Genomic DNA, 57,671 nt, shown 5'->3' on the forward strand with positions numbered 1-57,671 from the left:
CTTGTCACCAAATTTACTCTGAACCCAATCTCGCAGTAGGAAACGACTGCTGAGAAAAGCCAGAGTTGCCCCTAACGTACTGGCAAAAGAAACCAGTAATAGACTGGTCCAAAAACCAAATAAGGCGGCACCAAGTAGAGTCACAACAGCCGCTCCTGGTATGGAAAACGCAGTAATGGCGACATAAGCTAGAAAGTAGCTCACCGCAGCAAGAACAAAATTCTGCTCAATGAAGTCAGCCAAAGCGGCCTGTTGTGCTTTGGCATTTTCTAATGTGAGCTGATCACCAAATTGAGTGATTAATAGCGCGATTAATGCAATTAAAGCAATGCCAATAACAAGCTTCTTGTTCATCTTTGTTCTCCTTTAATACCGAGCGATGGAAGTGCTGATGCCACGTATTAGGCTGGGTATTCATTTTATATCTTGTTGAATAAGAACCTCAAAGCAAAGAAAAAATTTCATAAAAAAAGCCAGCGATTATCGCTGGCTTAAAGTCTAATGATGTAATCTGGCTATCAATTCATCTCGTCGAGATTGTGGAACCACAGACCAGTGAGTCCCTTTGATTGCGCCCTCAAGGGACCATAATAATTCAAGGCTAACCTCACTTACATGAGTGTCTCGAATGGCTTTATAAGCCTCTAGAGACCCTGCTTCTTCGAGTTGAGCGACATTGTCGATGCCTGCTTTCTTGAGCATGCGTTCAGTCGCTAAACGTAAGTTTGGTAAATCTTTAATGCGAGTTGGTTTTGTTTCCGCTTGAGTTGATTTTTCACTTTGTGCCTGAGTCAGCGCTTCGCGAGCAACTTGCAGAGTTTTATCGCAATCGTTGTACCATGCATCGCTTAATGCGAAGTACTTGGTCACAACAGGAAACCCACGCTTATGATACACGTACGGTTCTAGTCCTTGTTGTTTAAACTGTTTTGCGAGAGTGCGATCGGCACGAATATGAAGCTTATCTTGCACGACTAGGGCAAACATTGTTTCGTCTGCGAAAATCCCAAACCCACCAAACATAGAGCGAGATTTAATACGACCTAGTGGCTTAAATAGCCTCATTGAGTCTTTAAGTATTGGTTTATCCATTCAGTACTTTCTCGGTGTATGTGTATATAAATACGCCACCAAATCAGGTCCGAGAGAATAGCAGCTAATGCAGAAATCTGGAGAGTAATCCGTTAACGTGTGCATTTCTACCATCGGTAACCCCGCTGCCTTACAAGAATGTTTAGGCCGGTGGCTTTGCGTCCCATCTTTTCAGAATGGTTTGCCCTGTGCGTGACTTAATTTGCTTTGCTAAAGATTAAATTACTTCGCTATAGAAGTATTACCGTACTATGAGATAATTGTGATCTTAATGCAAGAATAAACTTGTTTCCAAGTACAATAGCTGATGGAATGACCAGCAGCTATTGTTATAGGAATCATCTAGTTAGTTGATTTTTGCAACAGTAGAGCGTTCAACGATTTCCGGATGCATTTCAAAAACGCGTTTGTCATGCTCTTTATCTTTAATGCGTTCAAGTAAGATCTCAAAAGCATTTTTACCGACACGGCGCTTTGGTTGGTGCACAGTTGTCAATGGTGGTGAGAAGTACTCAGCCAATTCGATATTATCGTAACCTATCACAGACATATCTTCAGGAACGCGAATGCCTTTCTGCTGTAGACGGCTCATCAAACCTAGGGCCATGGTGTCGTTGAAACAGAAAATTGCCGTTGGACGCTTATCCATAGCAACGATTTTATCCGCAGCCAATACCGCAGTGTCACATTCGAAGTTGCCTTCAAGAATCCAGTCTTCGTCAACCGCTAAGTTTGCTTCAGCCATTGCACGTTTGAAGCCTTGAATACGTTCTTGGCATGCCGCCTTCTCAAAGTGACCGCTCAAGCAGGCAATATCAGTGTGACCATGCTCAATAAGGTATTTAGTCGCGAGGTAGCCGCCTTCTTCCGAGTTATCGATGATTTTGTCAGCTTGTGAGCTTTCAGGACCCCAATCCATAACAACTTTAGGAATGTCTTTGTGGCGGTCAAGCATTTCGCTCAGCTCTTCCGTTAGGTCAGAACACATAACCAAAATACCATCAACACGCTTTTCAGCTAGCATGCGAATGTAGTCGCGTTGTTTCTCGTAGATGCCACCAGTATTACAAAGGATCAATGTATAGCCTTGGCGGTAGCAGTAGCTTTCGACACCGTCGATCACTTCAGAGAAAAATAGGTTTGTTGACTGTGTTACCAACATACCAATGGTGCGTGTGGTGTTGCATTTTAGGCTACGAGCAACCGCACTAGGTGCGTAATTCAGCTCTTGTACGGCTTCCATCACTCGCTCTTGCGTTGTTTCGGCAACAAAGCGAGTTTTGTTAATCACGTGTGAGACTGTTGTGGTTGAAACGCCAGCAAGGCGAGCAACGTCTTTTATAGTGGCCATAAGGTATGATCCTATTTATAGCTGCCACGTAGCTATTCACATTCTTGAATAAATTGGCAGGAAGTATTAGAAATACAAAAACCGCTTTATGACAGCGGTTTATACTTGTTTGAACTTTTTTTATCGTTTGCGGCTACGATTTTAGACCGCATTGTCGCCAGTAGCAAACGAAAAACCCTTCTCATTCAATGAGAGAGGGTATTTAGCTCTCTTCACCAACCAGATAGTCACAATCTAGCTCAAGGAATGCTACTAGTAGTGAAGCAACCGCAGAGTAGAAACCAAATGAATCTAATGTTTGACTCTTGGCGGTGAACCTAGGAACCCAGTTAAGAATATGTTGACGAATAAACGCTTCTTGCTCAATCAACGCCTCATTTAGATGGCGCTCTTGCTCAAGTTCATTTGAGCGAATGATCATATTGCCAAGTAGGTCGAGTTCAATCGCAATATGGTCAGCCGGTTCATTCATCTCTTTATTAACCGCAACGCCGTGCTTAGTTAGAAGCGCTTCCATTTCTCGTGCGGGTTCATCATGCAATAAGCCAGTTTTGCCCACGTACATTGATGCGTAAGGCAGTGCCGATTCTTTGTCTGACTTTAAAAACAAGTCACAGAAGTCAGCCGCAAGTTCAAGTTGTCCATCTTCACGATCGATTTGACGGTTTAGCGCGTCAACTAATCTTTCAACCGCTGGTTTTAGCGTAGGATTTTCACCAAGACCTGATAGAAAGCTGCGGATTTCAGGGCTTTGGTATTGTTCGAGTTCTACTTGCGTCAGTTCTTTGGCAAACAAACTAGAAAACCACCAGTAAATCTCAGCACGTTTTTCATTAAATGCTTTTAGTTCTTGCATCTGACAATGCTCCAAGTTTTTGTACTGTTAGTATTTTAGCGAAGAAAAATGAATAGCGATAACGTATATTGTGATTAAATGGGTCATAAAATGGCAAATTGTTAACAAGTGGGCTAGGTTTGTCTTGAATCAATAAAAAATCATCTTTCTTGATTTTAATATAACAAATACTAGAAATGTTACGACTTATGAATAGAATACACTTGAAATTAATTCCCAATGTAAATTAAGTGGTTTAGATGAGCTATCACGTATTAGTTGTAGAAGATGATGCGGTCACTCGCAGTAAGCTAGTTGGCTACTTTCAAAATGAAGGTTACACAGTCAGCGAAGCTGAAAGCGGCGAGCAGATGCGCAGCATGCTACAAAATCATTCGATCGACTTAGTCATGCTAGACATCAATCTTCCTGGCGAAGATGGTTTGATGTTAACGCGAGAGTTACGCAGTCAATCGGACATTGGAATTATCCTGGTAACAGGACGCACGGATAGCATTGATAAAATCGTTGGTCTAGAGATGGGCGCAGACGATTATGTGACAAAACCGTTCGAACTTCGCGAACTATTAGTGCGTGTGAAAAACTTGCTGTGGCGTATTTCGTCAGCTCGCAATGCAGGCACGATTGCTGATCAAAAAAATGACACCAATGTGGTGCGTTTTGGTGAATGGATGTTTGATATTCAGCGCCGAGCACTCAGCCGCAATGGTGAACCGGTGAAACTGACTAAAGCAGAGTATGAACTATTGGTTGCTCTGTCTTCGTACCCGAACCAAGTGCTTAGCCGTGAACGCATTTTGAACATGATTAGCCACCGCGTAGATGCGCCAAACGATCGCACTATCGACGTTCTTATTCGTCGTATGCGTGCCAAAATGGAGTTTGATCCAAAGAACCCGCAGATTTTTGTGACGGTTCACGGTGAAGGCTACATGTTTGCAGGTGACTAGTCCTTTTAGGTTTAGACCGTATTAAATAAAAAAACCGAAGCTTTGGCTTCGGTTTTTTTATTGCTCATAGATTGGCAATGATTATTTGCCAATCCAACGACAGCGCTACACTTTGCTTTGTGACGCTTCGATACTTTGTTCTTCGTAATCGGATGCCCAGTTACGCAAGCTCTGCCAAATTCGCCCAAGAGTCTCGTGCCAATAACGTTCCGTTTGCTCAAGGTAAATTGCTTTTGGTGTGTATTTACTCCAGAACTGATGGATTTTGTCTTGTGCGAGGTAGTTGGTTGGCGCTGGGTATGGGTCTAAGCCTGCCGAGTGAAACTCGTTAAGAGCGCGTTTCATATGGCTTGCTGACGTTACTAACACCACTTCTTTACGTTTCACAAATGCCGCCGCTTGGCGTGCTTCTTCCCATGTATCTTTGGCGGTTTCTAACAAAATGATGTCAGATTTAGAGACGCCAAGTGCCAATGCGACTTTTGCCATCATTCGCGCATTACTGACTTCAGTGCCACCGGCATAACCCGATAAAATAAGCTTCGAACCTGGGTAGGTGCGCATAATACGTATCCCTTCGGACAAACGCATTAATGCGGTACGGCTTAGCTCTGACGTTGGCGGAATTTGATCGTCGACCACATGCCCACTGCCCAGCACCATAATGTAATCAATCGATTTGTCGACTGGCAAAAAGGCGGTGTACTGGCGCTCAAGAGGCATCAATAGGCGAGAAGCGACCGGTTGGAAAGAAATTAGGAAGATTCCAATAAAAGAAAAGAGTACCACGAAACAGCCTGTCTTCTGTTTTCGCGTAAACATAATTAACATTAAACCCAAAAAACCTATGATCAGCAGCGCTGGTAAAGGCATGAGCAAAGAAGAAAAGACTTTTTTCAGCTCAAACATACTTAAATAGTCCGAAAAAACACCAGTTGATTATAAATTGAGAGAAACCCTCTTTATATCTGCCTTTCTTGTGACAGAATAGCAGCACGATTAGACATAATAACCCAAGCCGCTGTGACTGAAGACCGTAATTTCGACGATATTGCCCACAAATTTGTAAAAAACATTTATGGTTCTGACAAAGGTGAGATTCGCCAAGTAATTGTTTGGCAAGATCTTGAACAAGCACTCACCATGCTACAGAGTGACCAACGCAGCCTAGAAATACTTGATGCCGGCGGTGGTCTGGCTCAAATGTCGCAAAAAATAGCCGAGCTCGGACATCAGGTCGCGCTATGTGATCTATCTTCTGAAATGCTCCAGTTGGCGAAACAGGACATCGAGTCCAATGGTTTGCTCGACAACTACCGTTTTATCCATTCTCCAGTGCAAGCGATCGCAGAGCATATGGACGCGCCCGTTGATATGGTGATGTTCCATGCGGTAATGGAGTGGTTGGTTGATCCTAAAACCGCGCTAGAAACCGTACTTGAGCAAGTTAAGCCAGGCGGTATTGCCTCGGTAATGTTTTATAACCACCACGGTTTGGTTTATAAGAATGTCGTTTGTGGCAACCTTCCTCATGTATTAGAGGGAATGCCGCATCGCAAACGTTTTAAGTTACAACCACAGAAAGGCTTAGTGCCTGAAGACGTGTATCAGTGGATTGAGAACGCAGGCTATGAGATCTGCGGTAAATCTGGCATTCGTTGTTTCAGTGATTACATCGGTAACCGAATGAACATGGGCGAATATCAGTTTGAAGATGTATTGGCACTTGAAGAAAAACTTTGTCGTCAAGAGCCATACCTCTCATTAGGTCGATACATTCATGTATGGGCAAAAAAGAAAGAGAAACAGGAATAACAATGAGTGAGATGACTCTCAATGTTGCTGAGCAGCCTATCGATGAATTGGTTGGTTGGGTTAAGCAGCATGATTTCTCATTGAATCTAACAAGCGAAAGGTTGGCTTTTCTTATCGCGATTGCGGTATTAAGCAATGAAAGATTTGATGAAGAATTGGGTGAAGGTGAACTCCATGATGCGTTTACAATCGTCACTCGATTATTTGAAGATACCGGCGAAGCGTCAGCATTTCGTGCCAACAATGCGATAAATGAGATGGTAAAACAGCGTTTAATAAGCCGTTTTACCAGTGAAATGAATGACGGTGTGAGTATTTACCGTCTCTCTCCTTTAGCGATTGGTATTACGGATTACTACGTGCGTCATCGTGAGTTCTCTAAGCTCAAACTGTCGATCCAGCTATCGATGGTTGCCGATGAAATGGCGAAAGCGATTGAAGCGGCGCAAAAGGGTGGAACTCCAGGACACTGGAAAAAGAACGTATACGGGGTATTGAAGTACTCAGTAGGCGAGATTTTTGATCAAATTGATCTTAACCAGCGTGTGATGGACGAGCAACAGCAGTCGGTCAAAATACAAATTGCCGAACTACTGAATAAAGATTGGCGTGAAGCGATTAATAACTGTGAGGCGTTACTCTCTGAAACGTCAACCACACTGCGTGAGCTGCAAGATACTTTGCAGGCCGCAGGAGATGAGTTACAAACGCAGATCCTCGATATCCAAGAGTTGGTGTACGGTGACGATGAACTGGATTTCATCGATGAGACTTTATTTGGCTTACAGATGAAACTCGACCGCATCACTCGCTGGGGACAACAAGCCATCGATCTATGGATTGGCTACGATCGCCATGTGCACAAGTTCATCCGTACCGCGATTGATATGGATAAGAACCGTGCCTTCAGTACGCGTCTGCGCCAATCAATGAAAGACTACTTCGATATGCCTTGGTATCTCACTTATGCCGATGCAGAGCGTTTGATCGACCTTCGTGACGAAGCGTTAGTGCTGCGTGATGATGAGGTGACGGGCCATGTGCCAATGGAAGTAGAATACGAAGAATTTCAACAAGTCAATGATGAGCTGTCAGAGCGCATTGGAGAAATGCTTAAGATTCATAAGCAGCACGGTACTCCAATCGATCTCGGCGTGGTGCTACGTGATTACCTAGCGCAACACCCACGAACTCATCACTTTGATTTAGCCCGAATCGTGGTCGATCAAGCTGTGAAATTAGGCTATTCCGAATCGGATTACCACGCAGTGCAGCCAGACTGGCAAGCGATTAACGAATTTGGTGCAAAGGTACAAGCAAATGTCATCGACAGATACTAATGAATACATGTCAGAGAATCTGGCAAAAGCAATTTCTAACCCTCTCTTTCCAGCGCTAGATAGCATGCTACGTGCTGGTCGTCATGTCTCCAGTGAAGACTTAGATAACCATGCGTTGCTGACGGATTTTGAAACCGAATTGGCGCTATTTTATCAGCGTTACAATACCGAGCTAGTTAAAGCGCCTGAGGGTTTTTTCTACCTTCGTCCTCGCTCTACTTCGTTAATTAGTCGTAGCGTTCTTTCGGAACTCGATATGCTAGTGGGTAAGGTATTGTGTTTTCTTTACCTAAGCCCAGAGCGCTTGGCGCATGAAGGTATTTTTACCAACCAAGAGCTCTACGAAGAGCTGATCCAGTTAACTGACGAAACCAAGTTAATGAAGTTGGTAACTCATCGCGCGACAGGTTCTGATCTCGACAAAGAAAAACTGTTTGAAAAAGTACGTACTTCACTACGCCGTCTGCGTCGTTTAGGCATGATCATCAATATTGGTGAAACCGGTAAATTCCGTATTAGCGAAGCGGTATTCCGCTTTGGGGCGGATGTACGAGTTGGCGACGATGTGCGTGAGGCTCAACTACGTCTGATCCGAGATGGTGAAGCAGTAGTGCACACCAAAGAGCCTAGCCAAGGCAGCTTACTAAATGATGACGATCAGCAAGAACAAGAGCACGATGAAATTGAGGGTGAAGCATGATTGAACGTGGTAAATACCAATCTCTAACCATGATCAACTGGAACGGCTTCTTCGCACGTACTTTTGATATTGATGGTCTAGTAACAACGCTTTCTGGCGGTAATGGTGCGGGTAAGTCAACCACCATGGCGGCGTTTATTACCGCTCTTATTCCAGACCAAACACTACTGCATTTCCGTAATACAACCGAAGCAGGTAGCAGCCAATCATCTCGCGATAAAGGCTTGTACGGTAAATTACAACCGGGCGCCTGTTATGCGGCATTAGATGTGGTCAACTCGCGTAACCAGCGTTTATTGTTTGCGGTAAAACTACAGCAAGTGGCGGGTCGTGATAAGAAAGTAGATATCAAACCTTTCGTTATTCAAGGCTTACCAAGTGATGTAAAACCAACAGATGTGCTGATTGAAAGCGTTTCTGACACGCAAGCTCGTGTGCGTCAAATCAATGAAGTGAAAGAGAGCGTTGCTCAGTATGAAGGCGTGCAATTCAAAGCCTTCCCTTCGATTGTGGATTACCACGCGCAAATGTTTGAATTCGGTGTGATTCCGAAGAAGCTGCGTAACTCTTCTGATCGTTCTAAGTTTTACCGCTTAATTGAAGCTTCGCTATACGGTGGTATTTCCAGTGCCATTACCCGTTCGTTACGCGATTACTTACTACCACAAAATGGTGGCGTGAAGAAAGCATTCCAAGATATGGAATCAGCGCTGCGTGAAAACCGCATGACGCTAGAAGCAATTAAAACCACGCAAACTGACCGTGATTTGTTCAAACACTTAATCACAGAATCAACCAATTACGTTGCTGCTGATTACATGCGTCATGCCAATGATCGCCGCAATAAGTTAGATCAAACCATGAAGTTGCGTGGTGAGCTATTTGGTTCTCGTCAAAGCCTGATTGAGCAAAACTCACTACTTAACCGCGTTCATGAAGAACTTGAAATGCTGGTCGAGAGTGAAGCGGCGCTAGAGCAAGATTACCAAGCCGCGTCTGACCACTTGCAATTGGTACAAAACGCACTACGCCAACAAGAAAAAATTGCACGCTATCAAGAAGATTTAGAGCAGCTTAGTGAGCGCCTAGAAGAGCAATTGATGGTTGTTGAGGAAGCGCAAGAGCGCGTTCTGATGGCGGAAGAACAATCGACGGTTGCCGAAAATGAAGTTGATAGCCTGAAAACACAATTGGCTGACTATCAACAAGCGTTGGATATGCAGCAAACTCGTGCGCTGCAATACCAGCAAGCGGTTCAAGCGTTGGATAAAGCCAAGCAATTGCTGAGCGATGATTCGTTAACGGCAGAATCTGCGCAAGCTTTGGTTGTTGAACTGAAAAACCGCGAAGCCGGTAATACTACGACTTTGCTAGCGCTTAAGCATAAGTTGGATATGTCTTCAGCAGCGGCGCAGCAATTTGAAACCGCTTTAAAACTGGTGACGAGCATTGTTGGTTCTGTTGAGCGTAGCCAAGCTTCGGTTGAAGCTAAGTCTGCCATTGTTCAGGCACGTGAAGCGAAACAGCTCAACGAGAATGAACCACAGTGGCGTGCGCAGCATCGTGACTTAGAGCGTAGCTTAACTCAGCAGCGCCAGGCGCGTGAGTTAGCACAAGAGTACCAAAAGCAGCACAACGTCGAGCTAAGTGATGAGCTGAGTTTTGAACAAGAGCGTGAGCGTCATAGTGCGCAAATTGAATCACTCGAGTTTTCTCAAGAAGAAGTGCGCGAGCAACGCAGTGATCAGCGCCGCCTAGAGCAAGATGCGAATGCACAAATCAATAAACTTGAAGCGATAGCGCCAACGTGGATTGCGGCAAGTGATGCACTCGAAAGCCTGAAAGAGCAAAGCGGTGCTGATTTGTATGACAGCCAAGCGGTAATGTCACAAATGCAGCAAGTGCTGGAGCAAGAGAAACAGCAATCTATCACTAAAGATAAATTGGCTGAGCGTCGTAGCTTCCTTGATGGTGAAATTGAACGTTTAGCCTCTCCAGGTGGTTCAAACGATCCTCGTCTAAAAGGCTTGGCGGATACGCTAGGTGGTGTATTACTGTCTGAAATTTACGACGATATCACTATTGATGATGCACCATATTTTAGTGCGATGTACGGTCCTGCGCGTCATGCGATAGTTGTTTCTGATCTATCAGGTATCGAAGAGAAACTGGTTGAACTGGATGACTGCCCAGAAGACTTGTACATCATTGAAGGCGATATTGATGCCTTTGATGACAGCACATTTGATGCTGAAGAGTTAGAAGGCGCAGTTTGTGTTCGTTTGAATGACCGTCAAATGCGTTATTCTCGTCTTCCTGAGATCCCATTATTTGGTCGTGCGGCGCGTGAACAGCGTTTAGAGCTATTGCGCAATGAGCGTGAAGAAGTGGTTGAGAAACACGCTAAAGCGGCGTTTGACTCGCAGAAGCTTCAACGTTTGTACCAAGCGTTCAATAACTTCGTGGCGAAACACATTCAAGTGGCGTTTGAGGCTGATCCGGAACAAATGCTACAGCAGGTTCGTGATAAGCGTAACCAAGTTGTACGTGTTCTTGCAGAACTTGAAGGTAAAGAGCAGCAACAGCGAGCTCAATTGCTGACTAGCAAACAAGCGATTACCTTACTTGATAAGCTCGCACCAACGATGCGATTCATTGAAGATGACACGCTAGCCGCACGTTTTGCTGAAATCGAAGAAAAATTGGCGCAGGTTTCTCAAGCGAAAGCATTTTTAGCTCAACACGGTAAAACAGTTGAAGCACTTGAGAAAGTTGTAGGTGCACTAGAGGCAGACCCTGAGCAATTTGAAGCACTAGAAGCTGAGTACCAGAGTGCGGATCAACAGCTACAAACGTTGAAAACGCAAATATTTGCCTTGTCTGACTTAGTAGAGCGCCGCCATTATTTTGCTTACTCAGATTCGGTAGATCTGCTCAATAAAAGTAGTGAGCTCAGTGAACAGCTAAAAGCGAAACTCGTGCAAGCGGAGCGACTACGTGCGCGTAATCGTGATGAGCTAAAGCAATCACAAGATCAAATGAACCAATACAACCAAGTGTTGGCGTCGTTGAAGAGTTCGCACCAAGCAAAACAAGAAACAGTTCAAGAGTTTAAACAAGAGTTGCAAGAGTTTGGTGTGACCGCTGATGAAGGCTCAGCAGAGCGTGCGCAGCGCCGTCGTGATGAGTTGCAAGAGCGTCTACACACTTCTCGTGGGCGTAAGAGTGGCTACGAACGTACGATCACCTCAACAGAGCTCGAGATGAAAGCGCTGGCTAAGCGCATGAAGAAAGTACAAAAAGAGTACACGGAATTGCGTACCTTTGTGGTAGCAGCCAAAGCAGGTTGGTGCTCAGTACTTCGTTTAGCTCGTGAAAATGACGTCGAGCGTCGTTTGCATAAGCGTGAACTCGCTTATATGTCTGCGTCTGAGCTACGCTCAATGTCAGATAAATCGTTGGGTGCATTGCGTCTAGCTGTTGCGGATAACGACGACTTACGTGACTCACTGCGTCTATCAGAAGATACCGCATATCCAGAGCGTAAAGTACTGTTCTATATTGCAGTTTACCAGCACCTTCGTGAGCGTATTCGCCAAGATATTATTCGCACTGACGATCCGGTAGAAGCGATTGAAGAGATGGAAGTCGAGTTGGCTCGTCTAACGGAAGAGTTGACTCAACGTGAAAACCGTCTTGCAATTAGCTCTGAATCGGTTGCGAGCATTATTAAGAAAACGATCCAACGCGAGCAAAACCGAATCCGTATGCTAAACCAAGGTTTATCTAACATTGGTTTTGGTCAGGTTAAAGGTGTGCGCTTAAATGTGAAGATCCGTGAAAGTCATGAAGTCTTACTGCATGGTTTAGCAGCGCAACAAGATCAACACAAAGATCTGTTTGAAAGCACTCGCTTCACCTTCTCAGAAGCAATGGCGAAACTGTTCCAGCGTGTTAACCCGCATATTGATATGGGTCAGCGTTCACCACAAGTTCTGGGTGAAGAGCTACTGGATTACCGAAACTACCTAGAGCTGAGCGTGGAAGTAAACCGTGGTTCGGATGGTTGGTTACAAGCTGAGTCTGGTGCTCTTTCAACAGGTGAAGCGATTGGTACTGGTCAGTCAATTCTATTGATGGTTGTGCAAAGTTGGGAAGAAGAGTCTCGCCGCTTGCGCAGCAAGGACATTGTGCCATGTCGTCTATTGTTCCTTGATGAAGCCGCGCGTTTGGACTCAACATCAATCTCAACCCTGTTTGAGCTTTGTGACCGTCTTGATATGCAGCTACTTATTGCCGCACCTGAGAACATCAGCCCAGAGAAAGGCACCACCTACAAACTGGTGCGTAAGGTGTTTAAGGATCATGAGCATGTACACGTAGTGGGTTTACGTGGCTTTGGTCAAACAGACAAAATGAAAAGTGATGTTCAAGAGTTGATTGAAGAGATCTAGCAATATCGCTCTAGCAAAATAAAAAGGCTACCTTCGGGTAGCCTTTTTTAATCCATTTATTCTGTGTCTGTTGACTCAGCAACGTATTCTAAAATATCGCCGGGTTGGCAATCTAAGTGTTTACAAATACTTTCTAATGTCGCGAGCTTTACAGCTTTGGCTCGACCGTTTTTGAGCACAGATAAATTTTGCTCTGTAATGCCAATACGTGCAGCGAGTTCATTCGACCGCATTTTTCGCTTGGCGAGCATAACGTCTAAATTAATGATGATAGGCATAAAAAATCACTTTAAATAGTCAGAGTTTGTTCGTCGTATAAACCTTTTGCTTCACTCATTACTTTGGCGATCAGTCGAATAATAATTGCAGTGACAAGTAGCATGATGTCGCCATCTGAAATATCAAAATAAAAATTCATCTCTTCGTTTTGAAATGTCAGTGCTGGTCCTAGCAATAGCCCGTCAAGAATGCCCGCAAAAACAAATAGGATAAGGTAATTTGCAATCTGTTTGTAGCAGGCAACATTTTCAACAGTAAATATCAAACCAGAACGATAGAGACGAAATAGCTTGATCAATTGCCAGAGCATCAGTGATGTAATCAACACGGTAATATTAGTAACCAAGAAGCCCAATATTGTCGCACTGGTATCTAATGGTAATTGATGTTCAAAAGGCAGTTGAGTCACAAAATTGCCATTGCCATCACTCAATGCAGTATTGAACCAAATAAAGGCATTAAAGAGCGGGTTGAGAATTAAGACCAGCCATAAGCAAACTAACAAGCGTTGGCTTAAAGTACGAATTCCTTCGATGTTGTTCATCAGTAATCTCCTGTTTAAGACGGAGAGATAGTAATAACACGAGAAGTTTTTTGCAATAATTAATTATCGTAAAACGATAATTAATTAAAAATTCACACTATGTGTCGATATGTTGTAGATACAAAAAAACGCCACTAAAGGCGTTTTTAATCATTGATTTAGGCATTAGAAATGCGTAGCAAATTGCCTTGCAGCATAGGCGACGCGCTCTTCTGGAGAAGGGTAGCGTGCCGGCGTGCCTAAGTTTTCAATATGGCGTAGGCGAGGTAATAAGCCTGCACCGTTAGCAATTTGAATGGCTAAACCTGGGCGTGCGTTGAGCTCGAGCACCATAGGACCTTCTTCTTTATCAAGCACCATATCTGTACCCATATAGCCGAGTCCTGTCATTTCCCATGCACTGGACGCAAGCACCAACAGTTTTTCCCAATGTGGTACTTGTAAGGTCATCAAGTCTTTACCAGTATCAGGGTGATGGCTGATAGGGCGGTCAAATTGCACCGCACGAATAGCTCGACCCGTTGCAACATCAAGCCCCACACCGACAGCGCCTTGGTGCAGGTTTGCTTTACCGTCAGATGCCGCAGTGGAACAACGCATCATTGCCATGACAGGGTAACCCTTGAACACGATAATGCGCACATCAGGCACGCCTTCGTAGCTAAACCCATCAAAACAATCATCGAATTTAATCAGGTTTTCAATGACGGCTACATCGTTTTTGCCACCGAGTGAAAACAACCCTGCCAATGCGTTACTGATGTGACGCTCGACATCATCTTTATTGATGCTTGAGCCTGATGGTTTGGTGTAGACCCCATCTTTATGAGAAGTGACTACAAGAATGCCTTTGCCACCGCTGCCTTGCGCTGGTTTTATTACAAACCCCGGCCACTCTTTTACCATTTGGTGGACTTTAGGCACATCGGCTTGGCTGCGAATCACACCAATCAGTTTCGGCACGGTTGCCCCTGCCGCTTCAGCAATGATTTTGGTTTTAAGCTTGTCATCCACGAGAGGGTATTTAGAGCGGTCATTGTAGCGACCAATGTAACTGTGGTTACGTTGGTTCATGCCCATAATACCCTTGTGCCGTAGTTTAAACGGCGATGTATAACGCTCTTTAATACGCGAGAGGAACATAGTTTAATCCTCAACCAATGGCTTAAAGCGACGAAGCTCAGTTAAGCGATAACCGGTGTAAGTACCCAGCAGTAAAATACAAGCCAGTACAATTAGCTGTAGACCAATAAAGTTGAATGTCAGGTGTTGTACGTATTGGTTGGTCATCGCAAGGTAAACGAGTACCGAGGTCATCAAAGAACCACCGCCTTGCAATACCACTTCTTTAGGGCCTTCTTCTTCCCACAGAATCGACATACGTTCGATAGTCCATGACAAGATAATCATCGGGAAGAAAGTAATCGACAAGCCTTCGGTTAAACCAATCTTAAATGCCACTACAGTAAATACTGAGATGATCATAATTACGGTGATGATCACCGCTGAAATCCGGGCAACGAGCAGTAGATTTAAGCGAGAGAGGTAACTTCGTATTACCAAGCCCGTACCAACAATTAAGAGGAAACCAACAATACCGGTAAGTAACTGAGTTTGTACAAATGCAACCGCAATCAACACTGGCATGAAGGTACCAGAGGTTTTTAGACCGATGATGACACGTAAAAATACCACGATCAGCGCACCGATAGGGATCAACATGATGGTCTTAAACATCGCCTGCTCTTCAAGAGGCAAGCTATGAATTGAAAGGTTAAGAAGAGCGTCGGCTTCCACTTTATCTTTGGTAGCTTGCTGAGGTGAAATTTCCTGAGCTATCATCGAAAAGTGTACTTGGCTGTTTTTACCACCAACAAGGTCGAGTAGAGAAATGTTCGACTCATCCCAAACAAGGATATTCGGAGAGATCGCTTGGTCTGCGGTTTCTGGGTTAAACAGTTGCCAATTCGTACCATCCCAAACTTGGTTCATTTGTTGAATTGTTTGTCGACGTCGTCCATCTTCAAGTTCAATCACACCAGCGATTTTACTAGGGATCTTGCTATAGGCGAGAATCTTATCAACCGCTTGAACTCGTGACATATTGTTTAAGATAAGTGCAGCGTTTTGGCTGTCGTTATCATTCAACTGTTTAATTAACTCGCGAGTAAAGGTGATGTTGTCTGCCGACCGTTTGTTGGCTCGCTCAATCAGCGCGATTGCCGCCGCTTCAGTTGGACCATCAAAAGTAGGCGGGGTGATTTCTTGATCGGGTGCGATAGGTGCAACTTTAGCTTGTGGGTCAACAAGGAATTGCGCTTTGTAGTAGATGGTTTCTGGACCAGACGCTTGGCGAATAGACCATTCAGCGCGGCGACCAGCTTCATTGCTTGCGTAGGCGACACCATAGCCAGGAGAAGAGGAGGTTTCACTGATTTTAGTGAAGCCTGTTTGTGTGTCTGGCACGGCAAGCGATGCTTTCACCGGTTTACCTTCCGCATCGAATTGGATTCTTGCTTCGATATCCCAAACTTGTCGAGTCTCACCTGGTGTCCATGGAACACCGTAACTTTGATGTCTAAAAATGCTTAACGCCGCGCCCACTCCAATGAGCAGAGCGACGAAGATGTATAAAGGGACCTTAGAGTTCATAGCAAGCCTTATTGGTTTTATTGTTCTTCAGACTGAACAAACTTTTTGCTCACATCTACAACGGCGATATCTCTAATAAATTCTCGACCTAAGAGTACAGGATGGCTCATTTGAGAACGGTCCGCCAAGGTAAACTGCGCTTTTTCATGGATTTTTCCAACCTTAACCCACAGTTCAACCACTGCGCGGCGTTCAACCTCAGAGTTAGTCGATTGGCGAATTTTAACAAACTTCAACACTGGCGCTTCAATCCAGTTATTGTCATCCATTGGTGTCTTGTCATCAGACAAATGGAAGCGAACCCACTTTTTTCCATTGCGTTCAAAGTGCTCAATATCGACAGCATTAAGAGATGAAGTGGCGGCACCGGTATCGACGCGCGCATCAAAAGTTTGCTTGATTGAATCAATGGTCACGCGTTCGATTTCGCCCAGAACTAATCCGTGAGTGGGTGGCGTAGAAACGGGTTGAATCGCGGGGGCGATGCTCTCGTGTTGATGAGCAGTGATTTTTGCTAGCGTTGCCGTTTGTAGATCAAGCGTCTTATCTTGTCTATGAGTGACTTGCTTTTCCAAGCGCTGAATATACTCAGACTGTTGTTCTACTTGACTTGCAAGAGACGTAATTTGCGAGTTCAGATTAGTTTCAACCGCTTGGATTGCCGCTAAAGTTTGCTGGTGGTTTTGATTGCCATTGGTAAGGGTGCAGCCAGATAACAGAGTAAGCGCTACCACAGGTGTTAATCGGATGAACATTAAAAGGCCTACGTTTATTTTTTTGTTTCACCACCAATCAGAGTATTCGACCAAACAATGATTGATAATGGTATGAGTTAATTAACGTTTTTAATTTTAGACTAAGGTAGGCAAAACCTCATAGCAGATCTTTAAAAAGTTGCTGTGACTGTAGAATAAACAACCTAAGTCTATAAAAAATAAGGATGCGTTATGCATCCTTATCTATTGCTACTTAGGTTACTCACATGAAATTTAACTGGGTTAAATCCATGTCAATAATTGATGATTTGTGGTGACTTTTTATCAAGATATCTATGGTTTAGTCGCAACCAATACAGCACGGCGAGGGGCTGGGTAACCTTCAATGGTTTTGCTTGAGTCATTTGGATCAAGATAGTCAGGCAGTGAATTGTGTGTCATCCAGTTGGTGGTACGTTGTTCATCTGTTGATGTCACGTTCTCATCAACAATTTTCACATCCACAAAACCGACTTGTTCTAGCCAAGCTTTAAGAGCTCTTGCTGATGGGAAGAAGTACACATTGCGCATTTGCGCGTAGCGATCAAATGGTACTAATACCGAGGTTTCATCACCTTCAATGACGAGTGTCTCAAGGATCAATTCACCACCAGAGACTAACTGATCTTTCAATTGAATCAGGTGGTCAAGCGGTGAACGACGGTGGTAAAGCACACCCATGCTGAACACGGTATCGAATGCTTTCAGTTTTGGTAATTGCTCAATCCCCAGTGGCAGTAGATGTGCACGTTGGTCGTCGCCCATCATTTTGCGGATTGCTTCAAACTGGATCAAAAATAGATGTGAAGGATCAATGCCGACACAAAGGCGAGCACCTTCACCAAGCATGCGCCACATGTGGTAGCCATTGCCACAGCCGACATCAAGTACGCTGCGGTTTTTCAGTGGTGTGATGTGCGGAAGAACTCGATCCCACTTCCAATCACTGCGCCACTCGGTATCAATGTGGATACCATGTACATGGTAAGGACCTTTGCGCCATGGATGGAATGTGCGTAATAGGCTTTCAAGTTTTTTCAGCTCACCAGTTGCCATTGGTTCATGATTGGTGATCGTTACAGACTCTTTGATATCGATATGTTCAGGCTGACCCGCTGGGATTTTGTTTAATGCTCGTAACCAGCGACCAAAGTCACCATGTTCAGCGTTTTGCCAATCAGTCAGTTGCTGTGGCAGTACGTTTAGCCACGGCTGTAGACGAGTGTCTTGGGCGATTAATTGGTAAAAGTTGGCGAAATTAAACATGGATTGAAAACCTAAATTCTAGTTTTGATACCCCAGCAGCAATATGTAGCTGGGGGAAATTACTGTGCAAAAATGTTGTTACTATTTGATTGCAAACATTGAGCCGAAGTTGAAACACTGGAACCAGACGTCAAAACTGGTGAAACCAATTTGAGCGAAACGTTCTTTGTGAGATTTTTTCGAATCAGGACGCATAACGTTTTCAATCGCGCTGCGTTTTTGGCTGATTTCAAGTTCGCTATAACCGTTAGCGCGTTTGAAATCATGGTGTAAATCGATAAGCAGTTCATTTGAAACGGCATCTTCGAAAACGTATTTCTCAGATAGAATCAAAATACCGCCAGGACGTAAACCCGCGTAGATTTTCTCCAGCAGCAGGTAGCGGTCTTGCGGCGAAAGGAATTGCAAAGTGAAATTCAATACGACAACAGATGCATCGACTATTTCGATATCACGGATATCCGCTTCTACTACATCCACAGGTGTATCACTACGGTAAGCATTAACGTGCAGCTTGCAACGCTCAACCATCGCTGATGAATTATCAACGGCAATAATTTTACAGCCTTCTTGTTGAATATGACGACGCATAGAAAGCGTAGCTGCTCCTAATGAACAGCCTAAATCGTAGATGTTGCTATGCGGTTTTACGAAGCGCTCAGCTAACATGCCAATGGCAGAGATGATATTGCTGTAGCCCGGCACAGAGCGCTGAATCATATCAGGGAAGACCTCCGCGACACGTTCATCAAACGTGAAGTCACCGATTTTGTCGATCGGTGCCGAAAAAATGGTATCTGGATTGCTGTTAGGGTTCATACAGTTATCTCTTGCTATTGCTTGCCGCATTTCTGGTAGCTTGGAAAAGGGCGCGTATTTTATGAAAAATTCGCGCTTATGTCATGCATTGCGTCAAGCCAACATCAAAACATACTTATTTGCGGTTGCCCATCGTTTGCCGGAAAGGCGGCAAGAGTTGGCAAAGTCACCTGTTGACTGAGCTGTTGGTAGAGTTTGAGTGCCAGTTCTGGTGCGAATATGTTATCGGGCGTATGGACCATCAAATATGGCTGCTTTCCTTGGGCAATCCACGTGGGCAACTTATTGAGCCAAGGCTGGAAGAAACGAAGATTTTCCTCTAAATCAGGATGACCAATAAAGCGGATCATCGGGTGTTCAGCAGTTGTAATTGCATGGACAGGCACACGGGGCTTTTTCTGTTGCGCATCAACAATCACATCATTGATAGGTGGAGCGGCAAAAACAGGGCGGCTATCCATGATGATTCGATCAATACCAGCTTCCATCAACCAATGGTTAAATCGTTTCTCATCGTCATTCTTGGCAAAGAAACCCAAATGCCTAACTTCAACACCAAGTGGAAAGTTGGGTGGAAATAGTGCGCAGAATTTCTGCAAGGTCGATAAATCGGCAGGAGTAAAACTGGCAGGCAACTGAATTGTCCATTGACCAATACGCTCGTGCAGCGGCGCCATCACCTGCATAAAGTCCTTTAGTTGCGCTTGGCTGTGTTTGAGCATCTGCTGGTGGGTAATCGCTTTAGGTAGCTTAAAGGTGAATTTAAAACCGTCATGGCTCGCGGCATACCAATTACGCACGGTATCAATACTCGGCGTGGCGTAAAACGTTGTATTGCCTTCTACGGTATGAAAGACCTGAGTGTACTTTTCTAACCTTTCAGCGGGCTTAGTACCACTACCATAAAAGCTTTGTTGCCATTGATTATGTGACCACATAGTGAGCCCAAGGCGTATTGGTAATAACGTCATAATCTCGCTTACAAATTTTCCATTGCTGATACTTTACGAGACTTTTGCCTAAATCACCAATAAGCAGGTAATAATCACTGGTGAGTCAATTTATCTAGAGCTGGACATTTCAAGCCCAGAGTCTGGTCGCTGATGCTCGCATCTTGAGGTTACTTGGGTATATAATCAGCGCCAATTTTTGCTATTGGTGCCGTTTTGCCCTCTTGCTGGTTTAAAAAGCATCAATAGACAGTAAATCGCAATAAATTGTATGTTGAATGGTCGATTTTATGTGGCTTTCAGCGTATAAATGGAACTTTGCTCTGCTGGCATGATTAAGACTCAGCAGACGGTATTAACACTATTAGAGAGATTGGGAAATTCATTATGCGTACCCATTACTGTGGTCACCTGAACAAGTCCCTTGCAGGACAAACTGTAGAACTATGCGGCTGGGTTAACCGTCGTCGTGATTTAGGCGGTCTGATTTTTATCGATATGCGAGATCGTGAAGGCGTTGTTCAGGTAGTTGTAGATCCAGATATGGCTGATGCTTACAAAGTAGCGGAGCAACTGCGTAATGAATTCTGCATCAAGTTAACGGGTGAAGTACGCGTTCGTCCAGAAAGCCAAGTAAACCCTGGTATGGCAACGGGTGAAGTTGAGCTTTTGGCAACAGCGCTAGAGATCATTAACCGCTCTGAAGCATTGCCACTGGATTTCAACCAAAAGAACTCTGAAGAACAACGCCTAAAATACCGTTATCTAGATCTACGTCGTCCAGAAATGAGCGACCGCATTAAATTACGTGCAAAAGCATCAAGCTTTGTTCGTCGTTTCCTAGATGACAATGGCTTCCTAGACATCGAAACGCCAGTACTAACTAAAGCAACGCCTGAAGGCGCTCGTGACTACCTAGTACCAAGCCGCGTACATAAAGGCAGCTTCTACGCGCTACCTCAATCACCACAGCTATTTAAACAGCTGCTAATGATGTCTGGTTTTGACCGCTACTACCAAATCGTCAAATGTTTCCGTGACGAAGACCTACGTGCTGACCGTCAACCTGAATTCACTCAGATCGATATCGAAACGTCATTTATGACGGCAGATCAAGTACGTGAAAAAACGGAAGAGATGATTCGTCAAATGTGGCAAGAGCTACTGAACGTTGATCTAGGCGAATTCCCTGTAATGTCATTTGAAGAAGCGGCACGTCGTTTTGGTTCTGATAAGCCAGACCTACGTAACCCTCTTGAATTAGTTGACGTTGCAGACATCCTAAAAGATGTTGATTTCAAAGTATTCTCTGGTCCTGCTAACGATGAAAAAGGTCGTGTAGCGGTGATTCGTGTTCCTGGTGGCGCTGCGCTATCTCGTAAGCAAATCGACGAATACACTAACTTCGTCGGTATTTACGGTGCGAAAGGTCTAGCATGGATGAAAGTAAATGACCGTGCAGCAGGCTTTGACGGTGTACAGTCTCCAGTTGCTAAATTCCTAAACGAAGAAGTAGTGGCGCAACTACTTGATCGTACTCAAGCTGAAACTGGCGATATCATCCTATTTGGTGCAGACAGCAAACGTGTTGTTACTGAAGCGATGGGCGCACTACGTCTTAAGCTAGGTACTGACCTTGAGCTAACTGACAAGTCTGCTTGGAAACCGCTATGGGTAGTTGACTTCCCAATGTTTGAAGAAGACGACGAAGGCAACCTACACGCAATGCACCACCCATTTACGTCGCCTCTAGGTATGACAGCTGAAGAGCTAAAAGCGAACCCTGCATCAGCAAACTCTAATGCATACGATATGGTTATCAACGGCTACGAAGTGGGCGGTGGTTCAGTTCGTATTCATAATGCAGAAATGCAAGCGGCAGTATTTGATATTTTAGGTATCAATGCAGACGAGCAAAAACTGAAGTTTGGCTTCCTATTAGACGCACTGAAATTTGGTACGCCACCACACGCGGGTCTTGCATTTGGTCTGGACCGTCTAGTGATGTTGCTATGTGGTACTGATAATATCCGTGATGTTATCGCATTCCCTAAAACAACAGCAGCAGCGTGTCTTCTAACTGACGCACCAAGCATTGCCAACCCCGCAGCGCTTGAAGAGCTTGCAATTGCCGTTACAGTAGCAAAAGAAAAAGCGGCTGAGTAATCGCAAACGCTAATAAAAAAAACCGCTGATCATTCAGCGGTTTTTTTATGTCTGTGATATATGTCAGGCTGGAAATTGATCTAAATTAGTTTACTAACTGATAGTACTGAGAATACACCTAGCGTGCGCTACATTTTAATTGCGATAGGTGGGGGGTGAGTGATGAGAAATGGACTGATTTTGTTATTGTTATTGGTTGCTGTTACAGCACGTGGCGAATATTGTACTCAGGAAAACGTCGATAGAATAATGAATTACTCGGCTGAACTTGATGCTGAATATCAGAAATCTGCTGATCAATATAATGCTATTATTAATGCTGATGTATATAAAAGTGCCTTAATTAGAACATTTTCAGAACAAACTTTATCGCTACGGTTTGTAACCCACCGCCCTCAAATTCAACATCATTATGCCGAGGTCCAAACGCTGATTCGTCAGGCTAACTCGGTAGAAAATAGCGTGAAAAAAGTGTTCAAGACCGCTGAGAAAACTCGCGGATACTGGAGTAAGCTTGCTCGTTATTGCGATAACGAAGATTCTAACCAGAATTATATAACCTTCAGCAGAAACTCAGAGATTATGGCGTCAGTGGTTAAGGAGATATCTTCTTTTCAAATTGACATCAGAAAGTTAAAGGGCGATTTGCAACGTGAATCAAGCTTTATTCGTAGAGTCGCACTGGGCAATATCTCATGGCATTCGTTGCCAATGCTCTCTTCGCAATTGAGCGATGGTTGGGCATTATCGGGTAGATTCAGTTATCAAGTAGATAACTCATTGTGTGAAAGCTTCGACTTGTTGGCGGTCGCTTTAATGAGCGGGGATTTGCAATACACCCACGAGCTCCCGCCTAGCCGACTTGATGCCCTTAGTGTTGCATTGAGTGAGCATACTGAGTCTGGAAGTTGGCGAAGTCCATTCTCTAGTGAGCCTAATGACGTTCCGCAACACCTATCACAGTTATCGATTATGTGGATTCCAATGCAATTATTTGTGATTCCAGTTGAAAACTGTGCCAGCGAGTTAGCGACGTTAATGAGTAATGACTGGTTAACTTTCGTGATGGCAATGGAGGGAGGCGGTGAAGTTTATTCACATGGAAAGCTATCTTTACCTCAACATCGCTCGAATCAAGAGAGCACTATCCAAAGTACAACCGTAGCGGAAACGAGTGCTACTTTGAGTCATCGCTCCGAGAGTGAATACCTAATGGCGTTATCCTCGTTGCGATTGCTGACGCAGGAAGAGCTACAAGGGTACAACTCTCAAGAGCTGAGGTTGATGCGCAATGAGATATTTGCCCGTCATGGTTACCGCTTTAAGTCTCAAGATCTTACTCGTTTTTTCAGTGAAAAGTCGTGGTATAAACCGACCACGACTGAGGTGACACTTTCGTCCATAGAGGCGGAAAACGTCAAACTGATCAAGTCATTGGAGTAAAGCGCTACAGCGAAATCTCTTTCCATTGTCCTGGTTGCAAATCACCTAGTGCAATATCCCCCACTGAATAACGTATTAATCGCAGGGTAGGGAACCCTATGTGCGCAGTCATTCGGCGAACTTGGCGATTACGACCTTCAATAATAGTGATCGCTAACCAAGTGGTGGGAATGTTAGCGCGAAAACGTACCGGTGGAATGCGCTCCCACACCGTCGGAGTGGCTATTATTTCTACTTTTGCTGGTAGCGTCATGCCATCTTTCAGTTCCACACCTTTGCGTAGCTTATCTAAGTCAGCTTCGGTCGGCGCTCCGTCAACTTGAACCCAATATGTTTTCGGTGATTTGGATTGCGGCTGAGTCAGTTTGGCTTGCAAAATACCGTCATTAGTCAGTACCAGTAAGCCTTCACTATCACGATCAAGGCGCCCTGCTGCGTATACATCTTTAATGGTAATGAAATCTGCAAGGGTCTTTCTGCCGTCACCATCAGTAAACTGGCTTAAGGTGTCAAACGGCTTATTGAAAACAATGACTTTACGCTGTTCTGGCGGAACGCGAGGTTTCGCTACCGACGTTTTTTTACGATTCGATGAGGAGTGAGGCTTTGATTTTCCAGCCTTATCTGCTTGTTTGAAACGTTTTGTCGTGCGTTGAGTGGAATTTTTTGAAGACGGACGACTTGAACGTGTCTGCATGTTAACTACCCTGCAATTTTGTAAATAAAATGTACTATTTGATTTAAAGGATATGCTGTTTAAGCTATTATTTGCGCGCCAAATTCTGGATTGGCGCACAAGATAATAGACTATTATCTTGGTTTTGTTTAATTATAACTATTAGCTCTCATGGATTCTGCCTTTTATAGGCTGAGAGGAAAAAGAGACAGACAAATCGCGACAAGTGAGGGGATGAAGCATTAGCTTGTAAGCGACCACAAACCCATAGCCATTCATCCGACAGGCTTTGGTTGAACAATAGGGAAATTTCATGCCTACAGAAAAACCGACAATTATCTATACCATTACTGATGAAGCACCAGCACTAGCGACCTACTCACTATTGCCAATTATTCAATCATTCACTGCTTCTTCAGGTATTGACGTTGATACTCGTGACATCTCTCTTGCTGGGCGAATTATTGCTAACTTCCCAGAGCATCTGACTGAAGAACAGCGTATTGGTGATGCACTTGCTGAATTAGGCGAGCTGGCAAAAACACCACAAGCAAACATCATTAAACTGCCAAACATATCTGCATCTGTCCCGCAGCTCCATGCTGCAATTAAAGAACTTCAAGCGAAAGGTTACAACCTACCTAATTACCCTGAAGAGCCTCGCACATACGAAGAAGAAGCAATTAAAGCCACTTACGACAAGATCAAAGGCAGTGCAGTAAACCCAGTATTGCGTGAAGGCAACTCAGACCGTCGCGCTCCACTTTCTGTGAAAAACTACGCAAAGAAAAACCCACACTCAATGGGTGCGTGGTCTAAAGACTCGCTGTCTCATATCTCTAGCATGGAAGAGAAAGACTTCTTTGGTAGTGAGAAGTCGATAACCGTTAACGGCGCAACCAAAGTTAAAATTGAATTTGTCGCTGCAGACGGTTCAGTAAAAGAGCTTAAGGCACCATTTGCTATTCAAGATAAAGAGATCATTGATAGTTCAGTGATGAATAAAAAAGCATTGGTTGCTTTCTTTGAAGAACAAATTGAAGAAGCTAAAACGCAAGATGTTTTACTCTCTCTTCACATGAAAGCGACGATGATGAAAGTTTCTGACCCGGTGATCTTTGGTCATGCGGTGAAGGTGTATTACAAAGACGTATTTGCTAAATATGGCAAACTATTTGATGAGCTAGGTGTGGATGTCAACAACGGTGTTGGTGATGTCTATACGAAGATCGCGGATCTTCCACAAGCTCAAAAAGAAGAGATTGAGGCTGCACTTGAAGCGGTATATGAAACTCAACCGCCACTAGCGATGGTTGATTCAGACCGTGGCATTACTAACTTGCATGTACCTAGTGACATTATTGTTGATGCTTCAATGCCAGCCATGCTGCGTGCATCGGGTCAAATGTGGGGTCCAGATGGTAAGCAAAAAGATACTAAAGCGTTGATCCCTGATCGTTGTTACGCGAGCATTTACCAAGCTGTCATCGATTTCTGTAAAGAGAATGGCGCCTTTAACCCTACGACGATGGGCAGCGTGCCTAACGTTGGTCTGATGGCGCAAAAAGCGGAAGAGTACGGTTCACACGATAAGACATTTATTGTTGATGCTGCCGGCTCTGTACGTGTTGTTGACGCATCAGGTGCAGTGCTGCTTGAGCAGGTGGTAGAAGAAGGCGATATCTTCCGTATGTGTCAGGTGAAAGATGCTCCGATTCAAGATTGGGTTAAGCTTGCCGTTACTCGTGCTCGAGCAACAGGCGTACCAGCCGTATTTTGGTTAGATGAAGCGCGCGCCCACGATGCAGAGCTAATCAAAAAAGTAAATGCCTACTTACCGGATTACGATACATCGGGTCTAGAGATTAAGATTCTTGATCCATTGGCGGCATGTCAGTTCTCTCTTGAGCGCATTAAGCAAGGTTTGGATACGATCTCTGTAACAGGTAACGTACTGCGTGACTACCTAACGGATCTGTTCCCAATCTTAGAGCTAGGCACTTCGGCTAAAATGCTATCGATTGTTCCGTTAATGAATGGTGGTGGCTTGTTTGAAACGGGTGCTGGTGGTTCTGCTCCAAAACACGTTCAACAAGTAGAGAAAGAAAACCACTTGCGTTGGGATTCACTCGGTGAGTTCTTAGCATTGGCGGCTTCACTAGAGCACTTAAGCACAGTGACGGGTAACGTTAAAGCGCAAGTGTTGGCTGATGCATTAGATAAGGCAACAGGTGAGTTCCTTGATAACAACAAGTCGCCATCACGTAAAGTAGGTGAGTTGGATAACCGCGGCAGTCATTACTACCTAGCGACATATTGGGCACAAGCTCTTGCTGCTCAAACTGCAGATGCAGAATTAGCTGCGCAGTTTGCTCCAATTGCTAAGGCGTTGGCTGAAAGTGAAGAGAAGATAGTAACAGAACTGAATGATGCTCAAGGTGTGGTTGGTGATTTAGGTGGCTACTATGCCCCTGAGTTTGCTAAAGCGTCACCGTTGATGCGTCCAAGCGCTACGCTTAACGCGATTATCGGTGCTTAAGCAACGTAAACCATAGTCGCTCAAACTAAAAAACCGCCTAAATGGCGGTTTTTTTATTCTACATCGGCAGCATTTTTATTTGGCTGGTTGTAGTTCCAGCGGGGTAACGACACTCGCGTGATACCCTTTCGGGCCTTCTTCCACTTCGAAAAATACTTGTTGGCCAGCTTTCAGAGTACGATAACCTTCCATTTGGATCGTAGAGTAATGCGCAAATACATCACTATCATCTCCCTCTGGACAGATAAAACCAAATCCTTTGGCGTTGTTAAACCATTTTACTGTACCTGTAGCCATGCTATACATCCCTCATGCATATTGTTGTAATTCGTATAATTGACTGCACTCCTGTACGTCAATTCTCAAAGTGAATATCCATTCAGACGCTGCCGAAATTTCAATCACTTATTTTCCAGAGTAGTCAATGAGAGAATACAGTCAATAGTAAAAAGGTATTACTTGCTAAATATTTGAATACAATCCGGCTTCATCTTTTACAGTTTGATAACCGTTTTCACAGTGGCGACATGAGAATTTGAGTGAATATGACGGCTTTTGCTGTCTTTTTAATCACTTTTTGTCTATTAGACGTAAGAAAAGAAGGTTTTATTTGCAGCGACACAATTGCTAGATTAGTCTCTAAGTATGGGCATTTTTAACGGCTTGTGTTTTTTGCTCTTAATCAGAGATCTATCCATATTTTCCGTACAGCGAAGTGTTAAAATTACTACGAAACTATCTAGACAATACGTATCATGAGCAAGCATTTTGAATGGGTGACTCCAGACTCAGATCTACTGGAGTTAGAGAAAACTAAGGTAAAGCCACCGTCAATGTATAACGTTGTGCTAAACAACGACGATTACACACCGATGGACTTTGTGATTGAAATCCTAGAGCGCTTTTTTTCGATGGACATCGATAAAGCGACACAGATAATGCTCCAAGTACACTACGAGGGTAAAGCTGTTTGTGGCACATTTACCGCTGAAGTGGCTGAAACAAAAGTAGCGCAAGTTACAATGTATTCAAGGGAAAATGAGCACCCACTGCTCTGCACTATGGAACAAGCTTAAAGCTTGGCCGAACAATTAAGATTGAGTTGTTCTTTTAGGAGGTCCTTATGCTGAATAAAGAGTTAGAGTCGAGTCTCAATGGTGCTTTTGCCCGTGCTAGAGATAAAAGACATGAGTTTATGACCGTCGAGCACCTCCTGCTAGCGTTATTAGAGAACGATGCAGCGCGAGATGCGCTTGCGGCTTGTCAAGCTGATATTGATGCACTTCGCAACGAGCTTGACGTATTTATCGATCAGACCACCCCACTCATTCCTGAAAATGACGAAACACGTGAAACACAACCAACCTTGAGTTTTCAGCGCGTACTTCAACGTGCAGTTTTTCATGTTCAATCATCTGGTCGCAGTGAAGTCACCGGAGCCAATGTGCTGGTGGCTATTTTTAGTGAACAAGAATCTCACGCGGCTTATCTATTGAAGAAAAATGATGTCAGCCGCCTAGATATCGTTAATTTTATTTCTCACGGCATTACCAAAGCTTCGGGGTCTAATGACGAGCCTTCTTCAGATTCGTTTAGCAACGAAGCTTCAACCGAAGAAGTGAGTGGCGAAGAACGCCTAGAAAGTTTTGCTACTAACTTAAACCAAGTGGCTAAACAAGGTCAGATTGATCCTCTCATTGGCCGTGACAAAGAGTTAGAGCGAACGGTACAAGTATTGTGTCGTCGTCGTAAAAACAACCCATTATTGGTGGGTGAGGCAGGGGTCGGTAAAACGGCAATTGCGGAAGGTCTCGCTTGGAGAATCGTTGAAGGGCAAGTACCGGAAATTATCAAAGACAGCGTGATTTATTCACTGGATATTGGTTCGCTATTAGCGGGTACCAAGTACCGTGGTGATTTCGAAAAACGTTTTAAAACCATTTTGAAACAGCTTGAGAAAGAAGACGATGCCATCCTATTTATTGATGAAATTCATACCATCATTGGTGCGGGTGCGGCTTCAGGTGGTCAAGTTGATGCTGCCAATCTTATTAAGCCACTATTGAGTAGCGGTAAGTTACGCTGTATCGGTTCGACGACTTATCAAGAGTACAGCAATATCTTTGAGAAAGAGCGTGCACTTTCTCGTCGCTTCCAGAAAATCGATGTGGTTGAGCCATCTATTGATGACACCACTAAGATCTTAATGGGTTTGAAACCGAAATACGAAGCTCACCATGAGGTGCGCTATACCAACAAAGCACTACGTGCGGCAGTAGAGCTTTCAGCGAAATACATCAATGAGCGTCATCTGCCGGATAAGGCGATTGATGTCATTGATGAAGCGGGGGCGCGTAGCCGCCTTGCACCTGCAAGCCGTCGTAAGAAAACTGTGGGTGTAGCAGACATTGAAGCCATGGTCGCTAAGATGGCACGTATCCCTGAAAAATCAGTCTCTTCTTCAGATAAAGAAGTGTTACAGACTCTTGATCAGAAAATGAAGATGTTGGTGTTTGGTCAAGATGGTGCGATCGATGTGCTTACCGAAGCAATCAAGCTGACACGTGCTGGCTTGGGAGCAGATAATAAACCGGTGGGTTCTTTCCTATTCGCAGGTCCAACGGGTGTTGGTAAGACTGAAGTAACGGTTCAGCTTTCGAAACTATTGGGTATTGAACTACTTCGCTTTGACATGTCTGAATACGGTGAACGCCATTCAGTGAGTCGATTGATTGGTGCTCCTCCGGGCTATGTTGGTTATGATCAAGGTGGTTTGCTGACTGATGCGGTCATCAAGCATCCTCATTCGGTGGTATTACTTGATGAGATTGAGAAGGCGCACCCTGATATCTTTAACCTGTTACTGCAAGTGATGGATAACGGTACGCTGACTGACAACAACGGTCGCAAAGCGGATTTCCGTAATGTTATTTTAGTACTGACTACCAACGCCGGTGTTCAGGAAACTGAGAAACGTTCAATTGGACTAGTACAGCAGGATCACAGCCCAGATGCAATGGCGGAAATTAAGAAAGTATTTACACCAGAGTTCCGTAACCGTTTAGATAATATCATGTGGTTTAATAGCCTCGATGAGCAAGTGATCCAGCAAGTTGTCGACAAATTTATTGTTGAACTGCAAGCTCAGCTAGATGCGAGGGGCGTGTCACTTGAAGTTTCTGATGATGCTCGCCAATGGTTAGCGGTGAAAGGTTACGATAAGGCGATGGGTGCACGTCCGATGGGTCGAGTTATTCAAGAGCAACTTAAGAAACCTCTGGCAAATGAGCTGCTGTTTGGCTCGCTAATCGATGGCGGTACGGTGAAAGTCACGCTACAAGGTGATGAGCTCGTGTTTGATTTTGATAAAGAAGCAGAAGCGGTTCATTAATCATTAATGTGTTAGAAATACCAAGCCAGAGCAGATGCTCTGGCTTTTTTATGCTTGTGCTATAGCTGCTGTTTAATAGCTTGATAGGCAAGTTCGACGTTTTCTGGGATCGGCTGTTCGATTTGAAATCCTTTGTCGGGGTAACTCTTGATGCGTTCAAAATCACCCATCATCGCTTCCACAACAGTGAATAAATCAATATCTTCTGAAAAATAGTCACTGAATGGCTGTTTGGCAGAGCTGACGGCAACATACTCAACGCTACCGGGCCACTGTTTGACAAAAGTGGCGTATGCTCGTCTTTCCATATAAGGTTTTTGCACCAAGATCAATCGATGAAAATCCAATCCAAGTTCTTTACAGCGATTGGCGCTAAATTGAATATTCTCACCGCTGTTAGTCGATTGGTTTTCAATAATGATATCCCGTGATGGTACACCCATGTCACGGGCTATCGCGGCAAAAGTGTCTGCCTCACTTTGTTCAAAAACGCCGGCGGTTAATCGACCTAAACCACCAGAAAAGAGAATTTTATTGGCTAAGCCCTGTTGATATAGCTCAACCGCGTGTTCTGCAACGCGTACGTCGTTGCTGCCTAACACTAAAATACAATCTGCAGGTTCAAGTTGGTGATTTAGCTGCATGTAATGCCAAAGCGTTTCGATGTGTTGATAGAGTTTCACATAAACCTCGCTAGATGATTTCCAGTGTATGTTGAAAGTGAAATTTGTAGCCAAGCTCGACCAGTTTTTCAGCGCAAATACGTTTGTCAGCTGTATGTACAATTGGTGGCAACGTAGCGTCATAACCACTGCGCTCAATTGCCATTTGGTAAAATGCGGCTTTATTGGTGGTATTTGGTGTGGTGGCATTCACTATTTGATTGTTGACGTGCAAGGTGGCGAAGCTTACTGCGCCAATGGCATCGGTAAGGTGAAGCATATTCGCAGGCGCTTGGTCGCTTACTTGGCGTAAGTGTGAGACAAACCTTGCTGGGTTTCTATTTGGTCCAACCAAGCCACTACAACGCACAATCGCGTAATCCAGACCGCTATTGATGAGCTTTTGCTCGGCTCTTAGCATGACTTTGGCACTGTCGGAAAAATCATCAGCTTCAAGCGCTAAAGCAAGGGAAGCCATCTCTTCAGACATATTGTCAGCGCGATTAGGGTAAACGGTTGTCGAACTCACCATAATCAGTTTACTGACGGCAAGCCCTTGTGCGATGGCGATGAGGTTTGCCCAATATTCAGCGTATTCTTCGCCTTTCCCTTTACGAAATCCGGGCGGAAAGCTCCCGATCAGTGTATCGAGTTGGTGTGGGGTGAGGGTGTCGATGTTTTGTTGCACTGAGTCCTCAAGGTTGACGATTGCTGATGTTAAACCTTGATCTGAAACGTCGGCTGCACCCGACTTTGTCGTTTTTGTGATGACAACATAGTGACCAAGGTTAGTGAAAAACTGACCAAGAGGTAAGCCTAGCCAACCGCCACCGATGATTCCTATCCGCTTCATATTGGTCTCCTTTTCCAAAGCTAACTTACATTACGTAACTCGCGTAGTCTTTGCCGTAAAAAATTGTGCGCTGGGCATGTGCTGATGGACTGATGCTGAATAACATCAATATTCGCGTGCCATGATAAGTTTTCAAACTGCGTGCGCAATCGAACCAGCTTTTGACTGGCGGTTTGGTTTTGCGCGAGATGCTTTGGCAGCATACCCCAGCCAAACCCATTACTCACTAAATCTAGAAGAATATAGTAGTTGTCTGCAAACCAAACATCAGGACTGTAGGCTTGCTGGAAACTGCTCATCTCGTTTGTTTTCGAGCGTATCACGACCTGGCGATGTAATCTAAGCATATCCAGATGGGGCAGAGTCTCTTCTGCGAGCGGGTGTTCCTTGGCTACATAAACATCAAATTCAACGCTGCCGAGTCCCTCAAAGTCGACGCTATCATCGAGTGATGCCTCACTAAACATGATTCCCATGGTCGCGCGTTGCTCTCTAACTAACTGAATGATATCGATACTTGAAGCGGTTAAGCATTCGAAGTGAATGGTGGGAAATTGTTGGCATACATCTTTTAAGGCTTGAGATAGCTGTGTTGTCGGGATGCCTTCATCGATCGCTAATGTGATATCGCGGTAGGTGTTTTTTTCGAGTTGTTCAGCGCAATACATTAGTCGTCGGTGCTGAATTAGTGAGGCTTTGGCATACGAAAGCAGTCGTTCGCCATCGATGGTGAGCTTTGGGTATCGACCTGATCGGTCAAAGAGGTCAACACCACAATCAATTTCCATGTTCATTACGTGCTGGCTAATGGCAGATTGTACTTTTTTTAGATGGCGAGCAGCCGCAGAGAAGGATCCTTGCTCCGCAGTCGTTACGAACGCTTCCAGTTGTTCAATACTAAACATATCACTTTTACAGATGGTATCTAACTTTGATCTATCTTAGATGTAGATGAAAATAAGCGCAAATCGAAACATACTGAGAGTAAAAATATGCAAACCAAAGAGCGCATTTTCCACGCCATCACCTTTGAAGCCATCGCATTGGCGATCATTATCCCAAGTACAGCGCTGATTACTGGAAAAGCGACGGGCGATCTGGCCATTGTTGGTGTCGGTCTAAGTTTGTTCACTGTCGTGTGGAACTATTTCTATAATGTTCTATTTGACCGATGGTTTGGTAGTGATAGAAGTAGTCGTTCGTTGGCGATGCGTATAGGTCATACTTTTGGCTTTGAAGGGGGATTGATTTTCTTGTCAGTGCCAACCATTGCGTGGTTCTTACAAATCAGTATTGGAGCAGCGCTATTGCTAGAGGCAGGATTTTTAGTGTTCTTCTTCTTTTATGCGACGGGATTCAACTGGTGTTATGACCGCTTGCAGCCATATAAAAAATTATTCGGTCACAAAGTGAGTGCTGTCGTTCAATAATAGAGTCAGCGGCGTGATCAAACAAAAAGGAGCACCGATGGGTGCTCCTTATTAATAACTATTTCTGAGTAGATAAAATACGTAGCATTTTGTCAGCGTGTTCTGCTACTTCAATACCAGCGTCAGTTAAGTAACCGCCGTCAGGTAGTGTACAAAGCCCCTTCTCATAAAGACGTTGCACAGCTTGTTGCATGTCTTCAGATGCATCGCTGTGAACTTTAATGCCAGTAGCTGAGCTACTAAGATCGAATTGCAGTAGCAAATTTAATTCAGAAAGATGTTCTGGCAAGTATTTCATGGTTTGTTCCTTTTAGTTAGTACCTATGCCCAAATCGCTTTGAGATCAAAGTTGTTTTCCCACTTAGTCTCATACAGCGGCTTGAGTACCTTAAAACTACTGCTAATAATGCAACTAAACAATGCTATCACGCAAGAATTGTTAGGCAGCCCATAAAAGTGGAATTTTGCATAAAGAATTACTTTATTATGAAAAATTAGCCTAAAGACGAAAAATAGCAAATGTTCCAAAAGGTGCGTCTTTTTATCGCATTGTTTATTAAGGGATTTACTTGGTTTGGTTTAGGTGTTTTTACTCTTTTAATTACGGTATTTAACGTAATCTATGCGCGAAGTCAGTCTCGTTACAAACAAATTTCGTTAACACTAAAATTAGCGCTTGAATAATGAACTCTTTAGGAGGAATATCCGCGACCACTGACTCACTAGCTTCAAATTGCTACCACCATGAATTTAAATCAATTTGATTCTCTACTGCCGCCACAAATGGCAGAACGCGCCGCCGAAATCGGTTTAGGCAAAGCAACCAAAGACCCTGCTAAATCTTTCTTACTGGCCATTTCTGCCGGTCTCCATATTGGTATTGCATTTGTTTTTTATACCACAGTCACAACCGGTGCTACCGAGATGGCATGGGGCATGTCTCGACTTATTGGTGGGATTGCATTTAGCTTAGGTTTGATTCTTGTTGTTGTTACCGGTGGTGAGCTTTTTACAAGCTCGGTATTAACGCTGGTCGCGCGAGCAAGCGGTAAGATTTCATGGGGTACACTGTTTAAGAACTGGTGTGTGGTTTACGTAGGTAACTTAATCGGAGCGTTGCTGCTGGTAGGCTGTATGCTGGTCACTAAGCAGTATATGTTTGGTCATGGCGAAGTGGGCTTGAATGCCATGGCAATTTCACAACACAAATTGCACCATGGTTTTTTCCAGGCGGTTGCGCTAGGAATAATGTGTAACGTACTGGTGTGCATCGCGGTTTGGATGACATTCAGTGGTCGCACATTAACCGATAAAATCATGGTGATGATTTTGCCAGTGGCGATGTTTGTCTCTGCGGGGTTTGAACACTGCATCGCAAATATGTTTCAGGTGCCAATGGCGATTGGTATTAAAACGTTCGCCCCAGCGGAATTTTGGCAAATGACTGGTGCGAATATCGCAGATTATGCGGATTTGAACTTAGCTGGCTTTATTGTAAATAACCTCGTTCCAGTAACACTAGGTAACATTATTGGTGGCGGTTTATTTGTTGGCATGTGGTACTGGCTGATCTATTTGCGCGACGATAAGCACTAAAAGAACTGAAGGCTCGCGATGCGAGCCTTTTTTACATCTCGAGAGTGCCGAATGGTAAGGCGGTAGTCTTGTTGTGATGAGAGAACGCTGGGTTTATCAACCAGCCAGTCCTTTTGCTCTTCGGTGGTGATATCTTTTTTGAAACCACAGTTGTCAATAGAGTCAAAGGGCAGTTCTTGCATGGTGACTTATCCTTTTTGGTGGTGTTTCGAACTATTTATCGCCACCTTATAAAGGAGAGGTTGCAAATCAATGACAGTGAACATGAATAAAAAACGATCTTTTCAATAACTGCCTACAGCCTTATCCACAGATTCTGTGGATAAGATCCAATATAGCCAGTGAGTAGTTGAAAATATTGGTTATTTATCGCTCAGGTTAACTAAGATGCGACCATTTGCATTGATGCAGCTTTTTACACTTAAGCTTAAAGTGACCGCAATAGAAACAGACAGCATGACAAAGATCGCGACCATGATCATCAGTTGATATTTGATCGCAATCATCGGGCTTGCACCACCCAATATTTGCCCGGTCATCATGCCTGGAAGGGTAACCAATCCGGTCGTGCTCATGGAAGCAAGGGAGGGCGCTAACGATTTTTGTAGTGCTTCTCTAACAAAAGGCAGGCTGGCATATTTTGGTGATGCCCCGAGGGAAATAGCGGCTTCATATTCTGTTTTTCGTTGCTCAAGGCTGGTGAATAAATTCTGCAGTGCCACAATATTTCCGCTTAATGAATTACCAAGCAGCATTCCAGCTAAGGGGATTAAGTATTGTGCGTTATAGAATGGTTCAGGCTGTATGACCGCGATACAAATCAGTATCAGAAGTGGTAGCAAGCCTAAGATAAGCCCCGTCATGACAGGTAGTAGTACTTTTGTTCTAGGTAGTTTGGCTTTACTCACAATCGAGCTTGAGCCGATGATAATCATTGCAAATAACCAACATATGTTGATTGCTAGATTATTGATTTTAAACAAATACTCTAGGTATACGCCGACAAGAACTAACTGCACAGTCATACGTAGAACACTAATGACTAGCTCTTTTTCAATCTTGAGTTGGTAATAACGACTTAATGCTAGCGGTACGATTAACGTGCTGAAAAATAAAGCTAAAACTCCCCAATGAATATCGGCTACCGATGCCATCTAACGTCCCCATAATAGCGTCTGATACACACCTAGTTTATACGCGATGATGGCAAGGAATTAAACATCCCAATAAGAATTCAAGCAAGAATTTAAATGTTACCTATTATTAACATTTAACCTGATTTTGTTGTGGGCTGTTCCATTTATTGTGGGGAAAATAGAGATTTTTCCATGTGATATGCATCACATTTGAAAATTGTGACCTCAGCAAATTGCTGTTAACATTTATTCACATATAAATGCATTTTTACACATGAAACCTTATTCAAACACATCTCTGTATCAGCTCAAAAAAGTAGTGATAAAAAGAGCTTATGAGGGAGTAATTGATTGAACCCTATAAAGAGTATGGTCTAAAATTTTCTTTAGAAACAGTCGTTCATTCAGTTCACTTTTGTGGGCTGACAAATAACACTAAATACACGATAGGCAAATGTATGAGTGATGTTAATAAAATTGAAAGTGGTGAAAAACGCTCACTGGAGTGGAAGTCTTTCTTCTTCATTGCAGTTGTTCTGTTCCCAATCTTGAGTGTGGCGTTCGTAGGTGGCTACGGATTTATTGTTTGGGCACTGCAAGTGTTCTTCTTTGGACCTCCAGGCGTACACGGCATGTAAGCCGTTGAGCTCATATACACACTTTTGAAAAGATTTTAAGAGAGCAAGCAATGAAGTCATTAGTAATTAAATTGTGGCGCACAATGTCGCGCCCAGCGGTACATATCAGCCTTGGTGTTTTGACCATGGGTGGTTTTATCGCTGGTGTTATCTTCTGGGGTGGCTTTAACACCGCTTTAGAAGCTACAAACACAGAAAAGTTCTGTATTAGCTGTCATACAATGCGTGACAACGTTTACGTTGAACTACAAGATACCGTTCACTGGAAAAACCACTCTGGTGTTCGTGCAACTTGTCCTGACTGTCACGTTCCTCATAACTGGACAGATAAAATCGCACGTAAGATGCAAGCTTCTAAAGAAGTATTTGCACAAGTGTTTGGCAACTACGATGAACCAGGTGTTTTTGAAGAGCGCCGTATCGAACTAGCGAAACACGAATGGGATCGTTTCTCTGCAAACAAATCTCTAGAGTGTAAAAACTGTCATAACTACAACTCTATGGACTTCGAGCAAATGTCTCCAACTGCTCGTATCCAAATGAAGCAAGCGGCTGAGAAAGATCAAAGCTGTGTAGATTGCCACAAAGGTATTGCACACAATCTTCCAGCAGGTATGGATAGTATTGGCGGTATCGTAGGTGATCTAGAAGCATTGGCTTCAAACACTAACTACGATGTTGGTCAAACTCTAGTCAGCGTGCGTCACCTACCAATTTACTTCGATGATAAAGGCGAAAAAGAAGCAGGTCTTCTAAACCCAGCATCGACAGTGAAAGTGATTGCTGATAAAGGCGACTACGCTGAAATCGAGATCGACGGCTGGCGTAAAGCGAAAGGCTTCGGTCGCGTAATTCAAGCTGATTTTGGTAAGAATATTGCGGTAGCTTCTCTTCTTAAAGAAGCATCAACAGACAGCAATGTTGTTACTGCTGGCGAGAAAAAAGTGGATGAGCTAACAGGTCTTCCATGGGAGAAAGTGGCAGCGAAAGTATGGATTAAGAAAGAATCTATGCTGAACGACATCACGCCTGTATGGGAAAAATCTGCTGAAGCATATAAAACAAACTGTTCAGTATGTCACACTCAACCAGCTGAAGCGCACTTCGATGCAAACACTTGGCCTGGTATGTTCGACGGTATGCTTGCGTTCGTTAACCTAGATACAGATAGTGAAGCACTGATCTTGAAGTACCTACAGATGCACTCTTCAGATTTTGCTGAAGGTCACCACTAATACGCGTCGGATGGAGTAATTTAAATGGCAATTACACGAAGAAGTTTTCTTAAGGGCGTAGCAACAACGAGTGCTGCGTCAGTAATCGGTCCTAGCCTTTTAGCGTCAGCTTCAGCTAGCGCGGCAGAGACCACGGGTACTTGGAAAGTAACCGGTTCTCACTGGGGCGCATTCCGCGCCCACATCTATGCGGGTAAAGTTCAAGAAATCAAACCAATTGAACTTGATAAAAACCCAACAGAGATGTTGAACGGTATTAAAGGTATTATCTACAGCCCATCACGCGTACGTTACCCAATGGTACGCCTAGATTGGTTGAAGAAGCACAAATACAGCGCTGAAACTCGCGGTAACAACCGTTTCATCCGTGTTACTTGGGATGAAGCTCTAGACTTGTTCTACCGTGAACTAGAACGCGTACAAAAAGATTACGGTCCTTGGGCTCTGCACGCAGGCCAAACAGGCTGGAACCAAACTGGTTCATTCAACAACTGTACTGCGCACATGCAACGTGCTGTTGGTATGCATGGTAACTTCATCACTAAAGTAGGTGACTACTCTACGGGTGCAGGTCAAACCATCATGCCTTACGTATTAGGTTCAACTGAAGTTTACGCTCAAGGTACATCTTGGTCTGAAATTCTTGATAATTCAGACAACATCGTATTATGGGCAAACGATCCAGTGAAAAACCTTCAAGTAGGTTGGAACTGTGAAACGCATGAGTCATTCAAATACCTAGCGCAACTGAAAGAGAAAGTAGCCAAAGGCGAAATCAATGTGCTTTCTGTTGACCCAGTGAAGAACAAAACTCAGCGTTACCTAGAGAACGATCACCTGTACATCAACCCGATGACAGACGTAGCGTTCATGCTGGCTGTTGCTCATGTACTTTACAATGAAGATCTACACGACAAGAAGTTTATTGAAACTTACTGTCTAGGTTTTGAAGAGTTCATTGGTTACGTTCAAGGCGAAACCAAAGACAAAGTTGTTAAGACGCCTGAGTGGGCAGAAGAGATCTGTGGTGTTAAAGCTGACAAGATCCGCGAATTTGCACGCATGCTTGTTAACGGTCGTACGCAAATCCTGATGGGTTGGTGTATCCAACGTCAAGAGCACGGTGAGCAGCCATACTGGGCAGCAGCAGTTGTTGCAGCAATGGTTGGTCAAATCGGTCTACCTGGCGGTGGTATCTCTTACGGTCACCACTACTCAAGCATCGGTGTTCCTTCAACTGGTTTTGCTGGCCCTGGCGGTTTCCCTCGTAACTTAGATACGGGCATGAAACCAAAATGGGACAACAACGACTTTAACGGTTACAGCCGCACAATCCCTGTTGCGCGTTGGATCGACTGTCTATTAGAACCAGGCAAAGAGATCCGTTACAACGGTGGTAAAGTTAAGCTTCCAGACTTCAAGATGATGGTGATCTCGGGTTGTAACCCATGGCACCACCACCAAGATCGTAACCGCATGAAGAAAGCCTTCAAAAAGCTTCAAACTGTGGTCACTATTGAGTTTGCTTGGACTGCGACCTGTCGTTTCTCTGATATCGTGCTACCTGCATGTACTCAGTGGGAACGTAACGATATCGACGTGTATGGTTCTTACTCGAACAAAGGTCTAGTGGCAATGCACCGCCTAGTTGACCCATTGTTCCAGTCTAAGACTGACTTCCAAATCATGAGTGAACTAACTCAACGTTTTGGTCGCCGTGACGAATACACCCGTGGTATGAGCGAAATGGAGTGGATCCAAAGCCTATACAACGATTGTAAAGACGCGAACAAAGGTAAGTTCGAAATGCCTGAGTTCAACGAATTCTGGGAACAGAGCGTATTAGACTTTGGTGAAGGTAAACCTTGGGTTCGCCATGCAGACTTCCGTCAAGACCCAGAGATCAACCCTCTAGGTACACCGTCTGGCTTTATTGAGATTACTTCTCGTAAGATTGGTCGTTACGGTTACGAACACTGTCAAGAACACCCAATGTGGTTTGAAAAGACAGAACGTTCGCACGGTGGTCCTGGTTCTAAGAAGCACCCATTCTGGCTACAATCGTGCCACCCAGACAAGCGTCTGCACTCTCAGATGTGTGAATCTGAAGAATTCCGTGCAACTTACGCTGTTCAAGGTCGCGAGCCAGTTTACATCAACCCACTTGATGCTAAAGCGAAAGGCATTAAAGATGGTGATTTAGTACGTGTATTCAACGACCGCGGTCAGCTAATGGCTGGTGCTGTTCTAACAGACAGCTACCCACGTGGCGTGATTCGTATTGAAGAAGGTGCATGGTACGGTCCTCTGAATGAAAAAGAAGGCGCTATCTGTACTTACGGCGATCCAAACACACTAACGCTAGACATCGGTTCTTCTGAACTAGCTCAAGCAACGTCTGCAAACACTTGTATCGTTGACTTTGAGAAGTTCAAAGGCAAAGTTCCGCCAGTAACTTCATTTGGTGGTCCAATCGAAGTCGCTTAATCAGCTTAGCGATGAAAACAAAAACCAGCCTTTGGGCTGGTTTTTTTATGCCTAGTACCAAATAATTAATCGGCTGAAAACGTGACTCACATAGGTTTTGCCCTACTTGATTACATAGACTTACTCGATCCGCAATGCTCTAATGCCGAAAAGTGCACAGTGACAGGGAGTCAAGATGCAACAGCGAGTCAAATTAGAGTGTAATGCCGAATTGAACATAGCCAGTCACAATATCTTGGTGACCCCAAATGGCAATGAGGCGAGTTTTAGTTTCTCAGGCTTGTGTAATGATCCCATCGACAGCAAATACCCATTATTTACTCTTGATTACCATATAGAACCGCAAGCGATACTGTATGGCGATGGCTTTCAAATGAGTTGCCAAACAATTGGAACAGTAGACAACAGCCGTACGGTGGGTAATTTTCCCGACAATGGGTCACTGTTTCGTATTTACCCTAGTGGTGATCCTAAACGCTACTATAACTATTTGGTGATCGCAGATTCACTTGGCTACACCCTAATTGGTTTCAGTTCGTGTTTTCGTTTTGCTGGTTTTTTTGAAGTGACGGAACGCACTGGGGGGCATCGAATAACCGCGTATATCGATGGAGAGAACAGTTGCCCAAGAGAATGGACATCAGTAGAGTTAGAGTCAGTGGTGGTGCTCAAATCAACAGAGCTCAGCCAAGTTTATAGTGACTTTGTCGGCTATATTCAGCGCCATCACCCTAAACGCGAAGGGGTAACGCGAGCTTCACCAATAGGGTGGAGCTCCCATCAATCGACAGGCAATACCATAGATGCGAGTACGTTATTTGCCAATCTGATGTTGCAATGTGAACAGCATCAATCTCTTGATTACGTCATCATTGAGCGTGGCTATCAAAGCGCGTTGGGTGATTGGCTAACCGCCTCTGAACAATTTGGTGTAAGCCTACAAATCGTGGTGGATACCATTAAAAAAATGGGTAAGAAACCTGGCGTTTGGTTGGCGCCTTTTATTGCCTCACCGCACTCTTCTCTATTTCAGCAACACCCTGATTGGTTTGTACATGATATCGATGGTCAGCCTTTAAGTGCCGACCAAGTGACGTATGCAGGGCTAGATGGCAAATCTTGCTATGTACTGGATACTACGAATGTCGATGTACAGGATTATTTGTATAACCTGATTCGGTTTATGCGCGAAGAACTCGGCATAGAGTTATTTAAATTAGATGGAAGCTATTGGGGAGCGATGAAGGGGTTTCGCCATTTGGAGGGTATTACTAGTATCGAAGCGTATCGAATGGGACTTGAAGTGATCAATGATGCCGCCAATGGTGCAATCGTTATGGCTTGCCAAGCTCCATTGTGGCCATCGTTAGGTTTAGTCGATATCATGCGGGTGACGGATGATGTACATCGTTCAGAGCGCCAATTCGAGCAAAACGCTCAAGCGACACTTTTGAGAAGTTGGCAGCACAGGTTGCTATGGCAAATAGATCCAGACAGATTAGTGCTGACTTCGCTCGCTAACCAAGGCTGCGAGCGTAAGTATTACAACTTTCACCGAACCGTGTTGCTTGCCAGTGGTGGCGCACTGTTATCAGGCGATCCGCTCAACGATATCACGCCATTTGCGCGCAGTTCCCTCAAACGGCTGACAACAAGGCACCAACACAGCCAACAAGCCGCCAGTTTTTCTGCTTTAAATTTGCACCATGGTACGCTCGACTTGACTGCTCAAAATGATCTTCATTGCCTATTTAACTATCAGCAACCAGCGAGAGAAGTGATGCTAACGGCGAATCATGCCGTTGATTGGCATGACTTTTGGACAGGGGAGAAGCTCAACAATGTGCCGACGCAAGCGTTTGAAGTGACATTAGAAGCAGGGCTTTTTGCACGCGCTATATTAACGGTTGGATAGGCTCGCCATTCTATAATTGGTGCTATACACTAAGCGTCGTTTATAGACATTGGTCAGGTTTAGTATGTCAATTATCTTGGGGATTGACCCAGGTTCACGCATTACCGGCTACGGCGTAATACGCCAGCAAGGCCGTCACTTACATTATTTAGGCAGCGGTTGTATCCGAACTTCTGAGAGCGATCTGCCGAGTCGCCTTAAGCAAATTTATGCTGGGGTGACGGAAATCATCACACAGTTCCAACCGGATGTGTTTGCTATTGAGCAAGTCTTTATGGCAAAAAATGCCGATTCAGCTTTGAAACTAGGGCAAGCTCGCGGCAGTGCTATTGTCGCCGCAGTAAATGCTGACTTGCCAGTACATGAATACGCAGCACGGCTGATCAAACAAGCGGTAACAGGAACGGGTGGGGCAGATAAGCAGCAAGTTCAACATATGGTGAAGCAAATGCTGAAACTCCCTGCGTGCCCACAAGCTGACGCGGCCGATGCACTAGGTGTGGCAATTTGTCATGCTAATACAAACAAGACCTTAATAGCCCTTGCAGGCAAAGCGACCAGTGCTCGTCGAGGGCGTTATCGCTAACGGGTTTTTTACTGGCTATCCATCCAGTTATTTATTATCATCAACAGATATTTATTATTCCCCTAGGTACATACAGTGATCGGACGTCTACGCGGCATCTTGCTTGAAAAACAGCCTCCTGAACTCCTTATTGAAGTCAACGGTATTGGCTACGAAGTCCAAATGCCAATGAGCTGTTTCTACGAATTACCCAATATTGGTGAAGAAGCGATCATCTATACGCATTTTGTGGTACGTGAAGATGCCCAACTACTGTATGGATTCAATACTGTAAAAGAACGCGCCCTTTTCCGTGAAGTGATCAAAGCCAATGGCGTGGGACCTAAATTAGGTTTAGGGATCCTATCAGGCATGACGGCAAGCCAATTTGTGGCGAGTGTTGAGCGAGAAGATATTTCTACCTTAGTGAAGCTTCCGGGTGTTGGTAAGAAAACAGCTGAGCGCCTAGTGGTTGAAATGAAAGATAGACTGAAAGGTTGGAGCGCAGGTGATTTGTTTACTCCGTTTACTGATGCGGCTCCAATTGATAATACGCCTCAATCGGCGCAGAACAATGCTGAAGAAGAGGCGGTGAGTGCCTTACTTGCTTTGGGTTATAAACCAACACAAGCATCTAAAGTTGTCTCTCAAGTATTGAAGCCGGGTATGAGCAGTGAAGAACTGATCAGAGAATCCCTTAAGTCTATGGTGTAATGAGGATCACTATCCATGATTGAAGCCGATCGCTTAATCGCGCCTGAGAATCCTAGTTTTCGTGATGAAGACGTTATCGATAGAGCTATTCGTCCGAAGAAGCTTGATGACTACCAAGGTCAAGACCATGTGCGTGGCCAAATGGAGATCTTCATTCAAGCGGCTAAGTTGCGCAGTGAGGCGCTCGACCATCTATTGATCTTTGGACCACCGGGTTTGGGTAAAACCACCTTAGCCAATATTGTCGCCAATGAAATGGATGTGAATATTCGTACCACTTCTGGTCCGGTACTGGAGAAAGCGGGCGATTTAGCTGCTTTGCTGACCAACCTAGAAGAAAACGACGTGCTGTTCATCGACGAGATTCACCGCTTAAGCCCGATGGTGGAAGAAGTGTTGTATCCCGCGATGGAAGATTACCAATTAGATATTATGATTGGTGAAGGTCCAGCAGCGCGCTCAATCAAAATTGATCTTCCTCCTTTCACGCTCATTGGTGCAACCACACGTGCTGGCTCTTTGACTTCGCCACTGCGTGACCGTTTTGGTATTACTCAGCGCCTTGAGTACTACAAAGTCGAAGATTTGCAGCATATTGTGCAACGCAGTGCGGATTGTTTGGGTTTGTCGATGGAATCAGATGGTGCGCTTGAAGTTGCGCGCCGAGCTCGTGGTACACCTCGTATTGCTAACCGACTACTTCGCCGTGTACGAGATTACGCGGAAGTAAAAGCGGATGGGCATATCAGTGCCGAGATTGCCGACAAAGCGTTAAATATGCTTGATGTTGATGCTAAAGGCTTCGATTACATGGATAGAAAACTACTGCTTGCCATTATGGAGAAATTTGGTGGTGGTCCAGTTGGCTTAGATAACATGGCCGCTGCCATCGGTGAAGAGAAAGACACCATTGAAGATGTGTTAGAGCCGTACCTAATTCAGCAAGGTTACCTACAACGGACGCCTCGCGGGCGTATCGCAACGGATAGAGCCTACCTTCATTTCGGTATCGAAAAGTAAACTTTGTTTTCATTTTTGGTAATGAAAGCTCAAGTGTTTGTAATTGAATAAAATAGATTGTGAACATTTGAGCTTTAAGGTGTATTATTCCCAATTGACATACGTTGCAGTGTGTTGTGTCTCACATAATTTAGAACATATCTAATACTTTCTAGGTATTAAAAATGCAACACTTGTAATTTATTTGTGATCTGCATTCACCTCTTTACCTGTTACTCCTGCCTTTTATTAACATCCAGCTTTAATTATTTTTGATCTGAGTCAAGTTGGGTGTTTTTTGTTCGTTTTTCGCAAAATAAGCTTGATGCAGATCAATACGGCTTGCGTCTATAAACCTTTTGAAACATCCGCCTTTTAGCAGTAATATTAGCAATAGCTATATTAGCTGGTGCTTAACAATTAACTAACTATTGCAGCACACATTTTTAACAATGTGATGTTTTGCGAAACATTTCTTGAATTAGTTCAACGTTTGAGAAGCTAAAGCAATGAACGTAAAGCGTGTCTTTCAGCCGACACATAGGAGTTCCCATGATTGACATAGTTGATCTATCGCGGTTGCAGTTTGCATTAACTGCGATGTATCACTTCTTATTCGTACCACTGACTCTAGGTATGGCATTTTTGCTTGCCATTATGGAATCAATGTACGTAATGACCAATAAGCAGATCTATAAGGACATGACCAAGTTCTGGGGTAAGCTTTTCGGTATTAACTTTGCACTTGGTGTGGCTACCGGCCTAACCATGGAGTTCCAGTTTGGTACAAACTGGTCTTATTACTCTCACTATGTAGGTGACATTTTTGGTGCACCTCTTGCCATTGAAGCTCTAGTAGCCTTTTTCTTAGAATCCACTTTCGTAGGCTTATTCTTCTTTGGTTGGGATAGATTGTCGAAACGTCAGCACCTCGCTGTGACTTGGTTAGTAGCACTAGGTTCTAACTTCTCGGCACTTTGGATCCTTGTTGCTAACGGATGGATGCAAAACCCAGTAGGTGCAGAATTCAACTTCGAAACCATGCGTATGGAAATGGTGAGCTTTGCTGAAGTCGTATTGAACCCTGTAGCGCAAGTGAAGTTCGTTCACACTGTTGCTTCTGGTTATACAACCGGTGCTATGTTCATTCTGGGTATCAGTTCATGGTATCTACTAAAAGGTCGTGATGTTGCCTTTGCGCGTCGTTCATTTGCGATTGCTGCTTCATTTGGTATGGCGGCGATTCTGTCGGTTATCGTACTTGGTGATGAGTCAGGTTATGAGCTTGGTGAAGTTCAGAAAGTGAAACTTGCAGCGGTAGAAGCTGAGTGGCATACAGAACCAGCGCCAGCTGCATTTACGCTGTTTGGTCTACCAAACCAAGAGACAATGGAAACGGACTACGCAATTAAAATCCCTTACCTAATGGGTATTATTGCGACGCGTTCATTGGATGAGCAAGTAACTGGTTTGCATGACCTACGTGAAGATCACGTTGATCGCATCCGTACAGGTATGTACGCGTATGAACTTCTTGAGAAGTTACGTGCGGGTGAGAAATCGGAAGCAAATATCGCAGCATTTGACGAAGTAAAAGGTGACTTAGGTTACGGTCTACTTCTTAAACGCTACACAGACAATGTGGTTGATGCGACAGAAGATCAAATCCAAGCTGCTGCGGACGATTCAATCCCAACGGTATGGCCGCTGTTCTGGTCGTTCCGTCTAATGGTCGGTTGTGGTTTCGTAATGCTATTCGTATTTGGTGCGGCGTTTGTTCAAACCTGTCGTCAAAAAATCGAGCAAAAACCATGGATTCTGAAAGCAACAATTCTAAGTATTCCATTGCCTTGGATTGCTATTGAAGCGGGTTGGTTTGTTGCTGAATACGGTCGTCAACCATGGGCGGTAGGTGAAATTCTACCAGTCAACGTGGCTGCTTCAGCGCTAACGGCTGCTGAAATTTGGACATCGCTGTTCGCTATTCTTGCGCTGTACACAGTGTTCTTAATTGCGGAAGTGTACTTGATGGTTAAGTTCGCTCGTAAAGGTCCAAGTAGCCTTAAAACAGGTCGCTACCACTTCGAGCAAAACGCTGACTCTGTAGAAGACAAAGTTAGCCGCCAAGTTGACGCGTAAGGAGAAAGAATATGTTTGATTACGAAATCTTACGACTTATCTGGTGGGTACTAATTGGTGTTCTACTAGTGGGTTTCGCCATCACAGATGGTTTTGATATGGGTGTTGGTGCGCTTGTACCTGTCATCGGTAAAACAGACACAGAACGTCGAGTGATGATCAACTCAATTGCTCCTCACTGGGATGGCAACCAAGTTTGGCTTATCACTGCTGGTGGTGCATTGTTTGCAGCATGGCCATTGGTTTACGCAACGTCATTCTCAGGTTTTTACCTCGCGATGATCGTTACGTTAGCGGCATTATGGCTGCGTCCGATTGGTCTTGATTACCGCTCAAAAATCGAAGATAAAAAGTGGCGAAGCACATGGGATATCTGTATCTCAATCAGTGGTTTTGTTCCACCAATCATCTTTGGTGTGGCGTTTGGTAACTTGCTACAAGGCGTTCCATTTGAACTGAGCGACTTCATGATGCCAACCTACCACGGTTCATTCTTCGGTCTACTAAACCCATTTGCTCTGCTATGTGGTCTAGTGAGTCTGTTTATGATCTTGATGCAAGGTGCGGCGTGGTTGCAAATGAAGACCACTGATGACGTTCATGCTCGTGCACGCGGCGTGGCTCAAATCATGGGTCTTTTGACGGCGGCTCTATTTGTTGCAGCGGGCTTCTGGGTTCAAGGTATGGAAGGTTACATTATTACTTCCGCTATTGATGGCAACGCAGCGTCGAACCCTCTAAACAAAGAGGTTGTTCGTGAAGTTGGTGCATGGATGAATAACTTCGAAGCGTATCCAGTGCTTTGGGCTGCTCCTCTGCTAGGCGTGGCAATGCCACTATTGACAGTGATTGCATCGCGCTTTGAAAAAGGTGGTTTTGCCTTCCTATTCTCTAGCTTAGGTAATGCAGGCGTTATCTTTACTGCGGGTCTTTCAATGTTCCCGTTCGTAATGCCTTCTAGCCGAGTACCGAGCCACAGCTTAACTATGTGGGATGCAACGTCATCTGAATTGACGCTAAACCTAATGACTGGCGTAGCGTTTGTTATGGTACCAATCATTCTTGGTTACACTTCATGGACTTACTACAAGATGTTTGGTCGTCTTGACAGCAAGTTCATCGAAGAAAACAAAAATTCACTTTACTAAGGAGCAATCACTATGTGGTATTTCGCATGGATTCTAGGTGTACTACTTGCTTGCGCATTCGGTATCATCAACGCTCTTTGGTTAGAGCATTCAGAAATGATGGACAAAGACAGTGAGTGATCTCGCTGGCTTGATGGCTAAATGGCATGCCCCAGTTGATAAGACCCTGTTTCGGGTTTTATCTCTGGTGTTGGGTTTCTTTCATGTCGCGATGTTGATGTGGGATCCTGAAGTGTATGCACAAGCAATTGGTGGATTTAACGTCGTTATCTCACCGCTGCTGATTTGGGCTATTTGTTCAAGTATGGTGTTTGGTTTATCGTTCAAACCTTATAAATGGTATTGGCAATTATTGTTCAGTCCCTACATCAGCTTGGGTATTTTGATTTATCTTACAATCGCTTACGTTTTGTAATTCGATTTGCATAAAAATCCATCAAGAAAACAATGAAAAAGCGCCAGTTTTAATAAGCTGGCGCTTTTTTTTCGTCTAACATCTGAATTCAGCTCACAGCGCTTGCGCATAAGTTGTTGTAATGCGCTATAGTATCGACCCAATGGTGACAAATTCGGGCGTAAACGTGGAAGAGACGGTTATCCAATTTGAGTGGCCAGTAACGGTCTATTATGAAGATACCGACGCTGGTGGGGTGGTTTACCACTCAAACTATTTAAAGTACTTCGAAAGAGCTCGAACTGAGTTACTTCGCAGTATTGGTGTATCACAGCAAGTGCTGTTGGAACAAAACATTGGTTTTGTAGTCCGACACATGGACATTGATTTTTTAAAGGGCGCAAGGCTTGATGATCACTTAACTGTGTTAACGACCATCGCCGAATTAAAGAAAGCGTCTTTGACCTTCTGTCAGGAGATCGTCAATCCTGATGGCAAAACATTGTGCCGTACAATGGTTAAGGTAGCATGTATCGACAATCAGAGGATGAGACCAACAGCGATTCCTCAAGCAATATTTATGGAGTTCTCTGGAAGTGACCGCTGATATTTCAATTCTTGACCTGTTTTTACAAGCTAGCCTATTAGTAAAACTGGTTATGCTGATCCTTCTTGGTATGTCTATCGTCTCATGGGCGATGATCATAAAACGCAGTAAAGTGCTTTCCCAAGCAGCAAAAGATACCGAGTCGTTTGAAGATAAATTTTGGTCAGGCACTGATCTTTCTATCATCTACCAAACGGTTGCAAAACGTAAAGATGAGCTTTCAGGCACTGAAGAGATTTTCTACTCAGGCTTTACCGAATTTGCTCGTTTACGTAAATCAAACGCAAACTCACCTGATTATATTATGGAAGGTACTGGGCGTGCGATGCGCGTGGCAGTAGCACGCGAAGTGGATGAACTAGAAAATAGCCTACCGTTTTTGGCTACGGTTGGTTCCATTAGCCCATATATCGGTCTGTTCGGTACGGTTTGGGGCATCATGCATGCCTTCATTGCTCTGGGGCAAGTAAAGCAAGCCACGCTTGCAATGGTTGCGCCTGGTATTGCAGAAGCGCTAGTTGCAACGGCAATGGGTCTGTTTGCTGCGATCCCTGCGGTTATGGCATACAACCGTTTAAGCAACAAAGTATCGAAGCTTGAGCACAACTACGCGACATTCTCAGAAGAGTTCCACAGCATTCTTCACCGCCAAGCTATGGCTGGCAGGGAGTAACGCATGGCGGGTTACCAACCTAAAAAGCGTAAAATGACCGCTGAGATTAACGTTGTACCTTATATTGACGTAATGTTGGTGCTGCTGATCATCTTCATGGTGACATCACCTTTTGTTACTCAAGGCGTAGAAGTCGAACTGCCTAAAACTGAAAGCGCTCAATCGGCGCAGGACATGGCGGGTGATAGTGATGCGAGCTTCATCATCGTAGAAGTTGATCGCGACGGAAATCTCGGTTTGAGCGTTAATGATGAAGAAGTCATGCGCGGTATTTCTCTACAAGACCTTATCGTACGAGTAAAAGCAGAGTTGAGCCTAAAACCTGATTCGCCAGTGGCGGTCGGTGGTGATGCTGCAACGCCGTACGCAGAGATCGTATTGATTTTGGATGAGTTGAGCCGAGCAGGTATTGCGAAAGTTGGCCTGCTAACGGACATCAAGGAATAAGTTCATTCACTCCATGAAAGACACTAAGCCAAACAAAAATAAAATGGGTAAGCCGATTGCTATCTCATTTGCCTTACACGCCGCTTTGGTCGTCGCACTGCTTTGGGGTACGGACTTTACTATGTCGAAACCTGAACCTGTCGGGCGTATGGTTGAAGCTGTTGTTATTGACCCTGCATTAGTGCGCCAACAAGCACAGCAAATTCGTAACCAACGAGAAGAAGCAGCCCGCAAAGAGCAAGACCGACTTGATAAGTTGCGTCGTGAGAGCGAGCAACTCGAGAAAAATCGTAAAGCGGAAGAAGAGCGTATTCGCAAGCTCAAAGAGCAGCAAGTACGTGAAGCAAAAGCCGCGCGTGAGGCGGAAAAGCAACGACAGAAAAAAGAGCAAGAGCGTAAGGCTGAAGAAGAAAGAGTTCGTAAAGAAAAACAACGAGCTGCTAAGCTAGAACAAGAACGTAAGGTGAAAGAAGAAGCCGTACGTAAAGCTGAGCAAGAGCGCGTAGCGAAAGAGGCGGCAATTGCTAAAGCGGAACAAGAACGCATTAAGCAAGAGCAACAAGCGAAAGCGGCGCAGGAGAAAGCTCGTAAAGAACGCGAAGCGGCTGAGCGAGCAGAGAAAGATCGCATTGCCAAAGAGAAAGCCGCCAAAGAGGCAGCAGCGAAGGCTCGCAAAGAAAAGGAACGCTTAGAGCGTTTAGAGCGTGAACGTAAACAGCAAGAAGCGGCAATGAATGACATTTTTGCTGGTTTGGAATCTGAATCTGAGCAAAACAGTGCAGCCCGTGGTCAATTTGTTGAGAGTGAAGTTGCGCGTTATGGCGCGATTTACACTCAGTTGATCAAGCAAAACTTGCTGGTGGAAGATTATTTTCGGGGAAAGTCTTGTCGAGTTAACTTGCGCCTAATCCCAACTGGAGCAGGTGCTATCGTCGGTAACTTTAGTATTCTCGATGGTGATAGCAGAGTTTGCTCGGCAACAAAACGTGCGGTGGCTCAAGTGCAAAGCTTCCCTCTACCGACGGATAAATCGGTAGTGAATAAACTGAAAAACATCAATTTAACTGTTGAACTTTAATTAAAGGAATAACTTGTGTTAAAGCGACTGATGATAGGACTCGCGCTCGTGCTAACGAGCTCTGTTCAAGTAGCCAATGCGGCACTTGAGCTGGTAATCACCGATGGTATAGATTCGGCGCGTCCGATTGCTATTGTGCCATTTAAGTGGGAAGGCACCACGCCACTACCTCAAGATGTTTCTGCGGTTATCGCTTCAGATTTACAGCGCAGTGGTAAATTTAGCCCAGTGGCAACCAATAAAATGCCTCAAACGCCATACAGTGAAGCGGAAGTTAATTTCGACGCATGGACTGGGCTTGGGGTCGATTCGCTACTTACGGGCTCTATTACCCAAGATGCGAAAGGTGACTATGTTATTAGCTACCAATTGGTTGACGTGGTTCGTGGTCAATTAACCAAAGGGCAGAGCCGAGCGTTGGGAGAAGATGGTGAATTGGTGCTTTCCAAAGACCATGTACTATTTAACAAACGTGCGACTGTGCCAAAGAACCGCCTACGCGAATATGCTCACCGTATCTCTGATTTAGTGTACGAGCAGCTTACAGGCGAGCGTGGCGCGTTTTTAACCCGTATTGCTTACGTCGTTGTTAATGACAAAGACTCGTACCCATATCAGCTACGCGTTGCTGATTATGATGGTTATAACGAGCGCTTAGTTCTGCGTTCTAAACAGCCATTGATGTCACCAGCGTGGTCACCAGATGGGCAACAACTGGCGTATGTGAGCTTCCAAAATGGTCAAGCTGAAATCTACATCATGAATATCTACACCGGTAAGAGTGAGAAAATTACCTCTTATCCTCGCCATAATGGTGCGCCAAGGTTCTCACCAGACGGTAAAAAGCTGGCGTTGGTATTGTCTAAAACGGGCAGTCTACAGGTGTATACCTTAGACATAGCAACACGAAAGCTGACGCAAATAACGCGCGTCAGATCAAATAATACAGAACCATTTTGGTATCCTGATGGAAAATCCTTGATTTTCACTTCCGATCGGGGTGGTAAACCTCAGATTTATCGAGTAAATTTGGCAGACGGTGCCACAAGCCGCATAACTTGGCAAGGCAGTCAAAACCTCGGTGGCCAAATTACGCCTGATGGTCGTTTTTTGGTGATGGTAAATCGCAGCAACTCGGGCTTCAATCTGGCTAAGCAAGATTTGGAAACCGGTGCTGTACAAATTTTGACTAAAACACTTTTGGACGAGTCGCCAAGTATCGCCCCAAATGGTGGAATGGTCATTTACAGTTCAATCTATAACAGAACCAACGTGTTATCGATGGTTTCTATAGATGGACGTTTTAAAGCTCGATTACCCGCAACGAATGGTCGCGTACGTGCACCAGCGTGGTCACCGTTTTTGTAGCAAGTAAGTATCAAAAAGTAAGGAAAACATAACAATGCAACTTAACAAAGTTCTTAAAGGGCTACTAATTGCACTACCAGTTCTAGCGGTTACAGCATGTAGCTCAAGCGACGATGCTGCAAGTGCTTCTGGCTCAGAAACTAACAACGGTTCTTCTACTACAGTTTCAACACCAATTGATCAAAATGGTCAACTGTCTGAGCAAGAGCTAAAAGATCAAGTAATGCAAGCGTCAACTATCTACTTCGCGTTTGACAATGCAACTATCTCTAGCGATTACGAGAAAGTACTTGCTCTACACGCGGCTTACCTAAGCTCTAACCCAGCGCTTAAAGTGACTGTAGAAGGTCATGCTGATGAGCGCGGTACACCTGAGTACAACATCGCCCTAGGTGAGCGTCGTGCGCAAGCTGTATCTATGTACCTACAAGCACTAGGTGTACAGGCTGATCAAATCGCTATCGTTAGCTACGGTGAAGAGAAGCCACTAGTTCTTGGTCAAACTAACGAAGCTTACGCTAAGAACCGCCGCGCAGTTCTAGTGTACTAATTCGAGGATGACCTCATGTTCAGTAACTTAAAGCATATTTTTTCGCTTACGTTACTGGCAAGTGCAGCGAACCTAGCGTTCGCTGCACCAGCCCCAGTAGCCGATATTGGTGGCAGTTCCAGTAGCTCCCGATCTTATTCCTCTAATGAAACCGATATTCAGCGTCTAGAGCGTCTGCTTGATAATCGCACTCGTGTTCAGCTGCAGATGCAGCAGCAACTAGACTCAATGGCTCTCGAGATCAGCGATCTTCGTGGTCAAATTGAAAAGAACAACTACGACATGCAGCAAATGTTGCAGCGTCAACGTGAACTGTTTATCGAGTTAGATAAAGTACGCCAAGAAGCAAAAACAGCAGTGGTTGCCCCAGTTGACACAGCAACAGAGTCGGCAAAACCACAAGGCACGTTTAGCAGCAATGCAGACGAACAAACCGCCTACCAAAATGCCGTTGACTTGATTCTTAAAAAGCGTGATTACACAGGCGCTATTGCCGCTTTTGTGCAGTTCCAAAAAGATTTTCCTGACTCAAGCTTCACGCCCAACTCACACTATTGGCTAGGTCAGCTTTATTTTGCCAAGAAGCAAGACAAAGAAGCGGTGAAGAGTTTCGCTGCAGTGATTGCTTATAAAGAATCTAATAAACGTGCAGATGCGTTAGTTAAATTAGGCGATATCGCTGAACGTAACAATAATGCAGCGCAAGCTGCCAAGTATTACCAGCAAGTGGTCACTGAGTACCCAGGTAGTGCGTCAGCAAATATTGCGCAAGAAAAACTCAAATAGAAATAATCAATTAGAAAGAGGTGCTTCGGCGCCTCTTTTTGTATCTGTGTCATGGAGTTTGTTATTTACATTGTCGTTGTTGACGGCAAGGTGATCGATACAAGGTTATTCATGGAAAGCTTTTTGATTCTTGAGTGCAAACGGAGTTACAATACTCGGATTAACGGAAGTTGCGTAGAGCAAAGCAATGAGTCACATTTTAGATAGAATCGATACAGTTTATCCTTTTCCTCCAAAACCAAAACTATTAAGCGATGAACAAAAGCGCACCCACATCGAAAATATTAAGCAGATGCTTAAAGAAAAAGATGCCGTGCTTATCGCTCACTACTATACCGATCCTGAGATCCAAGCATTAGCGGAAGAAACAGGCGGTTTTGTGGGTGACTCATTGGAGATGGCGAAGTTTGGTAACCGTCATTCTGCAAGCACATTAATCATCGCGGGTGTTCGCTTTATGGGCGAATCGGCGAAGATCCTTACCCCAGAAAAACACATTCTAATGCCGACATTAGAAGCCGAGTGTTCGTTGGATCTTGGCTGTCCGGCTGATAAATTTACTGAATTTTGCGATGCTCACCCCGACCATACTGTGGTGGTGTACGCCAATACCTCTGCGGCAGTTAAAGCACGTGCCGATTGGGTAGTGACATCAAGCATTGCATTGGAAATTGTTGAGCACCTAGATAGCGAAGATAAACCAATTATTTGGGGACCCGATCGTCACCTAGGCTCCTACATTGCTAACAAAACTGGCGCTGATATGCTGCTTTGGCAAGGTGAGTGCATAGTGCACGATGAGTTCTCCGCTGACGCATTGCGTAAGATGAAAGGTCTTCACCCAGAAGCGGCGATTCTTGTTCACCCTGAATCTCCTGCCAGCGTTGTTGAATTAGCTGATGCCGTCGGTTCGACTAGCCAGTTAATTAAAGCGGCAAAAGAGCTACCACAGCAGAAACTGATTGTTGCAACAGATAAAGGTATCTTCTTTAAGATGCAGCAATTGGTGCCAGAGAAAGAACTAGTTGAAGCGCCAACCGCTGGTGCAGGTGCAACTTGTCGTAGCTGTGCGCATTGCCCTTGGATGGCGATGAACGGCTTACAAGCGATTGAAAATGCACTTCGTGAAGGTGGTGCTGAGCATGAAATCTTCGTTGATGAGGAAGTGCGCCTTAAGTCGCTTATTCCACTCAACCGCATGCTAGATTTTGCCGAACAGCTAAACATGCAAGTGAAAGGCAACGCGTAAGCGAGTCTTATACTCAAGTAACAAGGCTCTGAATCCTGCATCTTGAAGTCACTTGGGAATATATTTTAATTGAAAAGCCAGCGATGTTTATTCGCTGGCTTTTTGCTATTCACTGTATAGAAATGGCGAGTTTTGGTTTGGGGCGTTCTTTCTTTTAATCCACATGCCCATTTTGGTTCTGCTGGAAGTCATCCATACTGAAGAAGCAGCGGCTACCAATATGACCACTGTAAAATTTTGACTTAATTAGGTTATCAAGCTTTAAATCGTCAGCTTCTATGGCGTAGTTTAAATCTTCAACCGCTAATGACTGCCACTTTTCAAAGACAGACTTATGAATTAAGTAGGTTGAACTGTAGCCAGTCAGTGACACTCTAATTATTGGTCTGAGCTGTTGCGGCATCGTGGCAAAGCGAACTTCGACGCGTTCGTGGAAAAACGACTTGTGAAATGAAAACGCGGTATAGCCGAGGTGTTCATTGCCCGCTGCATCAAAAACGACTGCTTCGGAACGAGTAACGCCTAAATTGCTGGAAAACTGCAACTTGTCTGCTAACTCGTTAACAATTAACAAGCTTTGACCACCCCAGCACTCGCTAACTTTTGGCATACGCAAAGGTAGCTCATCCAGCCGCTTTTGTAGGTTAGCTTTTTTGCCTCGGTCTTTTGGTGCAAAGTGCATTATCTCATCACCAAAATAGAGTTGTGGTTTGTATTTGCTGTCAACAAGCGGCAGCCACTCAAAGTCGTATTCATCTAACCAAGCCATTGGGTCGCCATCTTTGTCGGCGTAAACATCACCAAAATGGATCAGTTGTAACGGTAAATATTCGCTTAGGATTCCGTGCATATCTAACATAATCAGTACCTGTTCAGCCTTACAATGCGTCGAGTTTGATGGTCATTTCTTTTAGATACTCTTTCCAGTAACGTAGCCATTCTGGGGTTAAATCGTCGAGCTCTATTGCAAGGCGAGTTTCGAAATCCATACTTTGCTGTTTCAACTGTTGGTCAAAGAATATTTCTTCTAATAGGGTTGCTTGTAACGATCTTCCGCTTCGAGGATCTGATCCCAATAATTTTACCCAACGCAGTTGAGTCGTTTTATCTGCTTCAGTCAGGATTTGTGGCAGCACTTTAGGTGCACCTTTGTTGTACAATTGATTACCCAATTCAAATTCACGGGCGTTGATTTTGCCATCGGTGAGAGATTGATATTGGGCGAAAGAGAGCTTGCCATTTAAGAATTGCTCAGCGACATCACTTAACGTCTCTGCTTCTTGGTATTGATGACATGCCACGCTCATTAACTCGTTGAGTACGGCTTTACGAAGCGCGGCTAATGGCGTGCTCAATGTCGGTTGTAGGCGATAGGCATTGAGGTAGAAATAATCACGTTCGTAACAGGCGAGTTTATTAATAGCAAGGTTCCACTGCTCGCGTTCTTCTTCATCAAGTTCGATGTACTGCCTGATTAAGTGCTCGAGTTGTGTGGCGTCATGGTTGATGCTAACAGCAATATTGAATGCTGTTTGCTCAAATAAAGAGATACCCAAATCAGATAAGCTCTGGAAAAATGAGTTTCGTAACCCTTCACTGGCAAACCCTGACATGGATTCGAGATAGAAGCGCGACAGACTCGACAGCGTTGCTTGAGGTGCTAACCTCATTGCGAGCTGGATGATATGTTTAGCAAATGGATCTTGGCTGGCTTTATATAGCCAGTAGCATGTTGCAAGAATCGGACGAAATATACCCACAGAATCAAACAATTCATAGATTGGCTGCTCGGCACCAAGCTCTCTTGAACGCTGATAGGATCTTTCGGTATCAAGCTGTTCATCGAGCTTTTCCGCCAAGGCTGGCAAGTCATCTTCGTTTGCTGCTAATAGCCATTGTTCAAGTTCGTCAGGGACGGATTGGCAGTGCTGTTTAAACTGCGCCAAAATATCGGACTTTAGCCCAGTAGTGACCCATTGAGTGAGGGCGAGAGTATAATCATCGTGACGGTTATTCTGCTGGTCCAAATTAAGCAATACTGCGCCTATTAATCGGCACAGTGTTTGTTCTTCTTCGTCTTCATTTACCCACAATAGGTGGTTGTAGGCGTCGCGATTGGCTTCGAATGTTTTCTCTATTTCTACATACACATCATGACCCACATGATAGTAGCTATCGAGATCGTCAATGATTTCATCAATCTGCTGTTTAGTCTTAGATGAAATAGCACCCGGCTGAGCAACACTTGGTAAGCAATACCTTAGCCCATAATCATGATCGCTAATACAGCGAGTTTCTTCCTCTTTTACCATCAATTCATAGAGCTTTTTCGGTAAATCTTGCTGATCAAACAGATGGAAGAAAATATCGACGACACGGATAAAACACTGCTGGTTGTCGTTATTGGTCGTCGTTGTATCGAGTAGGGCATCGCTCAGTGGCTGTAATATTTTGTGCAGTGAGCGCTGGATATCATTTTGCGATGGAATGCTATCGAGATGGCATGCATGCAAAATATGTTGATAAAAATCCGGTGCGTAATGTTTGGAGTGCAAGATCACTAAGACTGAATCGAGGTTAACGAAGGCTCGCTGCTGATGAAGTTCAATATAGTTTTCTCCCGTTAAGACAAAGTCCCACAAGGACTCACCGTTGGGAAGATGAATAATAAATGGACGTAGCTGCTCAAGAGCGGCTGGTGTTGTACAGGTATCCGTTTCGTTATCTAAGGTCGCTTTGTTTGAGAAAAAGTGCCCAAATACACGTTGTAATAAGCTGGTTCCCTGCTGTGTTGGTTCTGTCGAAGCCAGCGATTGTGACTCAGCTTGCCTTTCTATCTCTGTGTTCCGATATTGATCCACACCAGACCAATTTTTCTGGTCAGTAAAGTCATTAATGGCAAAACTGCGTTGGTCAGATATTACCGCCAGCAGCTGTTGAATTCCCCAATCATAGCTCTCTGCC

Annotated in this window: 54 protein-coding genes and 1 riboswitch (2 of these 55 running past the window's edge); of the genes, 31 read left to right on the plus strand and 23 right to left on the minus strand. The window is 44.4% G+C overall.

Going from position 1 to position 57,671, the window contains the following annotated elements:
* The 4 genes from H2O73_RS08900 to torD all read right to left on the minus strand — a co-directional run.
* On the minus strand, positions 1 to 354 hold the 5' portion of the coding sequence (locus H2O73_RS08900) for a TVP38/TMEM64 family protein (protein WP_182108497.1). It extends 336 nt beyond the left edge of the window; the window shows 354 of its 690 coding nt (coding positions 1-354); its start codon is at positions 352 to 354; its stop codon lies beyond the left edge, outside the window.
* Between the two features lie 144 nt (positions 355 to 498).
* On the minus strand, positions 499 to 1,092 hold the full coding sequence (locus H2O73_RS08905) for a TfoX/Sxy family DNA transformation protein (RefSeq protein ID WP_182108498.1): 594 nt from the start codon (positions 1,090 to 1,092) through the stop codon (positions 499 to 501).
* 112 nt (positions 1,093 to 1,204) lie between these two features.
* A riboswitch (cyclic di-GMP riboswitch) is annotated at positions 1,205 to 1,288 on the minus strand.
* A gap of 150 nt (positions 1,289 to 1,438) precedes the next feature.
* On the minus strand, positions 1,439 to 2,443 hold the full coding sequence (gene purR, locus H2O73_RS08910) for an HTH-type transcriptional repressor PurR (RefSeq protein ID WP_182108499.1): 1,005 nt from the start codon (positions 2,441 to 2,443) through the stop codon (positions 1,439 to 1,441).
* A 202-nt stretch (positions 2,444 to 2,645) separates the two neighbouring features.
* Complete coding sequence (torD, locus tag H2O73_RS08915; protein ID WP_182108500.1) at positions 2,646 to 3,299, minus strand: molecular chaperone TorD; 654 nt, start codon at positions 3,297 to 3,299, stop codon at positions 2,646 to 2,648.
* Positions 3,300 to 3,538: 239 nt separating this feature from the next.
* Here torD and torR point away from each other — a divergent pair, with 239 nt between their 5' ends.
* Positions 3,539 to 4,249, plus strand: a complete 711-nt coding sequence (gene torR / locus H2O73_RS08920; RefSeq protein WP_182108501.1) for a two-component system response regulator TorR — start codon at positions 3,539 to 3,541, stop codon at positions 4,247 to 4,249.
* A gap of 105 nt (positions 4,250 to 4,354) precedes the next feature.
* Here the strand turns inward: torR and elyC are convergent, their stop codons facing one another.
* Positions 4,355 to 5,158 carry an envelope biogenesis factor ElyC gene (gene elyC, locus H2O73_RS08925; RefSeq protein WP_182108502.1) on the minus strand — a complete coding sequence of 268 codons (804 nt, stop codon included), beginning with the start codon at positions 5,156 to 5,158 and terminating at the stop codon, positions 4,355 to 4,357.
* Positions 5,159 to 5,272: 114 nt separating this feature from the next.
* Here elyC and cmoM point away from each other — a divergent pair, with 114 nt between their 5' ends.
* From cmoM to mukB, 4 genes are read left to right on the plus strand one after another with little or no spacing between them, the layout of a single operon-like run.
* A complete protein-coding gene (cmoM, locus tag H2O73_RS08930) occupies positions 5,273 to 6,064 on the plus strand; it encodes a tRNA uridine 5-oxyacetic acid(34) methyltransferase CmoM (RefSeq protein WP_182108503.1) in 792 nt (263 codons plus the stop codon).
* Between the two features lie 2 nt (positions 6,065 to 6,066).
* The gene (gene mukF / locus H2O73_RS08935) at positions 6,067 to 7,404 is read left to right on the plus strand and encodes a chromosome partition protein MukF (protein ID WP_182108504.1); all 1,338 of its coding nucleotides are present in this window, start codon (positions 6,067 to 6,069) and stop codon (positions 7,402 to 7,404) included.
* Entirely contained in the window at positions 7,385 to 8,104 is a 720-nt protein-coding gene (gene mukE, locus H2O73_RS08940) for a chromosome partition protein MukE (protein WP_182108505.1), read from the plus strand. Before mukF ends, mukE begins: the two co-directional genes overlap by 20 nt.
* On the plus strand, positions 8,101 to 12,558 hold the full coding sequence (gene mukB, locus H2O73_RS08945; RefSeq protein WP_182108506.1) for a chromosome partition protein MukB: 4,458 nt from the start codon (positions 8,101 to 8,103) through the stop codon (positions 12,556 to 12,558). Before mukE ends, mukB begins: the two co-directional genes overlap by 4 nt.
* 56 nt (positions 12,559 to 12,614) lie before the next feature.
* On the opposite strand, the gene H2O73_RS08950 is transcribed toward mukB, so the two are convergent.
* From H2O73_RS08950 to H2O73_RS08985, 8 genes are all read right to left on the minus strand, one after another.
* Positions 12,615 to 12,836 (minus strand): helix-turn-helix domain-containing protein, encoded by a 222-nt coding sequence (locus H2O73_RS08950; RefSeq protein ID WP_182108507.1) that lies wholly within the window; start codon positions 12,834 to 12,836, stop codon positions 12,615 to 12,617.
* Positions 12,837 to 12,847: 11 nt separating this feature from the next.
* Positions 12,848 to 13,381 (minus strand): DUF2975 domain-containing protein, encoded by a 534-nt coding sequence (locus tag H2O73_RS08955; RefSeq protein WP_182108508.1) that lies wholly within the window; start codon positions 13,379 to 13,381, stop codon positions 12,848 to 12,850.
* Positions 13,382 to 13,546: 165 nt separating this feature from the next.
* On the minus strand, positions 13,547 to 14,509 hold the full coding sequence (locus H2O73_RS08960; RefSeq protein WP_182108691.1) for an alpha-L-glutamate ligase-like protein: 963 nt from the start codon (positions 14,507 to 14,509) through the stop codon (positions 13,547 to 13,549).
* Between the two features lie 18 nt (positions 14,510 to 14,527).
* Positions 14,528 to 16,033, minus strand: a complete 1,506-nt coding sequence (locus H2O73_RS08965) for an inactive transglutaminase family protein (RefSeq protein ID WP_182108509.1) — start codon at positions 16,031 to 16,033, stop codon at positions 14,528 to 14,530.
* A gap of 17 nt (positions 16,034 to 16,050) precedes the next feature.
* Positions 16,051 to 16,788, minus strand: coding sequence for an ATP-dependent zinc protease family protein (locus H2O73_RS08970; RefSeq protein WP_182108510.1), 738 nt, complete (start codon positions 16,786 to 16,788; stop codon positions 16,051 to 16,053).
* A 294-nt stretch (positions 16,789 to 17,082) separates the two neighbouring features.
* Positions 17,083 to 18,054, minus strand: a complete 972-nt coding sequence (cmoB, locus tag H2O73_RS08975; RefSeq protein ID WP_182108511.1) for a tRNA 5-methoxyuridine(34)/uridine 5-oxyacetic acid(34) synthase CmoB — start codon at positions 18,052 to 18,054, stop codon at positions 17,083 to 17,085.
* A gap of 81 nt (positions 18,055 to 18,135) precedes the next feature.
* The gene (gene cmoA / locus H2O73_RS08980) at positions 18,136 to 18,873 is read right to left on the minus strand and encodes a carboxy-S-adenosyl-L-methionine synthase CmoA (protein ID WP_182108512.1); all 738 of its coding nucleotides are present in this window, start codon (positions 18,871 to 18,873) and stop codon (positions 18,136 to 18,138) included.
* 104 nt (positions 18,874 to 18,977) lie between these two features.
* Positions 18,978 to 19,844: a DUF72 domain-containing protein gene (locus tag H2O73_RS08985; RefSeq protein WP_182108513.1), complete on the minus strand. Its 867-nt coding sequence runs from the start codon at positions 19,842 to 19,844 to the stop codon at positions 18,978 to 18,980.
* Between the two features lie 366 nt (positions 19,845 to 20,210).
* On the opposite strand from H2O73_RS08985, the gene aspS reads away from it, so the two are divergent.
* Both aspS and H2O73_RS08995 read left to right on the plus strand, forming a co-directional pair.
* A complete protein-coding gene (gene aspS, locus H2O73_RS08990) occupies positions 20,211 to 21,989 on the plus strand; it encodes an aspartate--tRNA ligase (protein ID WP_182108514.1) in 1,779 nt (592 codons plus the stop codon).
* Between the two features lie 162 nt (positions 21,990 to 22,151).
* On the plus strand, positions 22,152 to 23,432 hold the full coding sequence (locus H2O73_RS08995; protein ID WP_220457530.1) for a YARHG domain-containing protein: 1,281 nt from the start codon (positions 22,152 to 22,154) through the stop codon (positions 23,430 to 23,432).
* A gap of 4 nt (positions 23,433 to 23,436) precedes the next feature.
* Here the strand turns inward: H2O73_RS08995 and H2O73_RS09000 are convergent, their stop codons facing one another.
* A complete protein-coding gene (locus tag H2O73_RS09000) occupies positions 23,437 to 24,129 on the minus strand; it encodes a pseudouridine synthase (protein WP_182108515.1) in 693 nt (230 codons plus the stop codon).
* 292 nt (positions 24,130 to 24,421) lie between these two features.
* On the opposite strand from H2O73_RS09000, the gene H2O73_RS09005 reads away from it, so the two are divergent.
* The gene (locus H2O73_RS09005; RefSeq protein ID WP_182108516.1) at positions 24,422 to 26,647 is read left to right on the plus strand and encodes an NADP-dependent isocitrate dehydrogenase; all 2,226 of its coding nucleotides are present in this window, start codon (positions 24,422 to 24,424) and stop codon (positions 26,645 to 26,647) included.
* Between the two features lie 75 nt (positions 26,648 to 26,722).
* On the opposite strand, the gene cspD is transcribed toward H2O73_RS09005, so the two are convergent.
* Positions 26,723 to 26,944 (minus strand): cold shock domain-containing protein CspD, encoded by a 222-nt coding sequence (gene cspD, locus H2O73_RS09010; RefSeq protein ID WP_182108517.1) that lies wholly within the window; start codon positions 26,942 to 26,944, stop codon positions 26,723 to 26,725.
* A gap of 458 nt (positions 26,945 to 27,402) precedes the next feature.
* On the opposite strand from cspD, the gene clpS reads away from it, so the two are divergent.
* Both clpS and clpA read left to right on the plus strand, forming a co-directional pair.
* Complete coding sequence (gene clpS / locus H2O73_RS09015) at positions 27,403 to 27,723, plus strand: ATP-dependent Clp protease adapter ClpS (protein WP_182108518.1); 321 nt, start codon at positions 27,403 to 27,405, stop codon at positions 27,721 to 27,723.
* A gap of 47 nt (positions 27,724 to 27,770) precedes the next feature.
* On the plus strand, positions 27,771 to 30,038 hold the full coding sequence (clpA, locus tag H2O73_RS09020; protein WP_182108519.1) for an ATP-dependent Clp protease ATP-binding subunit ClpA: 2,268 nt from the start codon (positions 27,771 to 27,773) through the stop codon (positions 30,036 to 30,038).
* A gap of 59 nt (positions 30,039 to 30,097) precedes the next feature.
* Here the strand turns inward: clpA and H2O73_RS09025 are convergent, their stop codons facing one another.
* The 3 genes from H2O73_RS09025 to H2O73_RS09035 are packed head-to-tail and all read right to left on the minus strand — an operon-like array spanning position 30,098 to position 32,458.
* Positions 30,098 to 30,682, minus strand: coding sequence for a YdcF family protein (locus H2O73_RS09025; protein ID WP_246335890.1), 585 nt, complete (start codon positions 30,680 to 30,682; stop codon positions 30,098 to 30,100).
* A gap of 49 nt (positions 30,683 to 30,731) precedes the next feature.
* Entirely contained in the window at positions 30,732 to 31,553 is an 822-nt protein-coding gene (locus H2O73_RS09030; protein WP_182108521.1) for an NAD(P)H-binding protein, read from the minus strand.
* Positions 31,554 to 31,573: 20 nt separating this feature from the next.
* Complete coding sequence (locus H2O73_RS09035) at positions 31,574 to 32,458, minus strand: LysR family transcriptional regulator (RefSeq protein WP_182108522.1); 885 nt, start codon at positions 32,456 to 32,458, stop codon at positions 31,574 to 31,576.
* A gap of 87 nt (positions 32,459 to 32,545) precedes the next feature.
* On the opposite strand from H2O73_RS09035, the gene H2O73_RS09040 reads away from it, so the two are divergent.
* Positions 32,546 to 32,983, plus strand: coding sequence for a PACE efflux transporter (locus tag H2O73_RS09040; RefSeq protein ID WP_182108523.1), 438 nt, complete (start codon positions 32,546 to 32,548; stop codon positions 32,981 to 32,983).
* A gap of 58 nt (positions 32,984 to 33,041) precedes the next feature.
* Here the strand turns inward: H2O73_RS09040 and H2O73_RS09045 are convergent, their stop codons facing one another.
* Positions 33,042 to 33,281 (minus strand): TIGR02647 family protein, encoded by a 240-nt coding sequence (locus tag H2O73_RS09045; RefSeq protein WP_182108524.1) that lies wholly within the window; start codon positions 33,279 to 33,281, stop codon positions 33,042 to 33,044.
* 446 nt (positions 33,282 to 33,727) lie between these two features.
* Here H2O73_RS09045 and focA point away from each other — a divergent pair, with 446 nt between their 5' ends.
* On the plus strand, positions 33,728 to 34,579 hold the full coding sequence (gene focA / locus H2O73_RS09050) for a formate transporter FocA (protein ID WP_182108525.1): 852 nt from the start codon (positions 33,728 to 33,730) through the stop codon (positions 34,577 to 34,579).
* On the opposite strand, the gene H2O73_RS09055 is transcribed toward focA, so the two are convergent.
* Positions 34,576 to 34,761, minus strand: coding sequence for a hypothetical protein (locus H2O73_RS09055; RefSeq protein ID WP_182108526.1), 186 nt, complete (start codon positions 34,759 to 34,761; stop codon positions 34,576 to 34,578). The two genes, focA and H2O73_RS09055, sit on opposite strands and share 4 nt — an antisense overlap.
* 180 nt (positions 34,762 to 34,941) lie before the next feature.
* On the minus strand, positions 34,942 to 35,733 hold the full coding sequence (locus H2O73_RS09060; protein WP_182108527.1) for an ABC transporter permease: 792 nt from the start codon (positions 35,731 to 35,733) through the stop codon (positions 34,942 to 34,944).
* A gap of 440 nt (positions 35,734 to 36,173) precedes the next feature.
* Between H2O73_RS09060 and torE the strand changes: the two genes are divergently transcribed.
* From torE to nadA, 19 genes are all read left to right on the plus strand, one after another.
* Positions 36,174 to 36,353 carry a trimethylamine N-oxide reductase system protein TorE gene (gene torE, locus H2O73_RS09065; protein WP_182108528.1) on the plus strand — a complete coding sequence of 60 codons (180 nt, stop codon included), beginning with the start codon at positions 36,174 to 36,176 and terminating at the stop codon, positions 36,351 to 36,353.
* Between the two features lie 50 nt (positions 36,354 to 36,403).
* Entirely contained in the window at positions 36,404 to 37,588 is a 1,185-nt protein-coding gene (gene torC, locus H2O73_RS09070) for a pentaheme c-type cytochrome TorC (RefSeq protein ID WP_182108529.1), read from the plus strand.
* 24 nt (positions 37,589 to 37,612) lie between these two features.
* A complete protein-coding gene (gene torA / locus H2O73_RS09075) occupies positions 37,613 to 40,075 on the plus strand; it encodes a trimethylamine-N-oxide reductase TorA (RefSeq protein WP_182108530.1) in 2,463 nt (820 codons plus the stop codon).
* 175 nt (positions 40,076 to 40,250) lie between these two features.
* On the plus strand, positions 40,251 to 41,990 hold the full coding sequence (locus H2O73_RS09080) for a glycoside hydrolase family 36 protein (RefSeq protein ID WP_182108531.1): 1,740 nt from the start codon (positions 40,251 to 40,253) through the stop codon (positions 41,988 to 41,990).
* A 64-nt stretch (positions 41,991 to 42,054) separates the two neighbouring features.
* Positions 42,055 to 42,576, plus strand: a complete 522-nt coding sequence (ruvC, locus tag H2O73_RS09085; RefSeq protein WP_182108532.1) for a crossover junction endodeoxyribonuclease RuvC — start codon at positions 42,055 to 42,057, stop codon at positions 42,574 to 42,576.
* A gap of 75 nt (positions 42,577 to 42,651) precedes the next feature.
* Positions 42,652 to 43,269, plus strand: a complete 618-nt coding sequence (ruvA, locus tag H2O73_RS09090) for a Holliday junction branch migration protein RuvA (RefSeq protein ID WP_182108533.1) — start codon at positions 42,652 to 42,654, stop codon at positions 43,267 to 43,269.
* A gap of 15 nt (positions 43,270 to 43,284) precedes the next feature.
* Entirely contained in the window at positions 43,285 to 44,289 is a 1,005-nt protein-coding gene (ruvB, locus tag H2O73_RS09095) for a Holliday junction branch migration DNA helicase RuvB (RefSeq protein ID WP_182108534.1), read from the plus strand.
* 531 nt (positions 44,290 to 44,820) lie between these two features.
* Complete coding sequence (cydA, locus tag H2O73_RS09100; RefSeq protein ID WP_182108535.1) at positions 44,821 to 46,407, plus strand: cytochrome ubiquinol oxidase subunit I; 1,587 nt, start codon at positions 44,821 to 44,823, stop codon at positions 46,405 to 46,407.
* 11 nt (positions 46,408 to 46,418) lie between these two features.
* Positions 46,419 to 47,555 (plus strand): cytochrome d ubiquinol oxidase subunit II, encoded by a 1,137-nt coding sequence (gene cydB / locus H2O73_RS09105; protein WP_182108536.1) that lies wholly within the window; start codon positions 46,419 to 46,421, stop codon positions 47,553 to 47,555.
* A gap of 12 nt (positions 47,556 to 47,567) precedes the next feature.
* Positions 47,568 to 47,675 carry a cytochrome bd-I oxidase subunit CydX gene (gene cydX / locus H2O73_RS09110; protein ID WP_000270284.1) on the plus strand — a complete coding sequence of 36 codons (108 nt, stop codon included), beginning with the start codon at positions 47,568 to 47,570 and terminating at the stop codon, positions 47,673 to 47,675.
* Positions 47,668 to 47,970, plus strand: a complete 303-nt coding sequence (ybgE, locus tag H2O73_RS09115; RefSeq protein WP_182108537.1) for a cyd operon protein YbgE — start codon at positions 47,668 to 47,670, stop codon at positions 47,968 to 47,970. Before cydX ends, ybgE begins: the two co-directional genes overlap by 8 nt.
* A gap of 142 nt (positions 47,971 to 48,112) precedes the next feature.
* Entirely contained in the window at positions 48,113 to 48,556 is a 444-nt protein-coding gene (gene ybgC / locus H2O73_RS09120; protein WP_220457539.1) for a tol-pal system-associated acyl-CoA thioesterase, read from the plus strand.
* Complete coding sequence (tolQ, locus tag H2O73_RS09125) at positions 48,546 to 49,229, plus strand: protein TolQ (protein WP_182108538.1); 684 nt, start codon at positions 48,546 to 48,548, stop codon at positions 49,227 to 49,229. Before ybgC ends, tolQ begins: the two co-directional genes overlap by 11 nt.
* 3 nt (positions 49,230 to 49,232) lie before the next feature.
* Positions 49,233 to 49,676: a protein TolR gene (gene tolR, locus H2O73_RS09130; RefSeq protein WP_182108539.1), complete on the plus strand. Its 444-nt coding sequence runs from the start codon at positions 49,233 to 49,235 to the stop codon at positions 49,674 to 49,676.
* Between the two features lie 13 nt (positions 49,677 to 49,689).
* Positions 49,690 to 50,754, plus strand: a complete 1,065-nt coding sequence (gene tolA / locus H2O73_RS09135; RefSeq protein WP_182108540.1) for a cell envelope integrity protein TolA — start codon at positions 49,690 to 49,692, stop codon at positions 50,752 to 50,754.
* Between the two features lie 15 nt (positions 50,755 to 50,769).
* Positions 50,770 to 52,122: a Tol-Pal system beta propeller repeat protein TolB gene (gene tolB / locus H2O73_RS09140; RefSeq protein ID WP_182108541.1), complete on the plus strand. Its 1,353-nt coding sequence runs from the start codon at positions 50,770 to 50,772 to the stop codon at positions 52,120 to 52,122.
* A gap of 34 nt (positions 52,123 to 52,156) precedes the next feature.
* Complete coding sequence (pal, locus tag H2O73_RS09145; RefSeq protein ID WP_182108542.1) at positions 52,157 to 52,672, plus strand: peptidoglycan-associated lipoprotein Pal; 516 nt, start codon at positions 52,157 to 52,159, stop codon at positions 52,670 to 52,672.
* Between the two features lie 15 nt (positions 52,673 to 52,687).
* Positions 52,688 to 53,458: a tol-pal system protein YbgF gene (ybgF, locus tag H2O73_RS09150; RefSeq protein WP_182108543.1), complete on the plus strand. Its 771-nt coding sequence runs from the start codon at positions 52,688 to 52,690 to the stop codon at positions 53,456 to 53,458.
* A 187-nt stretch (positions 53,459 to 53,645) separates the two neighbouring features.
* The gene (gene nadA / locus H2O73_RS09155) at positions 53,646 to 54,707 is read left to right on the plus strand and encodes a quinolinate synthase NadA (RefSeq protein ID WP_182108544.1); all 1,062 of its coding nucleotides are present in this window, start codon (positions 53,646 to 53,648) and stop codon (positions 54,705 to 54,707) included.
* 154 nt (positions 54,708 to 54,861) lie between these two features.
* Here nadA and H2O73_RS09160 read toward each other — a convergent pair whose 3' ends face one another.
* Together H2O73_RS09160 and H2O73_RS09165 are read right to left on the minus strand one after the other, a co-directional pair.
* Positions 54,862 to 55,566 carry a hypothetical protein gene (locus H2O73_RS09160; protein WP_182108545.1) on the minus strand — a complete coding sequence of 235 codons (705 nt, stop codon included), beginning with the start codon at positions 55,564 to 55,566 and terminating at the stop codon, positions 54,862 to 54,864.
* A 19-nt stretch (positions 55,567 to 55,585) separates the two neighbouring features.
* Positions 55,586 to 57,671, minus strand: the 3' portion of a protein-coding gene (locus H2O73_RS09165; protein WP_182108546.1) for a hypothetical protein. 335 nt of this gene lie beyond the right edge of the window; 2,086 of the gene's 2,421 nt are visible here — the last part of the coding sequence; its start codon lies beyond the right edge, outside the window — the gene reads right to left on this strand; it ends in the stop codon at positions 55,586 to 55,588.

The sequence above is a fragment of the Vibrio marinisediminis genome (assembly GCF_014050145.1).
Taxonomy (GTDB): domain Bacteria; phylum Pseudomonadota; class Gammaproteobacteria; order Enterobacterales; family Vibrionaceae; genus Vibrio; species Vibrio marinisediminis.

Excerpts from the sequence above, each read along its gene's own strand:
- H2O73_RS08905 (WP_182108498.1), bottom strand. The coding sequence starts at position 1,092 with ATGGATAAACCAATACTTAAAGACTCAATGAGGCTATTTAAGCCACTA.
- purR (WP_182108499.1), bottom strand. The coding sequence starts at position 2,443 with ATGGCCACTATAAAAGACGTTGCTCGCCTTGCTGGCGTTTCAACCACA.
- torD (WP_182108500.1), bottom strand. The coding sequence starts at position 3,299 with ATGCAAGAACTAAAAGCATTTAATGAAAAACGTGCTGAGATTTACTGG.
- torR (WP_182108501.1), top strand. The coding sequence starts at position 3,539 with ATGAGCTATCACGTATTAGTTGTAGAAGATGATGCGGTCACTCGCAGT.
- elyC (WP_182108502.1), bottom strand. The coding sequence starts at position 5,158 with ATGTTTGAGCTGAAAAAAGTCTTTTCTTCTTTGCTCATGCCTTTACCA.
- mukF (WP_182108504.1), top strand. The coding sequence starts at position 6,067 with ATGAGTGAGATGACTCTCAATGTTGCTGAGCAGCCTATCGATGAATTG.
- mukE (WP_182108505.1), top strand. The coding sequence starts at position 7,385 with ATGTCATCGACAGATACTAATGAATACATGTCAGAGAATCTGGCAAAA.
- mukB (WP_182108506.1), top strand. The coding sequence starts at position 8,101 with ATGATTGAACGTGGTAAATACCAATCTCTAACCATGATCAACTGGAAC.
- H2O73_RS08950 (WP_182108507.1), bottom strand. The coding sequence starts at position 12,836 with ATGCCTATCATCATTAATTTAGACGTTATGCTCGCCAAGCGAAAAATG.
- H2O73_RS08955 (WP_182108508.1), bottom strand. The coding sequence starts at position 13,381 with ATGAACAACATCGAAGGAATTCGTACTTTAAGCCAACGCTTGTTAGTT.
- H2O73_RS08965 (WP_182108509.1), bottom strand. The coding sequence starts at position 16,033 with ATGAACTCTAAGGTCCCTTTATACATCTTCGTCGCTCTGCTCATTGGA.
- H2O73_RS08970 (WP_182108510.1), bottom strand. The coding sequence starts at position 16,788 with ATGTTCATCCGATTAACACCTGTGGTAGCGCTTACTCTGTTATCTGGC.
- cmoB (WP_182108511.1), bottom strand. The coding sequence starts at position 18,054 with ATGTTTAATTTCGCCAACTTTTACCAATTAATCGCCCAAGACACTCGT.
- cmoA (WP_182108512.1), bottom strand. The coding sequence starts at position 18,873 with ATGAACCCTAACAGCAATCCAGATACCATTTTTTCGGCACCGATCGAC.
- H2O73_RS08985 (WP_182108513.1), bottom strand. The coding sequence starts at position 19,844 with ATGACGTTATTACCAATACGCCTTGGGCTCACTATGTGGTCACATAAT.
- aspS (WP_182108514.1), top strand. The coding sequence starts at position 20,211 with ATGCGTACCCATTACTGTGGTCACCTGAACAAGTCCCTTGCAGGACAA.
- H2O73_RS08995 (WP_220457530.1), top strand. The coding sequence starts at position 22,152 with ATGAGAAATGGACTGATTTTGTTATTGTTATTGGTTGCTGTTACAGCA.
- H2O73_RS09000 (WP_182108515.1), bottom strand. The coding sequence starts at position 24,129 with ATGCAGACACGTTCAAGTCGTCCGTCTTCAAAAAATTCCACTCAACGC.
- H2O73_RS09005 (WP_182108516.1), top strand. The coding sequence starts at position 24,422 with ATGCCTACAGAAAAACCGACAATTATCTATACCATTACTGATGAAGCA.
- cspD (WP_182108517.1), bottom strand. The coding sequence starts at position 26,944 with ATGGCTACAGGTACAGTAAAATGGTTTAACAACGCCAAAGGATTTGGT.
- clpS (WP_182108518.1), top strand. The coding sequence starts at position 27,403 with ATGAGCAAGCATTTTGAATGGGTGACTCCAGACTCAGATCTACTGGAG.
- clpA (WP_182108519.1), top strand. The coding sequence starts at position 27,771 with ATGCTGAATAAAGAGTTAGAGTCGAGTCTCAATGGTGCTTTTGCCCGT.
- H2O73_RS09025 (WP_246335890.1), bottom strand. The coding sequence starts at position 30,682 with ATGCAGCTAAATCACCAACTTGAACCTGCAGATTGTATTTTAGTGTTA.
- H2O73_RS09030 (WP_182108521.1), bottom strand. The coding sequence starts at position 31,553 with ATGAAGCGGATAGGAATCATCGGTGGCGGTTGGCTAGGCTTACCTCTT.
- H2O73_RS09035 (WP_182108522.1), bottom strand. The coding sequence starts at position 32,458 with ATGTTTAGTATTGAACAACTGGAAGCGTTCGTAACGACTGCGGAGCAA.
- H2O73_RS09040 (WP_182108523.1), top strand. The coding sequence starts at position 32,546 with ATGCAAACCAAAGAGCGCATTTTCCACGCCATCACCTTTGAAGCCATC.
- H2O73_RS09045 (WP_182108524.1), bottom strand. The coding sequence starts at position 33,281 with ATGAAATACTTGCCAGAACATCTTTCTGAATTAAATTTGCTACTGCAA.
- focA (WP_182108525.1), top strand. The coding sequence starts at position 33,728 with ATGAATTTAAATCAATTTGATTCTCTACTGCCGCCACAAATGGCAGAA.
- H2O73_RS09055 (WP_182108526.1), bottom strand. The coding sequence starts at position 34,761 with ATGCAAGAACTGCCCTTTGACTCTATTGACAACTGTGGTTTCAAAAAA.
- H2O73_RS09060 (WP_182108527.1), bottom strand. The coding sequence starts at position 35,733 with ATGGCATCGGTAGCCGATATTCATTGGGGAGTTTTAGCTTTATTTTTC.
- torE (WP_182108528.1), top strand. The coding sequence starts at position 36,174 with ATGAGTGATGTTAATAAAATTGAAAGTGGTGAAAAACGCTCACTGGAG.
- torC (WP_182108529.1), top strand. The coding sequence starts at position 36,404 with ATGAAGTCATTAGTAATTAAATTGTGGCGCACAATGTCGCGCCCAGCG.
- torA (WP_182108530.1), top strand. The coding sequence starts at position 37,613 with ATGGCAATTACACGAAGAAGTTTTCTTAAGGGCGTAGCAACAACGAGT.
- H2O73_RS09080 (WP_182108531.1), top strand. The coding sequence starts at position 40,251 with ATGCAACAGCGAGTCAAATTAGAGTGTAATGCCGAATTGAACATAGCC.
- ruvC (WP_182108532.1), top strand. The coding sequence starts at position 42,055 with ATGTCAATTATCTTGGGGATTGACCCAGGTTCACGCATTACCGGCTAC.
- ruvB (WP_182108534.1), top strand. The coding sequence starts at position 43,285 with ATGATTGAAGCCGATCGCTTAATCGCGCCTGAGAATCCTAGTTTTCGT.
- cydA (WP_182108535.1), top strand. The coding sequence starts at position 44,821 with ATGATTGACATAGTTGATCTATCGCGGTTGCAGTTTGCATTAACTGCG.
- cydB (WP_182108536.1), top strand. The coding sequence starts at position 46,419 with ATGTTTGATTACGAAATCTTACGACTTATCTGGTGGGTACTAATTGGT.
- cydX (WP_000270284.1), top strand. The coding sequence starts at position 47,568 with ATGTGGTATTTCGCATGGATTCTAGGTGTACTACTTGCTTGCGCATTC.
- ybgC (WP_220457539.1), top strand. The coding sequence starts at position 48,113 with ATGGTGACAAATTCGGGCGTAAACGTGGAAGAGACGGTTATCCAATTT.
- tolR (WP_182108539.1), top strand. The coding sequence starts at position 49,233 with ATGGCGGGTTACCAACCTAAAAAGCGTAAAATGACCGCTGAGATTAAC.
- tolA (WP_182108540.1), top strand. The coding sequence starts at position 49,690 with ATGAAAGACACTAAGCCAAACAAAAATAAAATGGGTAAGCCGATTGCT.
- pal (WP_182108542.1), top strand. The coding sequence starts at position 52,157 with ATGCAACTTAACAAAGTTCTTAAAGGGCTACTAATTGCACTACCAGTT.
- ybgF (WP_182108543.1), top strand. The coding sequence starts at position 52,688 with ATGTTCAGTAACTTAAAGCATATTTTTTCGCTTACGTTACTGGCAAGT.
- nadA (WP_182108544.1), top strand. The coding sequence starts at position 53,646 with ATGAGTCACATTTTAGATAGAATCGATACAGTTTATCCTTTTCCTCCA.
- H2O73_RS09160 (WP_182108545.1), bottom strand. The coding sequence starts at position 55,566 with ATGTTAGATATGCACGGAATCCTAAGCGAATATTTACCGTTACAACTG.